The organism is Affinundibacterium danionis, assembly GCF_042432465.1.
Lineage (GTDB): Bacteria > Pseudomonadota > Gammaproteobacteria > Burkholderiales > Burkholderiaceae_D > Undibacterium > Undibacterium danionis.
Genome location: NZ_JBHLXJ010000003.1, coordinates 230687 through 288357, shown reverse-complemented (window position 1 = coordinate 288357; position 57671 = coordinate 230687). Strand labels below are relative to the sequence as shown.

The window sequence follows — 57671 nt, the reverse complement described above, 5'->3', positions numbered from 1 at the left end:
GTGCGATTGATTCGCATCCAGCGTTAAAAGCAGTATCTCCACAAGCGCCGATTGCAGATTGGTTCCGTGGCGATGATATGCATAGAAATGGTGCCTTCAACGTGCAATTGGCATTTAGCTTTTTTAGCGGATTTGGAAAGCCAAGACCCGCGCCAACTGACGTGAATAATGAGCCACCTTTTAATTGGGGCACACCCGATGCGTATCAATTTTTCTTAGAGCTCGGTCCTTTATCCAATGCAAACACAAAGTATCTGAAAAATGGTATTCCATTTTGGAATGAGCTAACTCAGCACCCTAATTACGACAGCTATTGGCAAGCGAAGAATTTATTACCGCACTTAAAAAATATTAAAGCGGCGGTGATGACCGTAGGTGGCTGGTATGACACAGAAGATTTATACGGTCCCTTGCAGACTTATAAAGCGATAGAAAAAAATAATCCTGGTATCAGCAATACCTTGGTGATAGGTCCGTGGGTGCATGGCGGCTGGACTAGCACGACCGGTGAAAAAATTGGTGACACAAATTTTGGTTTTAAAACCGCGTACACCTATCAACCAATAGAATTCGCTTTCTTTAAGCATCATTTGAAAGGCGGTGATAAACCAGCCTTGCCAGAAGCCTGGGTGTTTGAAACAGGGGCCAATCGTTGGCGCGGTTTTGATTCATGGCCACCAGCTAATACACAAACCAAATCCCTGTATTTCAATGAGGGCGGCAAGCTGAGTTTTGAGATGCCAAAAGCGGGCGAGGGCGCCTATGATGAGTATGTGAGTGATCCCGCTAAACCGGTGCCTTACACCACTGAAATCACCAATCGCTGGAGTAATCAATATGTCGCGGCAGATCAGCGTTTCGCTAGCAGCCGTCCTGATGTGTTGACTTATCAAACAGAGGTCTTGGATCGCGATGTCACGTTTGCCGGACCTTTAGAAGCTTCTTTGTTCGTCAGTACTACCGGTAGTGATGCCGATTTCGTGGTGAAATTAATTGATGTTAATCCCAACAAAATGGATGTTGTGCCGGGTGAGCCTAATCGTGGTGCTCAACAGACTTTAGTCCGTGGCGAGCCTTTCCGCGCTCGTTTCCGCGATAGTTTTGAGCACCCTAAAGCTTTTGTGCCAAATGAGCCTACTAAGGTGAAGTTCGCGATTAATGATGTAATGCACACTTTTCAACGTGGTCATCGCATCATGATACAAGTACAGTCGTCTTGGTTCCCATTTATTGATCGCAACCCTCAGAAATTTGTCGATAATATTTTTGAGGCCAAAGAAAGTGATTTCATTAAAGCCAATCACCGCTTATATCGTGGTGGTAGCAAGCTCAGTTCTCTGCAGGTACAGGTGTTGCCAGCGATGGATGAGAAACCTTGATTCGATGCTTACAGTTTTTCTGTAGGAAAAAAACGAAAAAAAACCCGCAATTTGCGGGTTTTTTTTCAGCGACATACCGCGAGTGAGTAGAAACTCGTTATGATATGAAAATACAAGTCTGCATAGCTATAAGCTTAAGCAGATTTTCTTTTTTTCATACTTGGTAATTAAAGTGTACATTCCGTGTTAAATAAGACGCATCAATTATGTGAATCCTTACGTATCCGCGTTGATGATTTACGTCTGGGAATGTTTGTTACCGAATTGGACAGGCCTTGGGTGCAAACGCCGTTTTTGCTGCAAGGCTTTTTATTGACTGATACCTTAGACCTGCAAACATTACGTGGTTTAGTTAAAGAATTAGTGATTGACCCGCGTCGTAGTAGTTCACATGCTTTATTGCATTTGCCCTTTGATATTCTGTATGAAGTTAAAGCGCTGGAAGCGCCCATTAAATTGAGGGCACCAAGATCGTCGACTGAGCTAAGGGGTGTTCTGGATCAGCAACAAAATCAATTAGAGCGAGTAGTGAGTTGGTTGCACCGTAAGTTTACCAAATCAGATTATGCGCATGCTCAACGCGCTCGGCATCACGCTACAAAGAAAACCCTGCACCCCCATAAGACCAAAGCATCCAGCCATCCGGGGACGGACTTCGCCCGCTTTGAACAAGAAGTACTGAACGATCAATTTGATCAATCTTTCAGTACTTTAAACAAAACGCACACCGAGGTATTGCGACAGTTTGCCGTCAAAATGCAAGGCATGGAGCCACGTGATGCGAGTCTGACCCATCTCAATTGGTGGGGACGTTGGCTGCGTTGGAGCGAGCATGGACGTCATTTGCATCGCTCTTTATGGACTCGAGCTAAGCAACAGAGAACGCGTCGTCGTCCAGATTATGTGCCGGATGAAATACACCTAGTTCACTACCGTGATCAGATGACCATGGCGGAGGAATTATCTCGTGCGCGTGTCGTGGTTGAACAAACCGATGCCTTGATCAAGAAGCTGCAACTTGATTTACAAAATATGCAGTCTTTGGAGTTGAAGGAAGTGCTGCCAACCGTGCAGTTACTGTCTGATAGCGTGATTTCCAATCCTTCGGCCTTGATGTGGTTACTGCGCATGCGTTCCGAAAATATGGGGGTGGTGTCGCACGCTTTAAAAGTAGCTGTGTATATGTTGACCTTGGGACGTCATATTGGTTTTTCTAAACAGCAGTTGATCGAACTAGGTTTTATCGGCTTGTTACTCGATATTGGCAAATTGGAGATTCCCTCCGCCGTATTGCAAAAGCCGGCCAAACTCTCTTTAGAAGAGGCAAGCATCATGCGGCGGCATGTGGATGCCAGTATTCAATTACTGGAAGAGCAGGAACCGCTAAGTCAAAATGTCAGATCAGGGATTAACGAGCATCATGAACGCATGGATGGCAGCGGTTATCCACGTGGTTTGGCGGGTGCTGAAATTAGTATTTTCGGGCGGATGGCGGCGATTGCCGATAGCTTTGCGGCGATGACATCTGCGCGTCCTTATGGTGCAACGCGTTCTTCATTTGATGCGATGAAAGAGTTATTTAAGATGGCAGAGGGGCAGTTGCACGCGCCTTTGGTTGAAGAGTTTGTGCAGGCTATTGGTATTTTCCCGGTTGGGAGTTTAATTCAGCTCACCACGGGCGAAGTGGCGATAGTGTTGGAACATAATAAATTAAAGCGACTTGATCCTAAAGTGCTGTTATTGACTACGCCCGATCAGGCGCTATTAGAAAAACCAGTGATGTTTGATCTTATGCAGCAGAATGTAGGGCGACTCAGTGAGCAGCAAGGCAGTGCGCGCATCAGCATTATGCGCGGACTACCAGATGGTGCCTATGGCTTGGTCTGTCATGATTTTTACAAGGGATAAGAGCGGCGATGATCACTCGGGAAAAAAACGCATTAGTACCGCATTTAAGTGATTTTATGCATCTGGTGGATGTGGAATTAGGTAAAGTGAATGAGCAGCATGTGATGGCATTGTTGATCGTGTCTTTGCAGCGTTCCGATAGGATACAGGCCTTATTGCAAACACATTATGCACAGATTGTTCAGCAACATTTTTGCGAATGTGTTTACCCTAGTTTACGGGATAAAGATCGCTTTGTTTTTGCCACCGAAAACGAATGTTGGTTTCTTTTACCTAATTTATCCTCGGAAGCATTGGCGGTATTAGCGGTACATCGCTTGCTCGCGGCTTTAAGTTCACCTTTGACGATAGAATCGCAAACGATCTTTTTTCATCCCACTATCGGTATTGCTTGCGCCCCTTTGCATGCGGAAAATTCGTATGAATTGGTAAGAATTGCGGATCAGGCCAAGAAAAACGCTCAATTGAATAATCTGCGTTTCGAGATGGCACAGATACAAAGGGATCAGCGTAGTCGTCCTGATGATTTACCACAAGCGATTAAAGCCGTGCTTGATGACAATGCGCTTGAAATGCGTTATCAACCTAAGGTTGATTTGCGCTCGCAGCGGATTAAGTCAGTGGAAGCCTTGGTGCGCTGGCCAGTTGATCATGCACAAGTGTTGGCGACTAATTTATTGATTGATGTCGCTGAGCAGTATGGCTTGATCGAACAATTGACCATGCAAGTATTTAATAAGGTGTTGCAAGAAGTCGCGAGTTGGGAAAAAAAGGGTTTGCATGTTGTGGTTTGGATCAATTTGTCGGCGCGACTCCTGGCCTTACCGCAGTTGCCGAAAATGTTGGAACGATGCCTGAATGTCTGGAATATGCCCGCCAGTGCGATAGGTCTGGAAGTCACGGAGAGTGCCTTCATTCACGATATAGAACATACCACCGCTTTACTATTTGAATTGAAACGTTTGGGTTTTCGTCTTTCGATTGATGATTTTGGTACCGGTTATTCTTCGTTGGCGTATTTACGGCGCTTCCCCATTGATGAGTTGAAAATCGACAAATTATTCGTCCAAGGGATGAGTAATTCGCAGCAGGATAAGCAAATTGTGCAAAGTATTATCGACCTAGCACATAATTTTTCTTTGTCGGTGGTGGCTGAAGGTGTCGAGCACGAAGAAACTTTAAACACTTTACGTCAGATGGGATGTGACGATATTCAAGGTTATTACTTTGCTCATCCTATGCGTGGAGAGCAACTGTTGGGCTGGTGTGAAGAATTCCATCACCGTACATAAATCAGATATTCGTTCTTTTGCGGTTAGCGATGACCGCTTTTATTCTTACGAAAGCGCCTATTGTGAATTCACATTTTAGTCAAACCAATTCGCCAAATACTGCGGCTCACTACGAAACTCGCCGTCGTTTGCGAATTGGCTTGATTGCCAATCGTGCCCATCAGGATGCCGCCAATTCTGCCTTGGTGCAATTGTTTACGCGCGCACGCTTGGCGCTACAAGCACTGGATATTGAATGGGTTGTGGTGGGGAGGACTTTGGATGCTATTCATAGCCATGGATTACAAACGATTTGTACGCCGTACATACGATTTCCTTATGGGCGCGATGGTGGCTTGATGAAGTTGGTCGCACATGTGGTGAATCGAGATCCAGATAATTCGGTCGATGCGGTGATTTATCTGATTGATCCTGTGGATCACTCGTCCATTTTTCCGGAAGCCTTGGCATTGAAGCGTCAATGTGTTATCCATAAAAAACCGTATTTATCCACTTTGGCCGGTGCCTGTGAGTGGCTGGAATTAGAGGCGACGGCTGTGGGTGCTCGGCATGCATCATTATCTGAGGATTTTGGATTTGATTTAGGTGGCGAAAGCATTGCACTGATTGCCCACGATGCCTTGAAACAAAACATGTTGCAGATCGCCGAAAAGCACTTTGCTTTGCTGGATCAATTCGCTCATCGCTATGCGACTGGGACGACAGGGGCTTTGTTGAATCAATTGGCACAGAAAATAAAAGGTGAAGCGGCTGGGCGAGCATGGGCGCAGCCGTTTTTATCGGGACCGATGGGGGGCGATGCGCAGATCGCTGAATTGGTATTGGACAAAAAAATCCGGCGTATTCTGTTTCTCGAAGACCCACACGTAGCGCGTCAGCATGAAGCCGACATTCAGCTATTGGAGCGTGCCGCTCGTACAGTAACCGATTTCGCACTGGTAGTAAGTGATGCGGACGGCGCAGATCGTTGGTTGCGCCTCTTGACCCAGCGTAACGCTTCGGTACAATCGGTCGTTTAATGTATGTGTTTAAGCTAAGCATTTAATCCACGCATTTAAGCCACGCATTTAATCTACCATTTGAGCTGATACTAGCTTGTTAGTTCGATAGCTTAATAACTCAGATCGCACAGAAAGAAAATAATTTTATGACACGTCGATATTCCGATATGAACCAACACGATGCTTTATATAAAGTGGCACGTGCTTATCCCGGTGGTTTGGATGCTCTAGCGGCCAAAATGCAAATGTCCGTTAATGTATTGCGGAATAAGTTAGCGCCGGGAATAGAAACCCACTATCCATCATTTGAAGAAACTTCGGCGATTATTAGCCTTTGTCAGGCTGCCGGTGTGAAAGATGCTTTGTTACCGATTCATGCGTTTTTAGCGCGGCATGGTATGGCTGGGTTCTTGGTGCCGGAACCGCAAGAATTTACCGACGACGATTTATCTCAAACGGTATGTCGTGTGATGAGCCAAGTGGGAAATGCAGCTGAAGCGGTGTCGGAAGCCATGTTGGATCGCGTCATTACTAACGTCGAAGCTGATTTGATAGAACGTGAGTTTCAAGCCGCACTCGCGGCAATTGGTGAATGGCGGGCGCGTATTCGCCAACATCACAAGCCTAGCTAGACCAGATAGCTTGTGTGATGTCAACTCCAGTTCCGCCCGACTCGCCCATTTCGTCTGAGTTATCGGATTCTGCCGCAACTTCGGAGGCGCTGCGTCCACTTCAAGCGCGACCGCAACCCGCCTCTTTGTCTGAATTATTTTGGTCATTTACCGCACTTGCGATGCAGGGTTTCGGTGGCGTTGTCGCCATCGTTCAGCGTGAGTTAGTCGATAAAAAACAATGGATGACGGCTGCCGAATTTGTCGAGGAATGGGCGGTAGCGCAAGTTATGCCCGGACCAAATGTCGTTAACCTTGCCATGATTATTGGCAATCGCTTTTTTGGATTGCGCGGCGCTTTGTGCGCGCTCGCTGGTATGCTGACGTTTCCACTCATCTTGTTATTGTTATTGGCGATTCTGTATTCGCAAGTGGCGACACATGCTGGTGTTGCGGGCGCTTTGCGTGGCATGAGTGCGGTTGCGGCGGGCATGATAATGGCGAGTGGTTTGCGTTTGATCCCCGCGTTAAAAAAACATCCTTCAGGCTGGCGTTTATGTGCGCTGATAGTGAGCGTGTGTTTTATTAGTATCGCCTTGCTACGCCTACCTTTAGTGCTGATTTTGTCGCTCTTGGGCGGTGCCAGCTCCTTGCTTGTCTATCGACAACTGAAGCAAGATCAATCGCTGCAGGCAACTCCTCGCGGAGATGACGATGCATGAGATGAGTCAGTTGGCTTTGACCATGACTTGGCTAGATTGGTGTCAATTGTTTTTGCATTTTACTTTGCTGTCTTTGTTGTCGGTCGGTGGTGCGGTATCGACTTTGCCCGATATGCATCGTTATTTGGCGATGCAGCAGCATTGGATTTCTGAATCTCAATTTAATGCCTCTGTGGCTTTGGCGCAGGCGGCACCAGGACCGAATGTCTTATTTGTTGCGCTGATGGGATGGCATGTCGGTGTAAACACGGGAAGCCTATGGGGTGGCTTGTTAGGTGTATTGGTGGCGATGACGGGCATCATTTTGCCGAGCGCGACTTTGACCCTATGCTTCGCCAATTGGAGTCACAAGAATCGTGAGTTAATTGCGGTGAAGAGTTTTAAGCTCGGCATGGCGCCAGTAGTGATAGGTTTGTTGGTCGCGACAGGTTGGATTATGGCCAGTGCCCACAGTAATTGGCGTGCAGATTGGCCACTTTGGTGTGTAACGGCATTGTCCGCCATCGTCGTATGGCGCACCCGATTACATTTGTTGTGGCTCTTGGTAATCGGTGCGCTCTTGGGTTGGTTTGGGCTGATTTGAAACTAGCTTGTTTTGACAGGCAAACTTAAACGCACCTCTAAACCACCTTCTGGCAAATTGCTTAAACTCAATTGGCCATTGTGTTGACGCGCAATATTGAGCGCTATCGTCAATCCTAGACCCGTGCCGCCAGTTTCGCGTGAGCGTGAGGTTTCCATACGATAAAAAGGTTCAAACACGCGCGCTTGTTGATCTACCGGAATTCCATTGCCTTGATCGCGCACGCAAATATGCAGCCATTGCTGTTTCGCCTCGGTGCTTTGTTGTAAATAGATGTTGGCGCTGTGTCCGTATTTGATCGCATTGTCGACCAAATTATTGAGACAACGACGCAAAGCCTGCGGCCTTGCCATGACAGTCGCTTTTGATTTGTCGCGTAAGCTGACAGCATGTCCAGCATCGCTGGCATCGGTACAAATACTGTCGAGTAAAGAGTCGATATCTAAAGCCTGCAATGCTTCATTGCTATCCATGCTGCGTGCTAGATCTAAACCTTCTTTGACCATCATTTGCATGCTGGATAAATCACCTACCAGCTTGTCGTGCAACTCTTGATCATTCACTTTTTCTAAGCGCAAACGTAAGCGCGTCAAAGGTGTTTGTAAATCGTGGGTAATTGCCGCCAACATTTGTGTGCGTTGTTGGATGTGATCACGTATCCTCAGTTGCATAGAGTTAAAGGCACGTGTGGCTTGCCGAATTTCTTTAGGGCCATGTTCTTCCAAGGCTGGGCGGTTAATGTCTTGGCCTAAGTCCGTGGCGGCTTGCGCTAGTTGTTGTAAAGGGCGTATGGTCATGCGCGAAACGAACAGCGCCAACCCCGCGATACAAGCTAAAAATAGGCCGAGATAAAAGTAGGTTTCCGGTTGTATTGGTGCGTTGGGTGGGCGTGCAGGAAAAATCGTTTGGTGTAAACCGCTACCATCATTCAATACAAAAATGAGTGCTTCGCAGGCTTCAGCAGGGCCGCGGTCATCTGGACGCATCAGGCAGTTCTCTGGTGCGGGTGGCAGTGGAATAATTTTGAATGATTTGCCTAGGCGCTCACTGAGTGCGATACCGTAAGGTGTACTCGCCTTGTAGTCAGGTACATTGGCGGGAACGGGGGCCACTTTTAATCCAAAGCGATGGATGGCTTTTAATAGACCCTCACGATTCGCGGCGGGCAGGGCATCAATTGCCTGTATCAATTGTTCTGCATGTTTGGCGCGATCAGCACGATAATTATTTCGCTCATTACTGATGGTATTTTGACGTTCGCCAAACGCCAGCCACCAAGTTAATGCTGCCGAACAAATGATCCCGAATAGGAGCACCGAGAAGATGCGGGCAGAAATAGTATCAAAGCGGCGATTGAGGCGTCTCATAATGGGCGAGTTATTCAGGTACGAATCGAGTGCGAGCTAGTGATTTTCGGCGCTGACATTGACCGATAGGACATAGCCACCATTGCGTACAGTTTTAATAATTTGCGGCGAACGAGCATCCTCACCCAGTTTTTGGCGCAAGCGACTAATTTGAATATCGATGGAACGATCAAACGGGTCGGCATCACGCCCTTGTGTCATATTCAATAACTGATCACGATTGAGTACCGTATTCGGCTGCTCCAAAAAGATATTGAGCAAACGATACTCAGAACCTGACAATGCGATCACACGTTCATCGGGACTGATTAGATGACGTGCCACCAAATCCAGTGTCCATTCCCCGAAACGCAATTTTTTGGGACTTTCATCATGCTCGCCACCACCATTGCTTTGGGTGCGGCGTAGTACGCTACGAATTCTGGCTAACAGTTCGCGTGGCTCAAATGGTTTGGGCAGGTAATCATCGGCACCCATTTCTAAGCCTAGAATTCTATCCAAAGGTTCGCCACGGGCGGTCAGCATAATGACTGGCAGATTTGATTTGGCGCGTAAATTACGACACAGAGTGAGTCCATCTTCGCCTGGCAAGTTCAAATCGAGTACCAGTAGATGTACCGGATTTTTTTCCAATGCGCTCCACATGGCGTGACCATCGGCCGCCATCAAGGTTGTGTAGCCGTGTGTTTCCAGATAATCCGCTAGCAAGCTGCGAATTTCTCGGTCATCGTCAACAATTAAAACAGTATTTTGCATATCCATGATTCTATTATCTGATAAGAGCTAGTCGCTGGGCGCCTGAATTTGTATCGACTTGTTATCATAAATTTAGATTGAAACAATACGACACATGCCGCCTAGTATTTAGTTCTACATTGGTATTGCGGGTTACAGATCGATGTTACAGGTCGATACATAGCGAACTCAGATTGTCACTTCCAGCTTACATTTGAAGCGCAATATTGAGTCATGTGCAATGCACATAGAACCCACTAAGCTCTTTATGCATGTAAAACTTAAAGGATACCATCATGAAATCGATAAGAAATAATTTATACCTTGGCTTGACCATAATTTCACTGAGTCTTGCCTCATCGGTGTTTGCACAACAAAGCCCACCACCTCGTCCGCCTATGGATCAGGCCAAGATGATGGAAAAAATGAAGGTAGGCATGGAAAAGCATCACAACATGATGCACGATAAGTTGAAGATCACCGCAGGGCAAGAAGCGGCTTGGAAAACCTTTATCGATGCGAGCAAACCGGCCATGATGGAGCGTGGTGAAAAAATGCACGCTGACAGAAAAGCAATGGAAGGACTCTCTACCCCAGCAAGAATGGAAAAAATGTTGGAGCGTTCTAAAGAACATCTGGCACAGATGCAAAAACATCTAGACGCATTAAAAACTTTTTATGCTGTATTAACACCAGAGCAGCAAAAAATCTTTGATGACAGCCACCAACGTATGCGTCATGGGATGCAGCGCGCAATGCAGCACAGAATGCAAGCGCGTATGCACGGGCGCATGCAGGGAGGAATGCAAGATGGTCGACCTGAGCGTATGGAAAAATGAATTATTTGATGTATCTCACGGTGGGATAAGAAAGTATTTGTAAGTATCCTACCGTGTTCCGATAAAATGGAGGCTTAGGCCTAAGCTAGTACTGCTAAGCTTCCATTTTTTAAGCGATCAGGTTTTAAACGACTCAGTTTTAAGCAATTTAGTTTTAAGCAACTTAGTCATTGAATTTTCGATACGTACCAGAAAATTCTGTACCGTTTCCGATCGCTATGCACTATGACAAATACCACTTCTTTCGCTAGCCTAGCTAGTGAGCACATCAGTATCAATTCGCCTGCATTAGAGGCTAACCCCGCTCCGGTAATTCCTTTACCCGATTCCGCAATAGCGACTGCAAGCCGCCATTTAGGTGACGTGTTGCATTGGTGCTTTCAGCATCCTTCGGCTCATGCCGCGGTGGTGGTGTTTGATCTTCGTACGGATTTATCCATGGCATTGACGCAGGCTTACCGCCATTGTTTGCCAGACGCGACCTTTATTGATTTTGATCTGAATACGCCAGAACAAGTGTTGAACAGTTTTAAGGATTTGGTTGCGGGTGATTTAGTCGTGCTAGTGCAATCGACCAATTTCCGTATGGATGCTTACCGTATTCGGGTTGAATTATTTAAGCGTGATTTGAAAGTGATTGAACATCCGCATTTGGGACGTATGCCGGGTGAGCAAGCCTTGGCCTACATAGATGCGCTGGCTTACGATATCGATTATTACCGTGGTGTAGGGCGTGGTTTAAAGCGTTTGATCGATCAAGCTCCTAACGGCATGATCGATAGCGGGGAAGGTGCGCAATTGGTGTACGCCTCACCTTTTGAAGATGCCAAGCTCAATATCGGTGATTACAGCGATATGAAAAACTGGGGTGGTCAATTTCCTATCGGCGAAGTATTTACTGAAGCAAAAGATTTACTGGCAGTGAATGGCCGTGTGCGTATTTTTGTATTTGGCGACACCAGTTTTTCGGTGAATAAGCCGCCACAGCCGATTACCTTGGTGATAGCACAAGGTCAGGTAGTCGATGTGATTGATTCCACCCCAGCTTTTGACGAAGTGATAGCGCAAATTAAAGCCGATGAATCGGTAGTATGGGTGCGTGAGCTAGGTTTTGGTCTTAATCGCACATTTAATCGTGAACGTATGGTCAGCGATATAGGCACCTATGAACGTATGTGCGGCATTCATTTATCCTTGGGCGCCAAACACGGTATTTACGGTAAGCCAAATTTTAAACGCGGCGATGGTAAATACCATGTTGATGTTTTTGCGGTCACCGAGTCAGTTACTTTAGGTGAGCAAGTCGTGTTTCGTGATGGCGCATGGGTGGTGTGATCACTTGTTTGAAATACTTGGCTCAACTTACTGCTTTAATAGTGCGGCGGACGTTCATCCACCGCGCTTTGTCTTTGGTTTGCGGTGATCGCTAATTCACGCAGGCGTCCTGCTAGCGCCACACAGAGTTTTTCTAATTCATCGATTTTCTTCTGTTGTTGATAGACTTGGGTATTTAAGGTGTCAACCAAGTCATCTTGCCGACTCAAGCGAATTTCTAAATCGATGATACGTTCTTCTACACTCATAAACTTCTCCGGTTACGTCAATTTGGTGAACGTTAGCGAACATCTTTCTCATTTTAACTGATGCCGCATCGTTGCTAAGGCCGTTTGATGGCTGCGGCTATAATATCGCTTATTGAAAAGCAGGTAATTTTGCGTTCCTATTTGAGTCTCGTTTCTTCTAATGAAAAATCTCCCTATCCGTCAATTTATACAATTCGCCGCCGTTGGTTTGTCCGGTACTGCTGTGCAATACGCCAGCATACAAATTGCCGTGATGTTGTCATTGAGCTTATTGAATAAATCGCCCGCCGTTACCGGTTCCGCCATTGGTTACTTGCTTGGCTCTGTGGTGAATTACATCTTGAATTATTTTTTGACTTTCCGTAGTGGCAAATCACATATGGAAGCGGCTAGTAAGTATTTCACCGTGCTTGGCATTGGTTGGTGTATCAATTTGGGCTTGATGACGCTGTTGGTCGAACATTGGCATTGGTGGCATTGGTACGCCCAAATTCTGACTACAGGCTTGGTACTCTGCTGGAACTTCGGCGGGAGTAAACTGTGGGCTTTTAAATAACTTCTGTCGGGCTGTGCAATCATACTGTTGTAGCAGCGTTTCCGAATTACTTGGACTATCAGGTAAAATTTGAAGTACGCTTTACCCGTGGTTTACGTATGCTGTAAGCGAATTAACAAGCTGGCTCCACAAGTTTGCGCTCATCGTGAGTGGATGAGCGGTTAGAAGTGTAGTTATCAGCCTATTCAATGATGGGAGTCTTGGTGCTTAAGAATTTGCTCAGTAAGCTAGTCGATGCGGTGTTCGGTGATACACCTAGTGATGCACCTAGTCAGGCAGCCGACGCCCCCGGTGCAGCAGCACAGCGCCCAAGCTTGTCATCCTCCATTGCCGAGATTCAAAAAGATGAGAGTGCGTCGCTCGATCAAGCCAAGCAAAGCCAAGACCCCTTATTTGGCGTCAAAAAAGGAGGGAAAGAAATCGCCTCCAAATTATTTGCCGCCATGTCCGCAGAAAATGGCATACATCTTGAATCCCTATTAAGTGCTTTAGGTGCGTTAGCAGGCTATGCTTGTCAGATTAGTGTGCGCGAGACTTTTGTGGTGCAACAAGGTCGTCCTGAAAAAGAAGTATTCATCGTCGTCAATAGCAAGCAAAACGGCGTGACCTATTATTTTGGTGATTTGCTTAATAAACCTTTGGCCGAGAGTCGCTATTCAGTATGGTCTTTGGCTTCTGGAGCGACCCAGAAATTGGGTTTGCAGCAGTTGATTGACCTGCACGACATTTTCAAACACGTCACTGATACTTTAGGTAGTGACGCATTCGGCTTGCCACGCACGCCAGTCGAGCATCAAGCTAAAGAGACGCCGTTTAATTATGTGAGTTTCTTATGGCCTAAATTATTCCCACTGGCGCAAAGTTTTTCTAAATCTCCCGCAGATTGGCCTGTCGTATTCGGTGTCGCAATCCAAGAAATTTTGTTCGCGAGCAAGGGGTTGATTGACCCTCAATTGGCGCTGAGTATCGTCATGGAGAGCGCTATCCCTATGTCTAAGATTTATATACCTGATGCGTTACAGGGGTGATGATTTTTGTATTTATTTTGTGCTTGGATAGATACTTTTCTAAAGCTATTTGGTGTTAAGATAAATTCATATTTCTGTATTGCAACGATTGTTTAGTGGTTTCAATTGAGCGACTTCAATCTGGCGAGATAAAGGTATATTTATGTCACTACCGAATGTAAATACCATCAAGTGTCTTGCTACAGCTTGTCTGTTTTGCTTATCGTGTAATGTGCTCGCCGATGTCGCTACGGATATGGCGCGCTTAGAAACAATTCAAATCCTGTCAGAAAAAGACAATCAGGCCGCCTTAAAGCAACTCAAAGAACTGTATGCACAGTTCAATCTGCACACTGACTACTACCTAAAAATAGATACCCTACGCGAGTTATCCTCAGCCTATTATGACGCGGGTGATGTGGCGTCGGGTGATCTTATGCAAGCCGAAATTCTAAAATTGGCTACTGCAAAAAAAGACAAGGAAGTCATCGCCTTGCTCCAGATCCCAGCCATCTTCAAATTGCGTGATGAAGGAAAATTTGATCAAGCGATCGCCCAGTTAGATTTGATTGCCAAGGATGTCAAAGATTCTGTTCGACCGGACAATTTAATACGCTTAGAGCTGGCTTACGGCTCTGTTTATCATGCAGCGAGTAAGTTTGAGTTAGCCCTGCGCTACTATTTGACGGCATTGCAATTGACCGAACGGTTGCCGCAAAAAAAATTGATTTCTAAAATTCGTCGCTTGCAAACCTTGGCTAGTTTATATCTGACGATGCAAAATCCAGAACAGACTTTGATTGTCACTGGTGAAGCCTTGAGTTTGGTTGCGCAAGTTGATTCGCCACGCATCATCGCCAGTTTACGTTTAAGTCAAGCTATGGCGCTGGGTGATTTGAAACGTTATCCCGAATCACTCGTCGCTTATGAGCGCTCATTGAAAGCTGCGCAAGATGCTAATTTGCCCAAAATGGAAGCGCTAATTTTGAGTAATATGGCCGACGCTCATTTGCGTACACAGAATTTCTCCAAAGCAGAAGCCGTCGCCCGTAAGGCATTAATAAAGGCAGAAACCATGCAAGATGCCGCTTCCATTAGTAACGCTAAAGCTAATCTTGGTTTTGCCCTAGGGGGGCAAGGGAAAATTGCACAAGCGATGGAATATTTAAATCCGGTTTTGCAGCAATCGCGAGAATTTGGCGATAAAGCGGATATCGAAGCGACTGTCGGTGAGGTTAGCCGCATGTACGAGAATCTTAAAATGTATAAAGAAGCATTAGCGTACACGCGTGAGCAGCAAAAAATTAGCAACGAATTATTTCGAACTGATAGAGCGAAAACGGTCGCTACTTTGCAGGAGCAATTCGATGCCGATCAGCGTAAAAAACAAATTGAACTTCTTGCACGTGAAAATGAAGTCAAAGATATCGATATAAAAAATAGTCGCCTACAACAAATTGTCAGCTTGCTGGGGGCTATGGTCACGATTCTGGTAGGCCTATTCATTTATATGCTGTATCGCAAAGTGAAACAAACCAATACCAAGCTTGAGGAAGTTAATCAGCAATTGGAATTCCATTCAGTGCGCGATCCATTAACGGGACTTTTTAATCGTCGTTCTTTCTTAGAATTGATGCAGCAGCGTGAGCTGCGGATGGCGGAAGATCGTCGTGAAGAAGACGACAATGGTCCAGATTGCCTCATGATTATGGATATCGATTATTTTAAGCATATCAATGATACTTGGGGTCATGCTGCGGGCGACCAGGTGTTAGTGGAAGTGGCTAAACGTTTAAGTAGTGCAGTTCGCGATACGGATATGTGTCTGCGTTGGGGCGGGGAGGAGTTTCTTATTTTTGCGCCAAAAACTAAACCCTCGCAATTAACGCCTATGGTTCAGCGGGTGTTGCATACGATAGGTGCGACCCCTATTGTGATTGGTGATAAGCGAATTCCCGTCACGGTCAGCGCAGGTTATATTTCTTTACCGTTTTCAGGCATACCAGAGGACAGCTGTAACTGGGAAAAAGCCATGCAGCTTGCTGATATGGCGCTCTATTTAGGAAAAGTGAATGGCCGCAATCGAGCCTATGGTTTGCTCAGCTTGTTGGCACCGTATCAACAAGCTTTGCCCGATTTAGAAAAAGATTTCTCCGCCGCGATCAAGCAAGGCATCGTGGAAATTGCTATCGTGCATGGTCCTGAACACGACCCAAACCTATGATTTTGCATTGAGATTATGTCTGGGTGAATTTATTTTTCAGAAAAAAACAGGAAAAGTCGAGCGAGGCCTAGACATATTTTAGAAATGTGCCTATAATCTTGTTTCTGTCGTTGCTGATGACACAGCAAACAGCTATTTGAACTAAGCAAGTTGTCAAGTTTGGCAATATGGGTGCTTAGCTCAGTTGGTAGAGCGGCGCCCTTACAAGGCGTAGGTCGGGAGTTCGAGCCTCTCAGCACCCACCATCAAATAGCTGCAAAAGCAGATTCGTTTATAAAACGGAGTGGTAGTTCAGTTGGTTAGAATACCGGCCTGTCACGCCGGGGGTCGCGGGTTCGAGCCCCGTCCGCTCCGCCAAGTTGTAAGAAAAAAACGCGCTAAGGCGCGTTTTTTTTCGTCTGTACAAAATAGATGGGGCAGAAAAAAAATGCCAGCACATGCTGGCATTTTCAATTTGGAGTCTGGTTTTACCTTACGCTGCCAAAGGATCTTCCAGTTGGCCGCCCAATGAATACACGATGTCATCTATCATCTTTGCCAATTCTGAGGTCATCAGCAAGAAGTCCGCATCAAAGCGTTCATTTTCATCCGCTGTGCGTTGATCTTTATCTTCATTCAAAATATCCAAAGGCTTAATGCGTTTGATCGCGAGATTTTCTGAGAGCACAAAGGAGATTTTGTCATCCCAAGTCATGGCTAACTTGGTGCATTGTTTGCCTGCGGCGATATGGCGTTGGACGTCATCGGGATCGATTGAATGGCGTACATAACGCACGGTGGCTTTGTCTTCGGTGTGGGCGCGCAATTCGGTGTCTTGATCTATCGTGAAACCCTTAGGCGCTTCGTTACCGGCTAGCCAGTCCGTCATGGCCGTTTGCGGTGACACTTTGGTACGCAAACTTTCCATAGGGATTTTGTCGCATTTTAGTAGCAATTTAATCACTTCATCTGCCTTGCTTGGGCTGGAACTATCAATCACCAACCAACCGTTCACTGGATCTATCCATACCCAAGTTTGGCGTGTAATGGAAAAAGCGCGTGGTAGTAGTTCATCCGTGACGCGTTCTTTTAAATCTTTCATCGCTTTGCGGCCAGGAGCAAAGCCTTGTTGCTCTTCTAATTCTTTGGCGCGCGCTTTAGTCACTTGATTGATGACGGACGACGGCAGCAGCTTCTTTTCAGTTTGTAGAACCAAAAGCAATTGTTGATTTACGCTATGCACTAGGCGCTCATCATTGCGTGGCGATGCCCAGCCTTCACTTTGCATGTCACCTGAGCCCGTATTGGCGAAAGATTGTGATGCCAATTGCATATTCAATTGTTCAACATCGACTTTCCAAGGGGCTGGAAGACGGAAAACTTGTAAATTCTTAAACCACATGTGCAATCCCAAAGGAGAGGAAAAGCGGCTCATTTTACACGTAGACGGGCTTTTCGTAGAAGCTTCTGCGCAGATAATGCATAGATAACTGAGCACATTCTATGAAAGCGTACTGATTATCGGCGTAAAGAACCGCCGAAATAGTCGAGAACTTAGTAGCTCAATCGACCATGTCAAACGTTTTAATGCAGAAGTACTTAGCTTTTTATTTTTTACGTGTTGCATGCCGCAATTTCGTAAGCGCACAAAGGTTATAATGCAAACTAATTTTCTCAAAAATACTTATGTGTCTCGCGCATGCGACGCATAAAAAATACTACTCAAACCACCATGTTAGCTCAGCAAAAACAAGACATTCTTGACGCATTAAAAAACGCCATCGCCCCAATTCTTGCAGGTACCGACTTGAATCCTACCGTCGCATTGGAGCGCCCACGTGATCCCTCACATGGTGATATCGCCTGTAATATTGCGATGCAAATTGCTAAACCACTGAAAAAGAATCCACGCGAGTTAGCGCAAGCGATAGTTGATGCATTAGTGGCGCAAAATCATCCCTTAATTGCGAGTGCAGAATTGGCGGGGCCTGGCTTTATTAATTTGCGGGTAACTGCGGTTGCTAAACAAGCCGTGGTAAAAACGATTTTGCAGCAGCAAGATCAGTTTGGTAAAGGCCGTAAAGGTTTGGGCAAAAAAGTGATTGTGGAATTCGTGTCTGCCAATCCAACCGGGCCGCTGCACGTCGGTCATGGTCGTCAAGGTGCGTTGGGTGATGCTTTGTCGGCTTTGCTTGAAGCACAAAGTTATCAAGTGACACGTGAGTTTTATTATAACGATGCCGGTGTTCAGATTGCTAATCTCGCGCTGTCAGTCCAAGCCCGCGCTAAAGGCCTCAAACCGGGTGACTCAGAATGGCCAGAGTCAGCTTACAACGGTGAATATATCGCAGAGATTGCACAAGATTTCTTAGCCAAAAAAACGGTAGCTGCTAGCGATGGACAGCCTTTTACCGGTAGTGGCGATGTGAATGATCTCGATTCTATTCGTCAATTTAGTGTCACCTATTTGCGCAATGAACAAGACATTGATTTGTTGGCATTCGGTGTGAAATTTGATAACTATTATCTCGAATCTTCTTTGTACACCGACGGCAAAGTGGAAGCGGCTGTCGCCGCATTAATCGCAGCTGGTAAAACTTATGAACAAGACGGTGCCTTATGGTTGCGTACCACCGAGTATGGCGACGATAAAGATCGCGTCATGAAAAAGTCTGACGGTACTTACACTTATTTTGTACCGGACGTGGCATATCACGTGGTCAAATGGCAGCGCGGCTATAGTCAGGCAATTAATGTACAAGGTAGTGATCACCACGGCACGATCGCACGGGTACGCGCTGGTTTACAAGCTGTGAATCAGGGAATACCGCAAGGTTATCCAGATTATGTTTTGCATAAAATGGTCACCGTCATGAAAGATGGCGAAGAAGTAAAAATTTCTAAGCGTGCTGGTTCTTATGTCACAGTGCGTGACTTGATCGAATGGTCGGGTGGTGGCGATGTACAAAAAGGGCGTGATGCCGTGCGTTTCTTCTTGATTTCACGTAAAGCGGATACCGAATTTGTATTTGACGTGGATGTTGCTTTAGCCAAATCGGATGAAAATCCTGTCTATTACGTCCATTATGCGCATGCACGTATCTGCCGTATGTTGGCGCAGTACAGTGAATCTGAAGCGGATTTGCTAGCTTTGAACGATGTCGATTTGTCGCCGTTAACCGCGCCACGTGAAGCCTCGTTGCTGCAAAAACTGGCTGAGTATCCAGAAATGTTGGAGAAAGCGTTAGAAGAATTGGGGCCGCATCAAGTGGCATTCTACTTGCGCGATTTAGCTGGTGAATTGCATAGCTATTACAATGCAGAGCGTGTATTGGTCGATGATGAACCGACCAAATTGGCGCGCTTGGCCTTAATCTTAGCAACCCGTCAGGTGTTGCGTAATGGCTTGAGTTTGATTGGCGTGTCGGCCCCGAATCAAATGTAAAAATAAACTTCGCTATCCGCTATCCACGATAAGTCATTTTTGTCGATAGCGAAGTGAAGAGTAATTTGTGATTAATAAAGAAAAAGCCTTAGTGATTTAGACGAAAATAGGAAAGACATGAATTCGCAAAAAGTAGTGGGACAGCGTCAAATCGGTAGCACTTTGACTGGCATTATTATTGGCTTAGTAATTGGTTTGGCGATTGCCGTCGTAGTTGCTTTGGTCATTACCAAAACACCGACGCCCTTTACCAATAAAAATGGCAAAAGCGAAAAAGCCGATTTACCCGTAACGCAGATGCAAGATCCGAACAAGCCTTTGTACGGTAGCAAAGAAGCGGTGAATCAAGCAGCTAAAGAAGTCGCGGGCAGCAAAGCGGCGGAAGCAGCGAAACCACCCGCAACAGCGGTTGCGGCAGCGGCCGCATCACCTGCAGCGACTGCACCAGCAGTCGTAGCCGCAACACCTGCCTCCAAGCCTGAAGTGGCTGACGACAAGTATATTTATTTCTTACAAATTGGTGCCTTCAAAGACGTGGCAGAAGCCGAAAGTGCTCGCGCTAAATTAGCTTTGGTTGGTGTGGAAGCGAGTGTCAGTGAAAAAAATAATGATGGTGCTGTATTGCACCGAGTACGAGTGGGACCGTTTGATCACCTCGATGCAATGAACAAAATGCGTACTAAGTTGTCAGAGAGTGGCGTAGAGACCGCCATCGTGCGCAGCGCCAAGTAAATATCGAATCCTATCTACACTTTAAAAAGTAAATTAAGAGGAAATTATGCGTCTATTTCGTCAGTTATTATTGATCAGCCTAAGTTTTATCGCTATTTCAGCTAGCGCACAAAATGTACCTCGTTTGGGGCAGGAATACACCGTATTAGATCGTCCGCAACCTGTTGAGGCTGGTAAAAAAGTTGAGATTACTGAATTTTTTGGTTATTTTTGCCCAGCTTGTAATGCCTTTGAACCGTATTTAGAAGCTTGGATCAAGAAGCAAGGTGATCGTATCGTTGTCAAACGTGTGCATGTAAATTTTCATGAGCTAGTGACTCAGCAAAAGCTGTTTTATACGCTAGAGGCCATGGGTAAGGTGGACGAATATCAATTAAAAACCTTTAATGCGTATCACGTAGATCGCAACCGTTTATCCACCGATGCGGAAGTGATGAAATACGTAGAAAAAGTGGGTTTGGATAAGAAGAAATTCACCGATATCTACAGCTCGTTTGCGATTCAATCAAAATTGAGCCGTGCCGCACAACTGATGACTGACTACAAAATTAACGGTGTACCGACGGTAGTTATTGACGGACGTTTTGTCGTTTCACCGGCTGATTTGAATGCAAAATCACGTAATACCTCGACTGATCCTGCGAATCACGCAGGATTGAAAGTGATGGATTGGATTGTGGATAAAGTCTATCAAGAGAAAAATTCTGTAAAAGCTGCGCCGGCTGTGACGGCTGCAACCGCGGCATCAGCGGCAACAGCGGCACCAGCACCAACTAAGAAAAAATAAGTCATCGATCTGAAAACGCATGATTGTGACAAGAAAAAATCCGTCGTTCAGGCGGATTTTTTTGTTTGTGATCTCAAATCTAGTCTTGACTCCATTCTCTATAAATAAGCGCAGGAGAAATTAATATGCAAGCTGTCTTCATTACCGGTGCCTCTTCAGGTTTAGGCGAAGCCTTGGCACAAGCGTACGCGCAACAAGGTGCAATACTGGGTTTAGTCGGACGTAATTTGGAGCGCATGCAAAGTTTGCGAGATAGTTTGCCGCAAGCAGAACGCCATAAAATCTACGTAGTCGATGTCAATCAGCATAAGGCTTTGCAAGCAGCGGCGGATGATTTCATACAGCATGTAGGTAAAGTTCATGTGGTGATTGCTAGCGCGGGTATTTCGGTCGGTACTTTGAGTGAATTGGGGGAAGATTTGCCCGTGTTTCGGCGCGTTATGGAAACCAATGTGCTAGCTACAGTTGCTACCTTTATGCCATTTATTGAGCACATGAAATCTCATGCCCAGCAAGAGCCTTGTCGTTTAGTCGGGATCGCCAGTGTGGCCGGTATCCGAGGTTTGCCTGGTGCCAGTGCTTACAGCGCATCGAAGGCCGCCGTGATTAGTTATTGTGAGTCTTTGCGGGTTGAATTGCGTAGCAGCGGGATTAAAGTCGTGACTATAGCGCCCGGTTATATCGATACCCCGATGACGCAGATTAATGATTATGCGATGCCGTTTTTGTTAAGGGCGGATAAGTTTGCGCGTAGGGCAACTTCTAGTATCGCCGCTGGCGTGAGCTACCGCGTTATTCCTTGGCAGATGGGCGTGGTAGCGAAAGTGCTGCGCGTGCTGCCTAATTTTGTGTATGACTTCGCGTTTTCGAATGCGCCACGCAAAGCGCGTGAAAACAAAGCAAACTAAGAACACGACATGATTGAGAGCGCCAGTATGGATCATTTGATCGACGCTTATGGGACTGTACATCGCACTATCGCTGAAAGCGAAACGGTGCGTATTGTGTGCTTAGTTCCCTCATTGACGGAGTTATTATGCGATTTGGGGTTGCAAGATAGTCTGGTTGGACGAACCGGATTTTGTATACATCCCAAACAAGTCGTGCAAAAAATTCCTAAAGTAGGCGGCACAAAAGATGTGAACATAGAAAAAATTCGCAAGCTGGCACCGACGCATTTAATCGTGAATATTGATGAAAATGAAAAGCCAACGGTTGATTTACTAGCGGAATTTATTCCGCATGTGGTGGTAACGCATCCCATCACGCCACGCGATAATTTGGCGCTGTTTCGTTTACTGGGCTCGATATTTAATGTGAGCGAAGGTGCTGAGTTACTTTGTCAGCAGTTCGAAAACCAGTGGGCATTATTAACGGCTGACACACAAGCTAAGCAAGCCAAGCAAGTGTTGTACTGCATCTGGAAAGATCCTTGGATGACGGTGAGTCGCGATACCTATATTGCGCAGATGTTGCAGCAGCGTGCGTGGTTACAATGGGAATCAAGCTCAGCGCAACGCTATCCGATTTTTGATTGGAATGACCCTAGCTTGCAATCAGTCGATTTTGTCTTGCTCTCCACCGAGCCATACAGTTTTACCGAATCACATCGTGCGGCGCTACAGGCGCAAATTCAGAAACCCGTTTTTTTGGTTGATGGTGAAATGTTATCTTGGTACGGAAGTCGCGCAATTCAGGGCATAGAATATTTGGCGGCATTTAACCCTAATGGAAATCTCGGTTAAAAGTCTGAGCACTGTTCAATGTAAAAAAAAGAGATCGCGAAAGAAAAACGCGATCTCTTTTTTTGGGGCTTGGTACAGAAGAAATCTGCGCCAAGCGAAGATTAAAAAACGAAGACTAGCTTAGAACCGATAGTTCAAAGACAGGTTGTACATGCGACCTAACTGACTGAAGTGAGAACCATCGTAAGTGACCATAGAATAACGTTGATCAAAAGTGATGTTGTCAGATTGGATTTGTGTTGGCGTACGACCTGTGTAATCCACCGTTTTGCTATCCAAAATTGCCTGGCCTTTGGCTTTATCTCCAGCGGCTTGCAATTTCCATGACGGCGTCACGTTAAACATATTGTTGATCGCAAATGCCAAAGTCATGTTCTTGTTGATTTGGTAGTTGACGGAAAAATCTGTAACGGTTTTAGTTTTAAATACTACTTCAAGGTTTTGATCTAAATCCGCATTTCTAAAGCGAGTTGGACCAAATACGGTATTGTTTAATGAGAAGTTAAAGTCGCTGATATCGTAGTCGAAGCCAACGATAGTTTTAAACTTCGGACGTGACGTAAACATTAAAGCTTCTTGCGTGATATCTAAAACAGATTGATTTGCTTTAGCTATCGCAGCAGGGTTGTTGACCGCACCATCACGTTCATTTTGCAAAGAGTAGTTACCTGATAAATTGAAGGCCAAGCTACCGCCACCTAATTTCATATTTCTGTGATTGAAAACATAGTCAATCCCAGAAGTTTTACTATCCAGAGCGTTCGCAAAGAAGCTCAGTGAAACGATGTTGGCTGCTTTCAGAATTTTGTCCAACTCTGCTGTAGGATCGCCGCTAGGTTTGATTTCTTTGCCTAAAATAATGCGGTCTTTGAGCGCAATATTGTAGTAATCCAAAGTCATGCTGGTATCTTTGCTTGGTTTGTAGCCTATACCTAAAGTGATGCTAGTCGATTTTTCGGCCTTCAATTTTGGTACGCCAAGTGCTGCAGCTTCTTTCGATACATTGCTTGCTAAGCCAGATACTTGAATCGAACCACCGGAGAAAGAATACTGTGCTTTCTGAGTGTAAATCTGATGCAATGATGGCGCACGGAAGCCGGTTGATAAAGAACCGCGTATCGTCAATTGGTCATCGACTTTGTATTTGGCGCTTAATTTTCCTATGGTTGCATTACCGAAATCGCTGTAGTGTTCAAAGCGAGCAGTTGCGTCGAGCAAGAGCGCATCGGTGACACCGAACATGGCGCCGCCATAGACACCGTAGTTAGAGCGTGTTGAGGAAAATGAGTTTTCGGGTGAGTTGCCTGCATATGAATCTGCACCTGAATACTTGTAAGAAGCCTCTTCTCCCGCGATCAACGTGTATTTCTCTGAGCGTGCTTCGGTACCGAAATATGCGCTAACATCTTTAGCGATTTCTTTGGAAAAATCTGCATTGAAGACGGTATGTTCGAAACGTGAACCACCTGCATCAAAGCGGGTCTGTCCGTGAGGAGGCAATGGCGTAATTTTTTTCGCAACGGCTTCCAAATAGGCATCTTCCATACCGCGATTGACAGAATTAGTCACAGTGTACTTTTGTTCATTTCCACCGAAAGTCAAACTAAAATCAGAAGTCCAGCCCGCGATTTCAAACTTCGTGCCAAAGGTCGCGTTGTAGTCTTTTAAACCGCCGAGGAAGCCCGGTCCGTAGCCATTGTACTCACTACCAGCTGGGTGCAGCAGACCGTAATCTGTTGGGCGCCAGTAAGGAGTACGGTAGTTCGCGTAACTATCGATCTTTTTATCGATGTAAGCGGCATTTGCATAAATTTGTACATCGCTATTTACGTCGTAGCGTGAGTTAACCAAAAACTTAGTGGCGCGTGTTTCTGGTGAGCCATTGATGTTCCCTGCATCTGGTTTTTTTGCAAGGAAGGCGTTTACTTTCGCCAAATCAGCGGCGAATGTACTTGGACCATCGCCAAAGGTCGCTGCTTCACCGCGCGCACTGACTATGCCTGAGCGTGAAGATAAGCCATTTTTCGATACGTCAAATGTCATATTCACGAAACCACTGTCGCCTAAAGCCAGACCATGATTGATACTCAAGGCTTGCATTTTGCCGTCGCCTTCGTGCGTCACGCCGGTGCGACCTGTAATCGATGTTCCAGTGGGATTGTCTTTTAAAATAATATTCACCACACCCGCGATCGCATCGGAACCATATTGTGCGGATGCGCCGTCACGCAACACTTCGATACGTTTGATCGCATCTTGTGGAATCGCTGAGATATCGGCACCACTTTCGCCACGACCAGGAGAGGTTTGTGTGTACACCAAAGAGCTTGAGTTTTTACGTTTGCCATTAATCAAAATCAAGGCGCGGCTTGGGCCCATATTCCGAATTTCGTAAGGGTCTAACAAGGAGGTTGCGTCGTTGACTGGGGTTTGTACGGTATTGAAAGAAGGGACACGGAAGGCGAGCGCTTTGTCGAGTGAAGCCTGTGCTGTTTTAGTTAATTCGGAAGCGGCTAACACATCAACTGGTACGGGGGTGTCTATCATTGTGCGATTAGAACCGCGGGTACCGGTTGAGGTGATGACTACGACCTGTACTTCTTGTGGGGGCGCGACTTTTTCAGTCGTTTTTGCGGGGGCTGCATCTTGCGCATGTACTACCGAGCCCGTGGCTAGTAACAAAATCGCTATCTGGACCGCGCTTTTTACGAAAACGTCTTTTTTCCCGATTTTGTTGGATTCAGTTGATTTCTTGTTCAATTTTATTCTCCCATTTATTTAGAAATCGTCGCTGACGTGCAACGTCTAACGACATGCTTTTACAACTGGTATGCAGGTTTCGTCACCGAAACAGGCCGATTCATACTACATGAGCAGCCAGATACGGCGCAAATTTGAAAGCGCCTTGTGTTGTTTTTACTGTGCATTTATTGCAATCTCATGTTGCAAATTCGCACATATGTTTCCACATGGGAAATTAAGAAGGGATTTGTAAGCCTTTCACTAATATCCCCTGTCGCTATGAACAAAATGCTATATTGATATGGTTTTGCGAAATCTCTTTGCGGATTGTTTTTCACGTCATTCCAGTGTCATCAGCAGCAAGAAAAATGAGCAAAGTTTCGCTATGAATTTGCATATTATCGGGAAGGATTTATGACACAACTTTCAAAAAAAACCTTAGGCATCTTATTGGTTGCGGCCGCATTAGGTGCTGCAGCAGGCACTTGGTGGATAAAAAAACAGAAGCACCACCTCCCAGTGGGTGGTGACGCGATCATTACCAATCCTGATGCGCCTTTTGCGATGAGTAGTTGCGCGGCTCGCTTGCATGATGACAAGCCAGCACTGGCGGTGATGTTTTCTCAGAGTGTCGATGCGGACCAAGCCCTTGATAAACTCATAGAAGTTTCTGATTTGGGTGATACCAAAGCGGAAAAAGATAAGCCTAAAAAAGCCGAGAAAGCGGACGCGTCCGCTACTGCTGCGTCCAAGCCAAGTGACTTAGTCAAAGGTGGTTGGATCGTTTCAGATAATCCGCATGTTTTGCTATTTCCTTTTGTTAAAGCGGGACATAAATATAAAGTGAACTTGAGCGCGGCAATCGCTTCTAGCGCGGGTAAAAAATTAGATCAAGCGCAGACCTGCGAAGTGATTAGTGACGAGATGGCACCGTCATATTTCTTCGCCAGCAAAGGTACAGTCTTACCAGCTGGTTTGAATGGCGGCTTGCCCGTTGTGACCGTAAATATTCCTGAAGTTGATGTAGAGTTTTTACGGATCACGCCTGAGAAATTACCAAAATTTATTGATATGGTGGTTGGTAAAAATCGCGGACAACAAAGCGAAGAAAGTGACAGCGAAAGTGAAGGCGAAGGTGATGGCGAATACTATTACGATTACTACAGCAATCGTAATAAACTCAAAGGATTAACCTCGGGCTGGCAACTCAATGCTTTGCAAGGTATCGCGCAAAGCGTGTATCAAAATCGTTTTGTCACCAACGAAGTGCCAAACAGCCGCAAAGTCAGTTTCTTACCGGTCGAAAAAATCACCGAACTGAAGGAGCCTGGTATCTATGTCGCTGTCATGCGTCGTCCTGGCTACTATGATTATGATTACCAAGTGACGTATTTCTATGTCAGTGACATAGGCTTACATGTGCGTCGTCAGCTTAAACAAACTGACGTGTTTACTACGTCCTTGAAAGACGGCAAAGCGCAGAGCGGTATTGAGTTAGAAGTCTTGGGTGACGATGGTAAAGTTTTATTGCGTGGCAGAACTGATGGCGACGGTCATGGTGTTTTACCGGGTTTGCCGAATGGCGCAAAATTGTTGTTGGCTAAGCGTGGTAAAGAAACTTCGATTATCGCTTTGCAAGAGCCGGGTTTGGATTTGGCTGAATTTGATATCGGCGGTCATTTACCACGCGATGCCAAACTCTTCGCATGGTCGGGACGTGATCTGTATCGTCCGGGTGAAAAATTTACCGCTTCCTTAATGGCGCGTACTGCTGAAGGCATCGCTTTACCGCCAGCACCGATTAAAGTCGATTTGAAAAAACCAAGTGGCGATGTTGTCAGTTCTAGTATCTGGCAGCCTAATTCTAAAACGCCGGGCTATTTGCAGAATACGATAGATTTACCTCTCGATGCCGCGACTGGCAAATGGAGTTTAGAGTTCCGTGCTGATCCGACGGCTAAACGTCCTGATTCTATTTACACTTTTCAAGTGGAAGAATTTTTGCCAGAACGTATGAAGCTGAGTTTGAAAACGGAAAACACGCCGTTGGCAGATGCCAGCAGTTTTAGCGTTGATGTACAAGGCGATTATTTATACGGCGCACCTGCGGCAGGTAATCGCTTGCTCGGTAGCGTGGCGCAAGAGCGTTTGAAAAATCCTGTTGCCAAAGAATGGCCGGGTTTCATTTTTGGTGATTTTGCCGATGACACCAATAAGAGCCGTTCTGAATTAGAAGAAGCAGCCTTGGACGATAGTGGTAAGGCGGAAGTCGATGTGCCTTTTACTGCAAATGCGAAATCACCTTTAAAAGTGCGTGCGGCGTTTAGTTTATTAGAGTCGGGTGGTCGTCCTGTCGTCCGTTCCATCGAGCGCGTCTGGTGGCCTGCACAAAACATGATAGGCATACGCCCCTTGTTTGAAAAAGATGTGGCACGCGAAGGCAGTATGGCGGAGTTTGAAATTATTCGTGTGAATACTGCTGGGAAGTTTTCCGTATTAAAGCAAGCACCATTTAAACTAATACGCGAAGACCGTGAATATTACTGGCGTTACGACGCAGGTCGTGGCTGGCATTCAGGCTACACCGAAGGTGAAGAAACCATACATGCTGGCGCTTTAGAATTAAAAAATCGTGCCAAGCTGACGGTACCTGTGAAGTGGGGACGTTATCGTTTAGAAATTACCGATCCTGAAACCAATTTGGTGGCGCGTTATTTCTTCTACGCTGGTTGGAACGCACAAGATAGTGAGAGTGTCGGTAATCGTCCGGACCGTGTACGCATGCAATTGGAAGGCGCTCCAGCTAAGCCGGGTAATGATGTTCAACTCAAAATTATTCCACCTCACGATGGTGAGGCTTTGGTCTTGGTGGAAGCTGATAAAGTTTTGTGGAGTAAGCGCGTCTCTGTGAGTACGGATGGCACGACTGTCAGCATTCCTATCGATAAAGCGTGGAATCGTTCGGATATGTATATCTCTGCCGTGGTGTTCCGTCCCGGCAGTCAGGGCGATAAAGTCACGCCTGCCCGCGCTGTCGGTTTAACTTGGCTACCACTCGCGCGTGAGCCACGCAAGTTGAAAGTGAGCGTGACTACACCGGCTCAAGTAGAACCCGAAAAACGCATGATCGCCAAAGTCAAAGTGGACAATGCGGCGGGCAAAAAAGCCATGGTGACCGTGTCAGCGGTGGATGTGGGTATTCTCAATATCACGAGTTTCAAAACGCCAGATCCGTTTGATTTTTTCTTCGGCAAACATCGCTTTAGTGCCGAATTAACAGATATCTATGGCAAATTAATCGAACGCATGGATGGCACACCGGGCAAAATAAAATGGGGTGGCGATGCTGGTAAGCGCGATACTAAGAGCATGCCTAAGAAAGTGAAGTTGGTCGATATTTTCTCAGGCCCTGTGCAGCTCAATGATAAAGGTGAGGCCGATGTGCCTTTGAATATTCCTGATTTCAATGGTACTTTGCGCGTGATGGTGGTGGCATCGACGGATGACGCCTATGGCAGCACGGATAAAGAGGTCGTAGTCAGTGCCCCGATTGTTGCCGAAATCGCGACACCGCGCTTTATTGGTCCCGGAGATACTTCGACTTTTGCGCTTGATGTCACCAATATGATGCAAGGCGAGCAAAGCATTAATATCAAACTGTCCGCCGATAAATTATTGAAAATCGCTGAAGGTGAGCGCAATATTAAACTCGCACCTAAGCAAAGAAATATCCTACGCTTTAACGTCGAACCGACCGAGCCTTTTGGTCTGTCACGCATCAGTCTCGATGTCAAAACTGGCGGTGCCAAACCGGTGGTAATCCATAGAGAATTTGCGCTGCAAATTCAACCACCGGTACCGCGTGAACAAGATGCACGTCGTTTGCGTATAGAGCCAGGCGCAACGCAAAAATTGGACGCAAATATGGTTGAACGTTTCTATCGTGGCTCGGCTACTTTAAGCGTCGCTATGTCGAATCGTCCGCCACTCAATGTGCGCAGTATTGTTAAGGGCTTACTCGATTATCCGTATGGCTGTTTAGAGCAAACCACCAGCGCGGCTTATCCACATGTGTACATAGACGAAGAAGGAGCCAAGGCGGTTGGTCTGGCACCGCATACGCGCGAACAACGTGCCAAGTTTATTGAAGGTGCGATTAGTCGTATCGCCGGTATGCAAGGTGCGGAGGGCGGTTTCCGCCTTTGGAATGGTAACGATGGCGCCTATGAATTATGGTTGACGCCTTATGTTACGAGCTTCTTAGCCGATGCGCGCGAAGCTGGCTTTAATGTGCCAGAAGAGATGACGAAGCGCGCGCAAAAATGGATGACCGAAAAACTCAATGGCGCTGCAAATCAATTCTCGCCATTGCCCGCTGCGGTCAAACCTGATGCCAACGGTCGTTATGATTGGCGCGATTACGATTTGATTCGCAATAGCCATCAACGTTTTGCTGAATTAGCGCATATCGGTTACATGTTGGCACGTGATCAAAAAGCGTCTTTAGCCTCCTTGCGTTTGCTACATGATAGCTATCGTGATCGTGCCAAATCACCTTTGCCTTTAGTCCACCTTGGTTTGGCTTTGCAAATGATGGGCGATCAAAAACGTGCTGAGGTCGCCTTCAATGAGGCTATGAGCAAACCGTACGGCGTTCGTACCGATTGGGAATGGGATTGGCTCGGTGATTACGGTACGGCCGTGCGTGATCAAGCTATGTCTTATGCTTTGTTGTTGCGTCATAAAATCAGCCATCCACAGCGTGAATTAATGTTGACGAATTTGGCTGATCGCCTCGGTAAACCGCGCGGCTATTTCTCCACGCAAGAACGTATCGCCTTATTCCTAGCGGCGCGCGCGGCAGGTGGTACCGTCACTGATCCATGGGAAGTCGTCCTCAAGACCGCTGATGGTAGCAGTACGATTAGTTCAAAAAACAGTGAAAGTCGTAGCTTCGATCCTGCTTTGGCAATTAAAGGCATCACGTTGGAAAACAAAGGTTCAAATCCATTATGGATAGAACTTGAAGCCAGCGGTTATCCATTGAAATTGCCGATTCCAAGCACTGAGAAAATCAGCTTGGAACGTAAATGGTTCACCGTAGCTGGGAAACCGTGGACAGGTGGCAATCTCAAAGTCGGCGACATGTTGATCGTGCGAGTGACTGCCAAGGCAAAACAAAAAATCGAAGATGCGATGGTGATCGATCATATTCCGGCCGGATTAGAAGTCGAAAATCTCAACATTTCACAAGGTCCGCAAGCCGGTGAATTTAGTATTGAGGGCGTCAACTTAGCCACTGCGATGGCTGACGAACGCATCAAACATAAGGAATACCGCGACGACAGATTCGTTGCCGCCGTGCGTTTGAATGGTGATCCGATTAACCTGTTTTACATGCTACGAGTGGTGACACCAGGCCGTTTCCACGTGCCGGGTACGTACGCGGAAGATATGTATAGACCCGATATCCGCGCTTACGGACCTTCACCTGAGGCGGTGAATGTGGTTGATCCGCGTGGTGGGAAGTGATTGAAGAGTAGTTTTTTAATACGCCCGTTAGCTTGATTCAAGATCACCCAATTGCAAGTGTAATTGGGTGAACGAATAGCTATAGCCAGTTCAGCGTGGTAAACATGCCTACTTTTTAAGAAGACTGAAATGAATAAAGAATTATCGCGTTCCATCATGGTGCTGGGTTTGTTGCTGGCGGTTGGTTTGTCTGCTGCTGCATTTATTTTTGGCGCTCAAGCAAAGCATATTGGTGCTGGTCGTCAAAGTATTTCTGTCAAAGGTCTGGCAGAAAAACCAGTGACGGCTGATTATGCCGAATGGACCATAGGCGTGCAGGTAAATGCGCCCACATTTGCCGAAGCCTTGGCGAAATTACGTAGTAGTAAACCGGTGCTGACTCAATTCTTAGTCAAGCAAGGTTTTGAACCAGCGATGCAAAAAGAGGGCAATGAAGAAGTTGAGCCAAACTTTGTTACTGAGCGCACGAAAAATGGCGACATGCAGCAGGTTCAAAAAGGCTTTAATGCGAGCCAAAAAATCGATGTGACCAGTAAAGATTTAAATAAAATGAGGTTGGCCCATAGAGCTGCATTGCAACTGAGAGCCGACGGTTTTCCTGCGCAGTACGCGACTCCGCAATACTTGGTTTCAGATTTAGAAGGCAAGAAAATGTCTTTGATTGGTGCTGCGACAGAAAACGCACAAAAGCGCGCCGAAGAGTTTGCCAAGTACGGCAAAGTCAAAGTCGGTGCAATGCGCTCCGCATCACAAGGTGCGTTCTATATTTTGCCGATTGGCGCTGTTGTCGACGCGAACGAATACGGTGGGTCATATGACAAAAGCAGCATCGAAAAAATAGCGCGGGTCGTAGTGACGATTGAATTTAATATCGCGCAATGAATAGTGAAGATGCTACTAAGATATCGATAGTGAAAACTTGCACAGCGCGCCCAGCTAATCTCCCAGCTCTTGGTTCAAAGTAAAAATATCCTCAACCGCAACACCAAAGTGTTTTGCCAGTTTGAGCGCAATAATCACTGAAGGTACGAAGCGCATCGTCTCCACCGTACTAATGGTTTTGCGCGAGACACCGATGGCTTCGGCTAATTCTTGTTGCGAAATTTTTTGTCTCGCTCTTAGCTTGGCGATGTGATTATCTAGCGCTTCACTCATCGTTCTTCCAGTACGAAGATAAGATCGGTAGCGCATAGGCGCAAGACATGCAGCCTAGAACTATGCGCGAAAAATCACTGACGCTTATCGTGGCTAAGACAGAAAAGTAACGATCGTTGTCTGTTAAGACAATGGCGGCAAACAAACAAAACACGCCTATGCTATACGAAAATACTTTCGCTTTATTTTCTAGGCTAGCGACATATTCATCTTCAAATTTAAATCTAAGAAAAGAACGTTTACGCATCTCTAAGCCGCTGTGTATAGACGAGAGAAAAGTAAATATCATGAAGCCAAACAGGGCAATGCCGAGAACTACGATCACGCCTATCAATGGGATGTTACCTTGAAATTCTTTGAAAATATTATATCTATCCGTGACTACGTTGATGATCAGATATAAGCCGACAGCCAAGGTATTAAGATTGTGTCGGTGGTAATGGGGTTCATCTATTGTGCCGCATGGATGCAGTAATAGTATCTGGGGCAATTAAATTTCTGTTGATCTCTCTCTTCTTTAAAAACAAAAAAAGCCTCACTCAAACCTTTGAGCAATTGCGATTCGATCTGGTTTTTGTGGCCCTGCGCTGGCAACCTGAACAAAGCAAAAGACCTCGCACATGGCGAGGTCTTTGACTTTAGATCCGCAGCGAGCTGCCAACCGTTGGCAATATTTGGCAGCTCGTGAGCGCTTTACAAGTTATTAGAACTGGTAACGTGCACCAACTTTGAAATAACGACCAATGGCACCACTTGCATCCATTGGGTTATAGCTTAAGCCGCCATAAGTCAAAGGATCTAGAGGAGCGATTTTATCCGTCAAGTTGTTGATGGAACCAAACAATTGCAAGTGTTTGGAATAGTTCCAACGAACTGACAAATCAAGTGTGGTGAAAGAAGGCAATACGCAACCATTTGGTGCGTCTTTACCATCAGCAAATTTTGATGCACACAGATCGCCAGCAAAGGAAACGTTCTTCATGTCCGCACGATAGTTCGCGGTTGCAGTGACGTTCCAATCGCCTTTATCCCAAGATGTTGTAAAGTTGATTTTGTCTTTCGGTGTACCTGCGCAGTTTGATGTATCACAGTTACCATGCGTACCAGCGAATTGGTATTTTACTTTTTCAGATTCCGCACGCAACCAAGATGCAATATGCGTCCAAGTTAAACCCATCGTTGCACGACCATATTCACCCATGTTGACACGATATTTCGCATCCAAATCCAAACCTTTGATTTCGGTGTAGCTGGAGTTGCGATAAGGTGCTTTAGAGATCAGCAAAGTACCTGAGTTAGGAACCACCACACCGTTAATGACCAAATTGTTGTCAGCACGGATCGCGGTTGGCAAAGCAGCTGCTTCGTTGTATGGCAAAGGATTGATCTCATTGCTACGTTTGATCTGCCATGCATCTAAAGACATAGACAAGTTGTTGACTGGTTCCCAGATCATACCGAGGGTATAGCCTTTGGATTTTTCTGGTGACAAGTTTGGATCGCCAACTTTTACCGCTGCTACAGATGCTGCGCAATCGGTGGCTGTTGCACCAGGTGCTGGTGTGCCGTTTGGACAACGAATTGGATCACGAGCGGTTGCAGTGCCAGTACTTTGGCTTTCTGCACCAGATTCTGCAGGGCCTGGCGCACGGAAACCTTCAGAGTAGGTGCCGCGTAAAGCGAATGTTTTGGTCGGAGTCCATTTCACGCCAAATTTTGGCGTGGTGGAACTGAAACGATCATATTTGTCGTAACGCGCAGCAGCGGACAATTCTAAGTCTTTAATAATTGGGGCTGCCAATTCGACGAAGACCGCGGACACTTTACTATCGCCTTTGGCTGCAACATAACTAGCATTGATCGCGCCATTTTCTGTGCCACTCAAAGAGGGGTTGTCCAATTTTTCTTGACGATGTTCAGCACCGACTGCCAGACCTAACATACCGCCAGGTAATTCCATCAATTCACGTGATGCCTTGATATCTACGATATCCAATTTCGTGGTGGAATCGGAAATGGAAGTACGAACCATCGCTGAGTATAAGGAACTAGGATTTTTGTTCGCTTGTGCTCCAATGTAGTACGGGAAGTAGGGGCTAGTTGAATCACCTAAGCCTGCCTTAACAACGGCCATGTTCAACATGTTGGTGTAGGCCAGGTGCAATTTGGATTCGGAGTGTACAAACGCCGTATCAAAATCCCAACCAGCAGCAACGCCTTTCAAACCAACCACGAAGCGGTTAAATTCATTGTTCGCATTACGTGTGCTAGGACCCACGTCAAATGCTGAGTAGCGCACGCGCACTGGCACGCCGTATGGGTTTTGTGGATGATTGGCTGCTAATACGATGGTTGTGCCAGCTCCAGAGCCGTAGTTAATGACACCACTTGGATTTGAACTATTAGGTGGAAAGGCGACAGTTGGTGTGATGGATGGTGGAACTAAAGTAAATGCTGTATCACGTTTGGAATAACCTAATTCGGCGTAAGCTTGGAAATCGTTATTCAGCTGCCAGGTGCCGCGTGTGTACAAATTGACGCCATCAATTTGTGGTTGCATAGAGCGGAATTGATCGGCATACCAGACGCAACCGCCTTTAGGATCTTGTGGGCTAGCGACAGAAAATGAAGAACAGCCTGGTAGACTCACATAGGCTTTAGAGACTGGATCGAGTAAAGAGCCTGTTGGGCTTGGTGAGCCTGCTGTAGTAATGTGACCCGCCGCGAATTGGGATGCCATTGCATAACCCCAAGGACGAATATCACCATGGCCAATCTAAGCGCGATCAGCACGATCTTTATTCAAAATTTCGTCTGACTTATAAACTTCGGCGTTGAATAAGATGTTATAGCTATCTTTATTCAAGTCACCAAAACCTGCCGTGATAGATGCTTTTCCTTGTTGTTGATCAGAGTATTTTGAAATGCCATAGTTACCTTTCAAAATGACGCCTTGAAAGTCTTTGCGCAAAATAATATTAACGACGCCAGCAATCGCGTCGGCACCGTAGGTGGATGATGCGCCATCTTTCAAGACTTCGATACGATCTACTGCTTCCATAGGAACGGTAGATAAATCAGTGAAACTCTTTTGTCCATCATCGGCACGTGCAAACGGTGCCATACGACGACCATTCAATAATACCAGTGTCGATGTCGCACCCAAACCGCGTAAGGAAATTGCCGTAGAACCTGCCGCAAAACCGTTACCAAAACCAGTCGGCAAAGAACCAGCGCCATCGGCGGTCAAGGTTTGCAAATATTCGGCAACGGTCGCTTTACCTGACTTCGCTAATTCTTCGCGGCCAATAATTTGAATCGGGGAAGCGGATTCTGTTTGTGTTCGTTTGATGCTTGAACCAGTAATTTCAATACGTTGTGCAGTGACTGCTTCTTGCGCTGAGGCAATAGATGCAAAGCTTACCAAAGCGGTGGCAAAAGCAGTCGAAACTGCTTGCGCCAATAGGGTTTTCTTAAACATATGAACTCCGAATAATTGTTTTTGGGAAATAAACTTCTTGTCTTTTCAAAAAATATAGGAATGTAAAGATATTTTTGAAGCTCTTTCATGCATACTTTTTTGATTAATTATTTTTCCGAAATAAAATTTATTGAAAACTTTTTTTCGCCATTGCATGAAACCATTTCTTGAGGGTAAGTGTCAATTAAGACAATGATCGAACAGTGCAGAAAACAACAGTCTCGGTAAAATTCTCAATAAATTGATTTTTATAGATCAGTAAACGACTATTTCGCATATTTAAAAGGTAAATAATTTTCTCAGTCTGGATTGAGCTGAGATTGGTTTTTGGGAATACCAGTTCAATTTTTACTTAGGTGCTGTAGTTGATTATCTTCGTTCACAAATTCCTTCTCGTGCCCGCTTATGACGTGCCTACGCTAGCAGATGTGCGTAGTTTTCATTAATTAAATGAAACGCCGCGATTTTGTGAGCATGAACATGTTTAGGCGTTTTATTTTCGTGCCGGATGATAGGGATACTCCATTTGTAGGGCGACGAAACTGGCAGTCCTTTCGTCATAACGAAGTGCGATTTGCTGCAATATCCAATCTAAACCGCGGCCAGGTATTAATTTGGCGGGTAAGCTAAGTACAGGTGCATCGTTTGTCGCAACATCGTGGTCGGGCACGATTTGCAGCCCGCGCAAACTGGTGACGGGTGCACGCGCAAAGCTAAATACACTGGAGCGATAGGTGCGAGCGTACGCATCCGCCATTAGTGCCAATGACAGCTCATCAATGTCGTTCGCGAGCGACACCATGAATTTATCTTTCCCCCAAAATGTGAGCCAATTGATTGATGCGGTCCACATGTGTTTTGCTGATAATTTAAAATCAGCGCTACGGTGTTCGTCATCCCATTTAGGAATGTCTAGTTCATCCGCCAGTGCTTGCGTCTTTGCCTCGCCAGCAATGACGTTAACCAATGCTAGAGACACTGGAATGGACGCGCTGACTCCCGTGCTCGTCATAATATTGCCATCTGCCAGATAGCGCTTGTCCTTGATAAACTGAGTACGAGGAAATTGTTTGCTTAGATCATCGAACGAATGCCAATGCCCGACCGCTCGTTTGTTCTCTAATAATCCGGCATTTGCCAGTACCCATACTCCATCGCAGATACCTATAATGGACGCGCCTTTTTTTGCTTGAGCTTGTATCCACGAGATCAATGCTGGATCAGCACTGTAATGCACGGCTGGAACGATGACATAGTCAGCGCCATCAGGATGTAAGCGATCAAATTGCGCAGCACTAAATTGTGCTCGCAGACGTAATGCGGGAAACATTTGTATGACGCCTTCTTGCATTCCCAGCGCATAGACTTCTGCGATATCGGCTTGCTTGAGTATCGAATACGGAATGACATAATCAGTTAGTTCAGTAAAACGATTTTCGGCGATGATGGCAACGACAGGACGCGTCCGGCCTTCGTGCAATGTAGATGTGAGTAAGCTCGAAGACTGTTGAGGTATGGCTGGCGTCGTATCGGGTGTCTGTGCATAGCATAGACTGCCTAATGTGGTGTTCAGCAATAGACAAAACGCGCCTAGTAGGTAGGCAAGAATTTGCTGCAATGATCTGTTCTTCCGGTGGATATTTTCTTGAATTAGAAGTTTGACTTGTCTTGTAGTGTCTCGCATAGAACGCTCCTTACGCTGACGCCACTTCCTTAAGTAAAAGAAGCAGCAATGAACCCAAAAACATACTTTAAAATTTCTGTAAGAGATCACAAATGCGATTGTGATTAACGGTAGAAATCTAGGTTTGTAGGGGCGCTTTAAGGTGATGAATGGTTTGCTAGCACCGAATCTGAGATGAGTTTCGAGCGCAATTACTGGTCTTTGACTCGTCATACGTGAATTTTCTGTCTGCAATCAACTTCCTCAATTCTTTATTGGATCTTCATTAGATCTCCTTTCACCGCTCACCCAAAAGCGTTCATTTTCAGACATGGCTCTGAGCGAAGTGTCCGGAATCGGACAGTTTTTTCTTCAAAATTGTGGATATAAGTGCTTTAAAGGTATGGCACACAATTTGCAATTATCGAATTCATCGACCACAAGCTTATTGAATTCACTTGAATGAAACCATTAACACAAATAAATCACGACTCATCTATTGCTAGCGGTGCGGCGATGGATCGCGTTGTTCCGAGAAATCACAAGCGTCGCTTGCTTAAGTTCGCTCTGGGGTTTTCAGTGGTGAGCGCTGTGCTGGCTCTAGGATGGTTGTCGATTCCCAAAGGCTTGCAAGTTGCTAAAGCAGATATTCGTACTCAAGTAGCGGAACAAGGAATTTTTTTGGACGACATTATTGTGCGCGCCAATGCCCAGCCTTTAAATTCGGTGATACTCGATTCCGTTGAATCCGGGCGGGTAGAAGAAATTAAGGTACAAGACGGCATGATGGTCAAACAAGGGCAACTCTTGTTTCGATTGTCCAATTCCCAACGCAATCTAGAGCTATTGCAGCGCAAAGGCGAACACACTCAACAAGTGGCGAATATGGCGAACATGCAGGTCTTGTTTCAGTCTGCAAGTTCCGAAGCAAAAAGGCAGTTGGCACAATTGGCATTCGATAAAGAGCAGGCCAAGAAAAAACATGAACGTAATCTGCGCCTGGCGCAAGAAGGATTTATCTCACAAGTCGCGTTGGAAGAATCGAGAGATCACTATGAGCGTGCAAGCTTTGTTTACAGCGAAGAAGAAAAACATCAAATGCAAAATGCTACTGTGAGGCAGACGGCGTTGGCGCAAATGGAGGCTGGTATCCACGGCCTACAATCGGGCTTAAAGTTAGTGACACAAGCTGTAGATGGGTTGGCAGTTCGAGCACCGATCTCGGGCAAACTCACCGATTTTCATTTACAGGTCGGCGAATCGGTTGTGACTGGGAAACGCCTAGGTCGAGTGGATGATCCAACTCACTTTAAACTGCAAGCCCAAGTTGATGAGTATTACCTCAACCGTGTCGTAGTGGGCCAGCAAGGAAAGGCGCGCATGATAGACCAAAACTACGACATCGAAGTGATGGCGATTTATCCGCAAATTAAAGAAGGGCGTTTTTTAGTCGAGCTGAAATTTACGGCAGAAAATCCTAAGCAACTCAATCCAGGACAAAGTATGGACGTCAATATTAGTCTAGGTGCGCCGAAGCCAGCGGTTATTTTACCGATGGGAACTTATATCAATGATAGCGGCGGTCGATGGGTATTTGTCCTCGACAAGAGTGGACAACATGCAGAAAAACGTGCGATTAAAATTGGACAACGCAGTAATCGACAAGTGGAGATTTTGGAAGGCATTAAGGTCGGTGACAACGTCGTGATCTCAAGTTATGAACAGTATCAGAGCATCAAAAATCTCAGTATAAATTAGGGCAACAGGGCTACATACCCTAATGCGATCCTTCAACTAAACAAGCAAAAAATCAGGAAAACACCATGCTCAATTTAAAACAAGTCAGCAAAATTCATCTCACTGGCGATATTCAAACTACTGCTTTGGACAACATTAATCTTGAGATCAACGCAGGCGAATACCTTGCCATTACCGGCCCATCCGGCTGTGGTAAATCGACCTTGCTGGGGCTCATCGGCCTGCTCGATGTACCTACCTCAGGGGACTACTATTTTGAAGGTCAAAATGTCGCCGGATACAAAGAAGCTAAATTGAATCAATTACGGCGTGGGCGCATAGGATTCATCTTTCAAAGTTTCAATTTGATCGAAGAACTCTCGGTATTTGAAAACGTAGAATTGGCCTTGGAATACACCGACACACCCGCCAAGGAACGCCGCATCAGAGTAGCCGCGATGTTAGAAAAATTAGGCATACAACATAGAGCCAAACATCGTCCATCACAACTCTCAGGTGGGCAACAACAGCGGGTCGCCATCGCCCGTGCTTTGGTCGCGAATCCCGCCGTATTACTGGCCGATGAACCGACTGGTAATCTGGATACCGCCCACGGCGACGAAGTCATGCGTCTACTGCGCAAAATTAACGAAGAAGGCACGACCGTGGTGATGGTCACGCACTCCCCAGCACATGCGGCGCAAGCCTCACGCACCATTAATTTACTCGATGGACGCATCGTGGTCGATGCATTGCAAGCGGCATAAAAATTGTAGGGCGGGTTGCACCCGCTCTACGAAATTGGAGTAATGAATGAAAATAGTAGATTTAAAAATTGGTTGGCGCTTGCTCCTCAAAGAGCCGGGTTATTCCACCATCATCATTTTTGGATTATCCCTAGGTGTCGCCGCTTGTTTCCTTTTGCTAGGATTAGTCAGGCATCAAATGAGCTTCGACGCCCATGTTCCCGATAATAAAAAAGTATTTCTCCTTAAAGAACATTGGGATAGCGAGGGATTTTACGGTTGGCGTGGATCAAGCAGTTATCAGTCTCATCGTGCTATTGCGGACAGTGGCTTGCCCGTGTTAAGCACTGCCATCGGGCATGAAACGGTGGATATGAGAGCGGGTGAGACGGTGCATCAGATTAATGTCGCCTTGGTCGCTGGCGAATTTGCTAGAGTCTTTTCTATCACGGGAATTAAAGGTGATTTAAATGCAGTCTTGGTTCGACCTGACGCTTTAGCATTGACCGAACAAACGGCGCAAAAACTTTTTGGTCATCAAGACGCTTTGGGTAAAACGGTGTTGGTCATGGGGAAGGCGTACTCTGTACTAGCCATCTTACCTACGCCACCCGTCACTAGCTCTATTGAATATCAGGCGCTTACTGGTATGCAAACCAGACTGTTGGATGATGACAGGCGCGAGAATCGTATGGAAAATTGGGGATCGGTAGGCTTTAGCGTCTATGTTAAAACAGTGGGGCAAGTGACGCCAGAACAAATCATCAAGAGAGTTGATAGCGAGCTAGAAAAATCTAAGCTATATCGAGAGTTTATTCTGCCCATGATGCAGCAGAGCGGCAAGAAAAAAATAATCACTCACCAAATGCTGCCACTGCGTGAGCAAAATCTCGATCCTGATTTGGCGGCAGGCATGACTCAAGACAGTCGGGTACTGAGTGGGCTGGTGATTGTGGCTTTACTCATACTGGCACTGGCTGCGAGCAACTATGTCAATTTGGCACAGGTACGCGCTATACGTCGTCAACGTGAAATTGCTTTGCAAAAAATAATGGGAGCGACCGCAAACCGTGTGACGATGCAATTTCTATGTGAGTCGGCGTTGGTCACGTTGGTTGCCGCTGTCCTAGGTCTAGGCTTAGCATGGCTTTTGCTCCCGTTGTTCTCCGAATTTTTGGGAATCGATCTCGCAGAAATTTTTTCGGTGGCGAGTGTTGTAGTCAGCCTGTTTTTTGCGCTGATACTGGGATTGATTGCCGGCTTAGTTCCTGCTTACTCGGCCTATCAAGTGATGCCGAGCGTTGCCTTAAGTGGACGAGGTGATCAAGAAAGTTCAACTGGACAAAAAGTTCGACGGGTACTGACAGTGCTGCAAATGAGCGTCGCTTTAGCGCTTTCTGCCAGCGCATTGGCAGTCTCATGGCAGAGCTACTTTTTATCTAATCAAAGTGTAGGCTTCGATCCTAAGCCCTTGATAAGTCTGAGTCTTCCCGCCGGCACGACGCTAGAGCAATTTAATGCCTTTCATGCCGCGCTGAAACAGATACCGAATGTTGCTCATGTTGGTGTCTCTACGACGCAGGCGCGCTCTTTAGAAAATGCCGATGCGATAGACCGTAAAGGCTTCCCTTCAATTCATATGAAGTACCAAAAAGTGACGGTCGAATTTTTTTCCACCTTAGGCATTTTGCCAAAGGCAGGACGTAGTTTCGACGCCAGTGTCGATGCCGATGATGCCAAGCATAGCGCGGTGCTTAACGAAAATGGTGTCAAGAAATTAGGATTTACTAGTAATGACAATGCCATCGGACAATTTGTACAACGTGGCGAGCAGGAGTTTCAAATCATTGGTGTGGTATCTAATTTTAGAAATACAGATCGCAAAAAAAGTGACGAGGCGGTGATCTATTTTTTCAATCAAGCAGGCAGCAAATTCATCGTGCGTACCTTAGGCGACACCAGTAAGGTACAAGCCGCTATCGAACAACTTTGGGGGCGACACTTTCCAGATGCGCTCTTGCGCATGCAAACGGTCAGCGCTGAAATTGAAAAAGAAAATCGTCCAGGAAAAAACATTGCATGGCTACTCACGATGGCAAGTGTTTTAAGTTTGGCGATCGCTGCTTTCGGCATCTACGTATTAGCCGCCTACAGCGTACAAAAACGCAGCAAAGAAATCGTTTTACGCAAATTATATGGCGCAGACAGCCTGCAGATTCTCGGATTTGTTGGACGTGAATTCGCATGGTTAATGGGAATCTCTTGCGTCATTGCGTTGCCGCTTGCCTATCGATTTATCCAAGGCTATCTGGCCGATTACGTCGAGCACGCACCGATAGGCATGTGGACTTTAGTGGCTGCTAGCGCGATCGGTATTGTGGTTGCGGTGTTAGCGACCTTAGGCAACACATTAAAAGCCGTGCGTATGTCACCGCTGCAGATATTACGTGCTTAGTGATTTCAGCAGACTAGGATTGAAAAAATGGTGTGCGGGTTTCACCGGCCCTACCGAATTGGAGTAGCGAATGAAAATACGAGACTTAAAAATCGCATGGCGCATTTTGATAAAACAACCCGCGCATTCGCTTATCGTATTCATGGGCTTGAGCCTGAGTTTCGCCGTGTGCTTTTTATTGCTTGGTTATGCGAAATTTTCGTTTGAGTACAACGCGCACATTCCCGATGCAGATCGAATTTTTCTAGTAAAACATAGAGTGAATGCGTTCTCTCGACCTGTATGGGTTGGCTTTGGTTTGATGAGCTTGAATGAAACTATAGGCAAGAGTGGAATTCCGCATACGCTCATTAGTTTTTCTAGTCAAAAGCAGACCGTTGAGACCAATACGAAAGTATTACATTCCTTAAATATGGCTTATGTGAACGGAGCGTTTTCAGATACGTTCGCAGTGAAAACTGTGCAAGGAAACTTAGCTACGACGCTCGTAAAACCTGACGCCATCGCTGTAACAATTAGTACTGCTGAAAGGATTTTCAATACGCAAAAAGTGGTTGGAAATATACTGAAAATTGCGGATAAAAACGTGACGATAGGGGCGGTAATTCAAGACCCACCAAAAAATACTACAGTCAATTTCGAAGCTTTAGTCGGTACTAAAGAGGAAGAAAGTAACTCCTATATCAAATTGCCGTCAAATGTAGACGTGAGCATGGTAGAAAAATTTTTGCAAACTGCTGCGGATAATGTTCCCTTGGCAAAGCGTCTAAGAGAAGATTGGAAAACTGGTGGTGACCAAATATTGACTCGAAAACATGCAATCGAAATTCGCTTGACTAGCTTAAAGGACGCGTATTTCGATCGCGACTTAGGTAATTTTGAAGGTGTCTATCGTGGCAATAAAGGCATCGTGATCGCCTTAGTTTGCGTCGCCGTAGTCATTCTATTACTGGCAGCAACGGGTTTCATTAACTTGATGGTGGCGCGTACGATACGCAGACAAAGAGAGATCGGTGTTTATAAAATGCTGGGGGCGACGCGACTGCGTGTGGTCGGTCAATTTGTGACTGAATCCTTGTCGCTTACTTTCGCCGCGAATGGTTTAGGTTTGCTCTTGGCATGGCTCTTGTTGCCGTTATTTTCTGATTTGATGAATCGTCCTTTAGATAGCCTGTTTTCGCTTTCTAATTTGACGATGAGCTTAGTATTTAGTTTTGCGATAGGTTTGCTGTTAAGCGCCTATCCAACTTGGATTGCTTTACAAGTTAATGCCAATCAAGCGCTTGTCGGTCGAGGTAACAATGAAAGTGTAGGCGGGATGCGCTTACGCCGTGTTCTCACTGTTATTCAATTTTCAAGTGCCATTGCGTTTGGCGCAGTCGCGCTGGCGATTGCTTGGCAAACGTATTATGTGACCAAAATCAGTTTAGGATTCTCACCTGAGAAACTGTTAGTCTTGAGTTTGGTTCAGGCACCATTTGGCGGCGAGGGTGATGCGCAAAAAGCTGTTGAGGTTAAGATAAATTCTCAAAATAGAGCGTTTCAAGAGAGTGTGATGCGTCTTCCAGGTGTGCGCGATGTAGCATCGACGAATCAAGCATTAGGTCGGGACTTTATAGGTTTCAATTCGCCTTTAATTACACAAGACGATCGTAGGATATCACCAGTCGTGCATATGGTTTCGCCAAATTTCTTTACCGTCCACCAGATTCGCTCGATTGCCGGACGAGTCTATGATCCCACGTTAGATCTAGATGAAAAGCTTGAACGTATCGTTCTTAATGAGGCCGCTATCACGGCTTTGGGCTTCTCCACGCCACAAGCTGCGATAGGTAAAATTGTGATGTCGCGTAGTCGTAATAATGCTTGGCAGATTATTGGGGTCGTTCCCAACATACGTTTCCAAAACGCACATGAACAAGAAGCACCTCGAAGTTTTAAATTGAGCATGAGCAACTCAAGCTTGGTGATTCAGGTCGATACGGATTTATCTGAAGTGCAGGCAAAAATTGCTGCACTGTGGCGGGAATCCTTTCCCAACGACGTCATCAATATGGTCACCAATACGAGTTTGGTTGCGGAAAATTATGCTGAAGACATCCGCCTAACTAAGCTTTTAATCGCAGCGGCGATCATCGTCATGCTTAATGCTACTTTCGGCATCTATGTCCTCTCCGCTTACAGCGTACAAAGACGCGTACAAGAAATCGCGATCCGTAAAATCTACGGCGCGAAGACCAAGGCGATTGCGCTATTACTTGGTAAAGAGTTCGCTGTCATTATGCTGGGAAGTGCATTGATTGGTTTGCCTCTGGGAGCCTTTGCTATTTCGCATTATCTGGCCAGTTTCGTTGAACGTGCGCCGATAGGCGGGTGGACGTTGTTATTCGCTTTGAGTGTTGCATTGTTAATCGCCATAATCTCGAGCTTGCGACACGCGCTATTAGCGATGCGGATTTCTCCTATGCTTGCGTTGAGAGATTGAACATGGTGGTGGATATCGTAGGGCGGGTGAACCCCGCGCCGCCAGGCCTCCGAGCACACCAAGCATTATGAACACCTAAGCAGCGTGGGTTTCACCCGCCCTACGAAATTGGAGTAGTGAATGAAAATACGAGACTTAAAAATTGCCTGGCGAATTTTGTTAAAACAGCCGGGACATTCACTCATCGTCTTTTTGGGATTAAGTGTCAGTTTTTGTGTGTGTTTTTTGTTGTTGGGTTATGCGAGATACTCGTTTGAATATGATACCCATGTGCCAGATGCGAAGCGGATTTTTTTGGTGAAGCACAGGCTGAATGTGCTTGGTTATCCGGCGTGGGTAGATTTTAATGACTGGCCTCTTAAAGCCTCCTTAAGTCAAAGTGGGATACCACATCGCCTTTCCTTTGTAGGCATTGATTCGCCAAGCATGTCTGTTGATTCACGCACTGCACGCAAAACTTTGTTAGCGCATGTGGACGAAAATTTTCCAAGCATGTTCGCCATTAAGACGCTACAAGGCGATTTGCATGCGACCCTTGCGAAGCCAGATGCGATCGCCCTGACTGTGAAAACTGCCGCTAAATTCTTTGGAACTGAGCAGGCTCTTGGACGTAGTTTGACTATTGAGAACACGCCTTTCTATGTCGGGGCGCTGATACAAGATCCCCCTGATAACACCACCTTAGCGTTCGAAGCACTCAAAGGTTCACACGAGGAATCTTATCGCAGGGCTTACGTGCAATTGCCACCGCATGTGGATGTGCGCATGGTAGAAAAGCATTTGCAAGCAGTCGCAGATGAAACCCCATTTTCAAAAGCACATCAAAATCAAGCGACATCGAAAGTGCGGAATGCCAGCGAGAAAAAAGCGATAGAAATTCGTTTGACCAGTCTCGCTGATACCTATTTTGACCGAGATTTAGTGGGTTTGAATAATCTAGTTCGAGGCGACGGACGAATTGTGTTTGCCTTGAGTGCTGTGGCATTACTCATCTTATTTTTAGCGGCTACTAGCTTCATTAATTTGAATGTAGCACGAACATTGCGTCGGCAAAAGGAAATCGGTGTTTATAAAATGTTAGGTGTTAGCCGAACACGTATCATTGCGCAATTTATAAATGAATCTTTGCTCTTGAGTTTTGCTGCGACGATACTTGGTTTGCTTTTGGCATGGCTAGTGTTACCCCTATTTTCGGAATTGATGAATCGTCAGTTGGGTGAGCTATTTTGTCTTTCTAATCTCGCATGGAGTCTATTATTTGCGCTGATGGTCGGCTTGCTGATGAGTCTCTATCCGACATGGCTTGCCCTGTGTGTGAATGCGCAGCATGCGCTGGCCGGACGTGGAAATAGTGAAACTTTAGCGGGGACGCGCTTGCGTCACGGTTTGACGATACTTCAGTTTGGCAGTGCGATGGCGTTTGGAGCGGTGGCGTTGGCAATTGCGTGGCAAACCGCCTATTCGACCAAAGCCAATCTGGGATTTGTACCTGATAATTTATTAGTCCTGCCGTTCAATAGTGATCTCAGTGAGGCAGATAGTCGCACTTTTCGTGATGCACTTTTGCGGCTCCCTTATGTCAAGGATGTGGCGGTGTCGTTTTGGCCGGTCGGTGAGGACAAGGCTGGCGTTGGTTTTGCTTCGTTACGCGCATCGAACGGCATTAACGTCTACCCAAATGAGGAGGGCGTTTCGCTTAATTTCTTTGCTGTGCATGGCGTCAAATTTTTAGCGGGACGTGATTTTGACGCCAAGATTGATGCCCCCAAAGCTGCTAAAAAAATGGTATTGAATCTGGCCGCCGTGAAGGCTTTAGGTTTTCCTACACCGCAAGCAGCAGTCGGGCAATTTGTACAAAACATTAGAGGTAAGCCAGAGCAGGTACAAATTATTGGCGTGGTGCCGAATCTGCGTTATCGCAGCGCGCACGACGCAGAAGTTCCACGGAGTTTCATTCCTGCATTTTGGCCGAATACGTTGACCATTTTGACGGATGGAAATTTACCTGAAGCTGCGACCCATATCGCAGGATTATGGCAACAACATTTTCCTAAAGAGACATTCGACATCAAATCCAGCACCAGCCTCATCGCGCAAAACTACGAAGAAGATTTACGTATGAGCAAACTCCTGATGATCGCGGCGATCTTATCCTTGGTGATTGCGGCATCCGGCATCTATGTCCTTTCAGCCTACAGCGTACAAAGACGCGTACAAGAAATCGCGATTCGCAAAATCTACGGCGCTAAGACCAAGGCGATTGCGCTGTTACTTGGTAAAGAGTTTGCTGTGATTATGTTGGGAAGCGCATTGATTGGTTTGCCTCTGGGAGCTTTTGCTATCTCGCACTATTTGTCCAGTTTCGTTGAACGTGCGCCGATGGGTGGGTGGACGCTGCTATTCGCTTTGAGTGTTGCACTCTTGATCGCCATGATATCGAGCTTGCGACACGCGCTATTGGCGATGCGGATTTCACCGATGAGTGCGTTGAGGGATTGAAACATGGCGATGGAAAAATCGTATGGCGGGTGCAACCCGCACCGCCAGAACGCCAGGCACCTAAGCAGCGCGGGTTGCACCCGCTCTACGAGAGCTACACAGACTGCTGTTGATTTTACGAACCTCAATGCGATACCATTTTTGACTGATTTTTTACATAACAAACGCTATGCATATTTTATTCGTACACGGCCTTGGTGCATCGCCGATCTGGGGTGCGCCCTTACTTTTTCGGCTTAGGAAAGCCGGGCATAGCACTAGTAATTTTTCGTATATGGTCTCTCGGCATGATTTTGAAACCATTAAAAAGCGCTTAATGAAAACGATAGAACATATCGCGCAACAAGGTGAATACGCACTGGTTGGCCATTCACTCGGTGGCATTCTATTGAGAGCGGCTGTACTGGATCTCGCACCTGAAATTAGGCGTCCTGCGAAGCTTTTTTTGCTTGGCTCGCCGGTGACGTCGACGCTAGGTAGCCGCATACTTAAGGACTGCTTTTTATATCGCTTATTGGCGCGAGATTGCGGTCAGTTGGTCTCTACACAAAGGCGTATGAAAGCTATAGGCGTGCCACCAGTCGAGACGATTTGCATCATAGGAACCCGAGGTCGATATGGTCGATTCAGCCCATTTGGCAGCGCGTCGAATGATGGCATGGTGCAAGAGAAAGAGCTATGTGCAGAACGTTTCAGCCACGCTGTTAAGGTTGACGCCTCGCATTCATTTTTAGCTTTTAGCCGAGAGGTCGCGCAGTGTGCGATAGAGCACTTGGCTAGATGAAATAGCTGCTAATTCTAATTGTGATATCTCGTCATCAAATATCTAAGAACTCAAAGCGTAATGATGAAACGCGCGCCGCCCTTGACGCTTTGGGCATAGCGCACGGTGCCGTTATTGTTCTGTATTAGTTGTCGGGTCAGAGCGAGTCCTATGCCGCTGCCGTTGTCTTTGGTGGTGAAAAATGGGGTGAAGATGTGGGGCAGATGTTCTTCGTTGATGCCTTTGCCGTTGTCGGTGATTTCAATTTTGAGCCGTGAACCATGCGTCAATGCGGCTTGAATATCTACGTGCGCGGCGCTGGTATTGGCTGTCGCATCGTAGGCATTTTGAATCAGGTTAATTAGCGCTTGTTCCAGTTGTAGGGGATCGACGATGACTTCTAAATTTTGTGGTTCACATGCCCATGTCAAGCTGCCGCCACGATTTTTCCAACTTGGTGCGAATAGGCTTTCTAGTTGTGCAAATAAAGTGGCGAGCGCTATCCGTTGGGGCTGGGCGGGCTTTAAATTGGTTAAGTCACGCGTGTGATTGACGAAATCGGACAAGCCTGAAGAACGGCGGTGTATTGCCTCAAGTGCGGTTTGCAAATCTCGGTATGCGCCGTCAGTATGGCTTTGATCGAACAAGGATTTTTCATGCTCCAGTAGTTCACTCGCGGTGCGCGACAGTGAGGCGACTGGGGTGAGTGAATTGTTGATCTCATGTATCAATACGCGCAGCAATTTTAGCCAAGCGTTCTGGGCTTCTAGTTGCAGTTCACTTTCCACGGGCATCAAGGCGATGACTTGTACACTCTCACCTTGCAAGATGATTTGATTGTTGGCGACTAAGGCACGTTCTATGCCGCGTTCGGTTTCAAATTCTATGAGTGCGCGGCCTTGTTGTTTGAGAGATTTTAAGCTGTCGAAAAATTGATTTTTTTCAGTGACTCTGCCTGGTGCCAACAGTCGTCGTGCATGCGCGTTGAGTGGGTGAACCGCGGCATGCGATTTGACTGAAAATAGTGCGATAGGCGCGTGCTCTAATTGATTTTCACTATCGAATTGTTCTGTGCTTGTTGAGTCCGTTGCGTCCGCTGGACGTTGTGCGCGCGGTAGCGGTGGTGTGATTTCGCGTCTGGGCGGAATGCTGAGACGAATTATTTTTTGTACGTGAACGGCGAGTATGCTCAGGCTGATGATGGCGAGTAGAACACAAAGTACCCACAGCCGTGTTTGATCTATATCGGCCTTGTTTGCGTGCAATAGGCCCATCCAATACGTTGCCAGCCCAAATCCAAGTAATGCCAAGACATTGATCAAGTATGCTGCGACGCGTTGACCTGTGTTGCCTATCGCTTTGTTTGATGCATTGGATGCGTTCGGCGCATTGGATACCTTAGATGCCATGCTTTTCTAATTTTCTGTAGAGTGCTGCGCGACTCAGACCGAGCAATTTAGCCGCTGCGCTCATATTGCCCGCGGTTTGATTGAGCGCATTTTGTATCGTATTTTTCTCTATGGTTTCTAGGCGCAATTGATCTGTTGGCTGGGGCTTACTTATGATGGCGCTTATGTTGGTGTTTGCGTTGGTGTTGGCGGTGGAAGGCGGATTGAATCCCAAACCAAAATCTTGCACAGAATACGCATCTTCTGTGCCGAGAATGACGGCGCGTTCGCAGGCGTGTTTGAGTTCGCGAATGTTGCCACGCCATGTGTATTGGCAAAGTTCTTGAATCACACTCTCGTGAAGGTGACGTGCTGGTTTTTGGTAGCTTTGTTGGTAGTGTTGCAGGTAGTGATTTAGCAGTAGCGGAATATCTTCAGCGTGTTCACGTAGTGCAGGTACACGCAGCACGATGGTGTTTAAACGAAATAGTAAATCGGTGCGAAAACGTGCTGGATTGTAGAGATCAAGCTCGGAGAGATTGGTCGCGGATACGACGCGGACTTGAATTTTTTCTGACTGATTGCTGCCGATAGGCGTGACTTCGCGCCGCTCCAATGCGGCCAATAATTTGGCCTGCCCCGCCAAAGGCAGATTGCCGATTTCATCCAAAAAAATCACGCCGCCTTGTGCAGCTTGGAATCGGCCTTGCTTGTCCGTGCGTGCATCGGTGAATGCCCCTTTTTTGTAGCCGAATAATTCCGACTCTAAAGTGGACTCTGGTAAAGCGCCCATATCCACGGCCATGAACGGTGCTTGTCTACGTGGTGAACCTTGATGTATGGCTTGCGCCACGAGTTCTTTACCGACACCGTTTTCGCCTAATATCAAAACATTGGCTTCGGTTGGTGCGATGCTATTAATCATATTACGCAGGGCTTGCATTGCGCGTGAGTCGCCTAATAAAGTGTTGCTAGCAAAGGCTTTTGGCGACGGTGCTTGCAACGTCAGACTTGTTATCATGGCGAGTAGACGTGCATTGTCCCATGGCTTGGTGATGAAATCGGCTGCGCCTAATTTGAGTGCTGCGACCGCCAACGGGACATCGGCATAGGCGGTCATGGCAATCACTTTGCTTTTCGGATGCTGCTCTTGTAAGTACTTGAGCATCGCCAAGCCTTCTGCACCATCGGTGTAACCTTTACTGAAGTTGAAATCGAGTAGGATGCAATCGGCTCGATAACTAGACAACAGTGCGCGTGCCTCATCAGGTGAATGTGCAACGCGCACTTCAGAAAAATGTCTTTGCAGTAGGAGTCGAGCCGCAGTCGCGACATCTAGGTCGTCGTCGATGATGAGCAGTTTGGCAGTATGCAGCATGAAGAAGTGCTTTCAAACGAAAGAGTCATTCTAGCCTTGGCAGGCACTTGCTACAAGGCGCTTGAGACGAAAAGTTGAGACGAAAAGTTGAGACGAAAAGTTGAGACGAAAAGCTGGCACGAAAAGCTTGGCACAAACTCCTTACGTTACATGCTATGTCGCTAGTTTGATGGAGGTCTTATTTGAAGTATTTTTACAAATCTTGAAGAGGGTTTGTTAGCGCATATAGCTGCCGAATTTTGAAAGCTGACGATGCACTTGTGCATTGCTTTATAATAAATACTTACCATATTTAAGCTAACTGTTATGCCCCATTTTCTAACTTATAACAAGCAAACCTTGCGCTCGGCTATGGTGTGCTTATTTGTGCTTTGCATGAGCGAAAATTTGTATGCTCAGGGAGTGTATAAGTGGCTTGATAAAGATGGAAAAGTACATTATGGGGATAAGCGGAATGCACCTAGTACATCAAAAGAAAGCGATATCAAACCATCAAAATTGCCTACTACCAGCTCGAATCCGCCTCAGATAGATCTAAATCCTAATCGAAAACTTCAGGTGGTCGAGGCTCCTCGTATCATTCAGCCGCCGAATTTTGATCATTTACCTACTTCACCAGCTGGCCGTATTACATCATTAGCCCCCCCTTCTGCGCCAGATTTTTCCCGCATGGCAAAGCCAGAAAAATGGCCAGAATACAAAACTCGAATGCCAGTTAAGAGTTCAGAAAATGCCTATGTTTTGGCGATGGGCGAGGCCGCTCTACAAAAGTGTGTTGCCTTAGCGGTTAATTTGCACAGTATGGATTTTGGCGCAGAGAGAAATGCTGCGCATGATCATTTCATGGCAAGCTGTCCAAAGGTCAAAGTGGAATGTTGGGCGTATCGTAAAAAGCCTGAAATGAATAGTTGCGAAGCGAATGCAGCGGTGGGTAAGGGGCCTATCTCCGTCTTTAAAACAACTGATTGAAGACTATTTGGGAGTAGATTTGTTTCAGACTTTGTTGCTGTTGAAGGCTACAATAGCGTAGATCGGTGAATCAGCTTGGGTACGAGGAATTGATCGCTCAAACAACAATTAATCACACATTACTTGATCTCTATTTTATTGAATAATTTGATGGAAATACATATAAGCATTTTCTTCGCTGCGCTAAGTTTCGCTAGCGTAGCAAGCGCTGAAATATATAAATGCCAGGGTGCTGATGGCAAATTAAAATACACAGATCGGCCTTGTTATAAAAATAGTGAACAACAAACGGTCGTTAAGCTTGTCGTGCCGCCTCCCTCAGTAACGCCCTTTAATAGACCTAGTTTGAAAGAACAGGACGAAGCATTTAAAGAACGTCATAAAATGCGTCAGGATTATGAACGATGTTTGGCTGATCCTATGAGTATGATGTGTTTCGGCCCGAATGAATATGCTGTGCGTCGTCCTAAAAAATAGCGTACCCATCATGAAAGAAATAGGGCGTCCTACAAGTGTGGTTTCGAGTAGATACAGCGCTTTTCAGCTTGACATAAACTTTAGGTGGTTCGACGCTCGTTCATGTAGATGTGATGTCTCAGTATTGATCGCATGCCTAGTTGCTCACTTTTCCGAGCTTGGTGCTATCGTTTTTTTGTAAATTTTCATCTACTTCTTAGTCAAAGCAATCACCACCATCACCGCCACAAACGCCAATAAAACTGCGCCCGCAATCTTCCAATACGAGTAAGGTCGCTCGCCTTGTACTTCCCCTGTTTGCCCATTGACTAAGAAGCGATATGTCTTCTCGCCGTATTTGTAGGACGATAACCAGATCGGTAGCAAGATGTGTTTGAAACTGATGTTGAAATAGCGCGGTTGCATGGACGTGATGCGTTGATGGTCGCCGCCTATGTCGCGACAAATGGCGTTGCGGATTTCGTCTTCCATGATGGCTCTGGCGTCGACGAAACCGGGTTCCAGCCCGACTTGATAGGCTTCGACGGTGAAGCCTGATACGTAATCATCGCGATAGCCTTGCAGTTTGTCGAGATGCCACGGCGCTAGGTTGGCGGCGTACTGTTTGGGTAAGGTGTTGGAGGCGATGACTAAGACATCGTCGAAGCTGACCTGTACTTCGCCTGATGCTGGATACCAATTAGTTTTGGTGACTTGACGGGTTTTGGTTTCGCCATCTTGCACATAGCTTTCGGTGACGGTGTAATCGACTCCACGCTGACCCTGATATGGGGTGTCGGAGTCGGCGTCGTAGGTCCAGTAAGGCGTGTAAATACCTTTTAAGCCACGTTCGGCACGATAGGCATTTTTGAGGGCGTTGGGCGCGAACCAAAGGCCGCCAACCCAATCGCTAAATTTTTTGCGTGCTTCGCTTTCTTTAATTTCGAATGGGGCGATGGCCTTGGGTTGAATTTGACGTTTGGCATAGGCATTGGCTGCGATCATAGGCGCGGCACAAAATGGACAGCGATCAGAAACAATATTTTGTCCAAATTGAGATTGTGCACCACAGCCTGTGCACTTAACGGTTTGCTGTTCCAGCACCGCTTCGTTACCGGCTTGCTTGCTTAAATATGCTTGATAATCTAATTCTTCATAAGCAACCGCTTGTTCGCTTGCCTCTGCTTCGATTTGATTTTGATTGCCGCAGTAAGGGCATTTCAGCGCGAGCTGGCCGGGAGCGAATTCTAATTTGGCACCGCATTGGGTGCAGGGATAAGTTTTGGTAGTCACGTGCTAGTCCGAAGAAACGAAGGTGGGTCTGGGATCGGTGGAATTCAGTGATGTTGTAGGGCGGGTGCAGGCCGCGCTGCTTAGTCGTCAGTCAATCAGTAAGTCGCGTTCGACGTTTTGGCGGCGCGGGTTTCACCCGCCCTACGAATTTATGCCTAGCCTTATTTATTGTGGCGGCAGCGGTGGTGGCATTGCTGCAAACAAGTCGTGCAAATCTGCTTGCTCACAGGCTTTGGCCCAGCCCGCCATGCCTTGACGCCAGACCAGACTTTCGCGTGTCAATGTGCCATTGGCGACTTGTGCTTGTAAAGCTGTGCGTTCGAAAGGGCCGGCTTGTGCGCCATTGATGGCGACGAAGTAAGGCGTTGCGCCCGGTAATGGCGGAGGCATTGCAGCAGAAGCGGGGGCTGCTGTGGTCGCTTGTGCTGGATTTTGTGCGCCAAACAGATTGCCCATACTTTGATTGAGCATACCGCCTACGCCAACACCCATCATCGCGCCCGCCATGCCGGGGTTTTGTGCTGCATCGCGCAGCGCTTGTGCGCCTTGGTATTGGGCGAATTGCTGCATATTGCCAATCGCGCGCATGGCACCTTGTTGATCGATGGCTTTTTCAACTTCTTCTGGCAGACCGATATCTTGTACTTGGACTTCGCATAGTTCTAAACCGTATTGTTCAAAATCACCGGCGATTTTTTCTTGTATGCGTTGGCCAACCACCGTGACTTTGCTTTCAAGATCAATCACTGGTACGCCGATTTCTGGCATCACTTCTTTGATACGCAAGCCAATTTTGCCGCGCAGGTTTTCTTCTATGTCTTGAATCGTGAAGTCTGCTTGTGTGCCAACGAGTTCGAGCAACACGGTTTTTGCATCGCGAATGCGTAAGCCGTAAATACCGAAAGCCGTCACACGTACCACACCAAATTCAGGATCGCGCATGGTGGCAGGACCGGCTGTGCCCCATTTTAAATTGGTGAAACGCGTGGTTTTGAAGAAATAGACTTCAGCTTTAAACGGACTATTAAAGCCATATTTCCAGCCTTTGATCGTACTTAAGAGAGGCATGTTCTCGGTGCTGAGTTCATACATGCCAGGCATGAAGACGTCGGCGACTTGTCCTTTACCCATTTGGCCTTCGTTCACCATGACCGCCACTTGGCCTTCACGTACGGTTAATTTTGCCCCCATCTTGATTTCATTCTGGTAGCGCTCAAAGCGATGCACCATCACATTGGGATTGTCGTCTAACCATTCGACGATATCGATGAATTCATTACTTAGTTTATTCCATAGTCCCATGGTGTTCTCCCATCTTTAATGTAAAACGACATTACGGCAAAATTGCGGTGAAAGGTGTACCAGCAAAATCATTGAGTTAAATTAGCACTTGTATCTGTGCTTGTTAAAGCTATAGGCGATGCTAAGTCAACATTATTTCAGCTTTGTTTCAGCATAGTTTCAGCATAGTTTCAGCGACATAGTATTGCTTATTTGGCACAGTACCACAAGTGCTGCGCATGGATTAGAAAAGTGAATTCATCGATTTACTTGCATCCAGAAGAGATTGTTCAGATCTCTGCTTAGTTCATTTATAAGCTGACTAGGGGTGTGCGAATAAGTTTATACTCGCGTTTTTCGTTTGCCATCAAATCCTTCGCATTCACCCATGATCTCAGGTCAATTCTTATTTCTATTTAGCGCACTCGGTGCGATGAACGGCATTTTATTAGCGATTTATTTTTTTAGTCGCCGTCCTCATCGCATGGCGAATAGCATGTTGGGTGCGTTATTGTTGGCGATCTCAGTACGTACCGCCAAATCGACTTTTTACTTTTTTAATCCAAGTCTTGCGGTCGAATTTTTGCAATTTGGTATGTCGGCTTGTTTGTTAATCGGACCTTTGACCTATCTTTATGTGCGCTACCATTTGGCCGATTTACGGCAAGAAGTCGCTGGGCGAGAATGGTGCTGGCATCTTGGCTTGTCATTTTTTGTGATTAGTCTTGGTCTGCTCTTTCCGTATTCTGAATACCCTTACATCTGGCGCCATTCTATGTATGGCATACATGCGTTTTGGTTCTTGTATTTGTTGGCAGCGGCTTGGCAGTTGTGGCAATCACGTGCGATTTTGTTCAACGCGAACGCACATATAGCCCGCAGCACCTTACTTCTCTTTAGCGTCTATTGTAGTAGCTGTTTGATTTTGATCGCTTATCTGAGTACGCCGTTAACGTCGTACATTGTTGGCGCTCTATCATTCACCTTCTCCGTACACATTACGGTGGTCGTATTTATGCTACGCAAGCAAGCACAGGTAGAGACAATAAAAAAAGAAAAGTACCAAAACCGCAAGTTGGCAGAGGATGATGCGCTAAGCTTATTGAGCTCATTGCATCAGGTCATGTATGAACAAAAATTGTATTTGAATCCTAATTTGACGCTAGCGCTCTTGGCCAAAAAAACGGGCAGTTTGCAGACGACTGTTTCTCAAGTCTTAAATGACAAGTTGAACAAATCTTTCAATCTTTATGTCAACGAGTTTCGTATCGAAGATGCCAAAAAAATCATACTAAACGAGCCACATTTGAATATGGAGTTGGTCGCAGAACGCTGTGGCTTCAATTCTAATTCCACCTTCTTCGCGGCGTTTAAGAAAATCACAGGACAGACGCCTGCTAGCTACCGTGCTGCTTCTACCTAATAAAATATAGACACTTTGCTCTCTGAAATTATGATTCTGCAGTCCTAAATCACGGTTTGCGAATACCAAATCGCCGAATCACAGTACATTGCCCTCCTAGCGAATCGGGCACTAAGGTGAATAGAACCTCGGTGAGTAATCTTTCCCTTTCGCCTTTTGATAATTGATGTTAATTCTATCTAGGGTGAGTATATGAAGTTACGCAGCGCCATCTTTTCCATTAATCTTTTCTTCGCGTTCTACCTCTTGTTTGGGCTGATGGCTAGGGCTGAATCCTTTTCTTTATTCCCAGCTATGGTTGGCGCAGATCTTTCTCAAAATGGACAAAAGCAATTTGCAGCAGAGGAAAAGACCGAGCTAAATCAGATTAGGCTTGTTTTGACTGACTATATAGAAGGTACGGCGAATGGTGAACCTGATCGTGTACGCCATGCTTTTCATGACGAGCTTAATCTCTACTCGGTGAAAAATGAGAATTTGGAAGTCTGGAAAGGTAAAACCTATATCGACAATATTCAGATAGGAAAGAAAAATACTCGTCAAGGACGCATTGTTTCCATCGATTATGAGAAAGACGTCGCCATCGCAAAAATCGATATACTCGTGCCAGGATTTAGGCTTTTTACAGACTATTTGATGTTGGCCAAATTAAACGGAAATTGGAAAATCATACATAAATCCTTTACCTCAAGATCGGTTACGTCTCGTTGAATAGGAAACTGAGTCAGTAACTGAGTGGACAACTACGTAGGCAACCTCACTGGATGGCCTAAGAAACAATCGTGTGATTGCGCGCCATCGGTCGATCTGGCGCTTATGACGAATTACCAAATGAGAGAGGAAAAATAATGTTGATTATGATAGAGCGACTTTGCTATAGCCTTGTGCTAATGCTTGCGCTGACAGCCAATGTGCACGCTGGCGTTTCAACCTCAAACGAGATTGATCGTTATGTGCGAGAGATGCAGGAAGCGCATCGCATACCTGGCCTTGCATTGGCGATAGTGAAAGAGGGCAAGCTAATACACCGGGCTAATTATGGTTTGGCCAACATTGAGTTTTTAGTACCTGTTTCAGATGACGCTGTGTTTCCCTTATTTTCCACTACCAAGATTTTTTCAGTGGTCGCAGTGCATCAATTAATAGAGCAAGGAAAATTATCCTTGGATAGCAAATTGGCGGATTTTTTGAATGATTTACCTGAGGCATGGCGTGAGGTAAAAATCAAACATTTACTAAGTCATTCATCTGGATTGCCCGATATCCTTGCGTATGAAAATTTGCCTGAAGTCGAGGCGCAACAGACGGTGTATGCGCAGGCGATAATATTTAAACCCGGCGCTCAGTTTGATTACAATCAAACGAATTATTGGTTACTCAATCGTATTTTTCAGAAGTTACTTGGTCAAAGTTTGAGTACACATATTTTGGAAAATCAGTTTGCAGGAACGCAAGCTTCGGTATTTTTTGAAGGTAATCATCTCGCTGTTATGCCAAATTTTAGTTCAGGTTATAACAATACGGCAGACAAACTCACCAAGCGGAATTGGCATTTTCCCCAATATAACTATGGTGCAGCCGGTTTGAATTTGAGTATGGATGCTTTTCTCAATTGGAATAAGAAGTTGGATGAGGGGGGCTTACTCACATCGACCAGCATGACAAACTTACGCCAAGCTTTTCTCTATGCTCAACCAAGAAAATTTACCCACGGTTGGGATTTAATTGAA

The 57671-nt window shown here is 46.1% G+C and carries 44 protein-coding genes and 2 tRNA genes (2 of these 46 running past the window's edge); 32 read left to right on the top strand and 14 right to left on the bottom strand.

Features of this window, described 5'->3' with window-relative positions:
* From ACFFJH_RS04005 to ACFFJH_RS03975, 7 genes are all read left to right on the top strand, one after another.
* Positions 1–1379, top strand: partial view of a CocE/NonD family hydrolase gene (locus ACFFJH_RS04005; protein WP_390210228.1) — the 3' portion only. Its footprint begins 577 nt before the window's first position; 1379 of the gene's 1956 nt are visible here — the last part of the coding sequence; the start codon falls outside the window, past its left edge; it ends in the stop codon at positions 1377–1379.
* 183 nt (positions 1380–1562) lie between these two features.
* Positions 1563–3287 (top strand): HD-GYP domain-containing protein, encoded by a 1725-nt coding sequence (locus ACFFJH_RS04000; RefSeq protein ID WP_390210226.1) that lies wholly within the window; start codon positions 1563–1565, stop codon positions 3285–3287.
* Between the two features lie 8 nt (positions 3288–3295).
* Positions 3296–4579, top strand: coding sequence for a putative bifunctional diguanylate cyclase/phosphodiesterase (locus ACFFJH_RS03995; RefSeq protein ID WP_390210225.1), 1284 nt, complete (start codon positions 3296–3298; stop codon positions 4577–4579).
* A gap of 128 nt (positions 4580–4707) precedes the next feature.
* Positions 4708–5598 carry a methylglyoxal synthase gene (locus ACFFJH_RS03990; protein ID WP_390210278.1) on the top strand — a complete coding sequence of 297 codons (891 nt, stop codon included), beginning with the start codon at positions 4708–4710 and terminating at the stop codon, positions 5596–5598.
* 128 nt (positions 5599–5726) lie between these two features.
* On the top strand, positions 5727–6212 hold the full coding sequence (locus ACFFJH_RS03985) for a phage regulatory CII family protein (RefSeq protein WP_390210223.1): 486 nt from the start codon (positions 5727–5729) through the stop codon (positions 6210–6212).
* A gap of 17 nt (positions 6213–6229) precedes the next feature.
* Positions 6230–6913 (top strand): chromate transporter, encoded by a 684-nt coding sequence (locus ACFFJH_RS03980; RefSeq protein WP_390210221.1) that lies wholly within the window; start codon positions 6230–6232, stop codon positions 6911–6913.
* Entirely contained in the window at positions 6906–7496 is a 591-nt protein-coding gene (locus ACFFJH_RS03975; RefSeq protein WP_390210219.1) for a chromate transporter, read from the top strand. Before ACFFJH_RS03980 ends, ACFFJH_RS03975 begins: the two co-directional genes overlap by 8 nt.
* A 2-nt stretch (positions 7497–7498) precedes the next feature.
* On the opposite strand, the gene ACFFJH_RS03970 is transcribed toward ACFFJH_RS03975, so the two are convergent.
* On the bottom strand, positions 7499–8863 hold the full coding sequence (locus ACFFJH_RS03970) for an ATP-binding protein (RefSeq protein ID WP_390210217.1): 1365 nt from the start codon (positions 8861–8863) through the stop codon (positions 7499–7501).
* 36 nt (positions 8864–8899) lie between these two features.
* On the bottom strand, positions 8900–9625 hold the full coding sequence (locus tag ACFFJH_RS03965) for a response regulator (RefSeq protein WP_390210216.1): 726 nt from the start codon (positions 9623–9625) through the stop codon (positions 8900–8902).
* Positions 9626–9894: 269 nt separating this feature from the next.
* Between ACFFJH_RS03965 and ACFFJH_RS03960 the strand changes: the two genes are divergently transcribed.
* Together ACFFJH_RS03960 and ACFFJH_RS03955 are read left to right on the top strand one after the other, a co-directional pair.
* On the top strand, positions 9895–10437 hold the full coding sequence (locus tag ACFFJH_RS03960) for a Spy/CpxP family protein refolding chaperone (protein WP_390210215.1): 543 nt from the start codon (positions 9895–9897) through the stop codon (positions 10435–10437).
* Positions 10438–10662: 225 nt separating this feature from the next.
* Positions 10663–11772, top strand: a complete 1110-nt coding sequence (locus ACFFJH_RS03955) for a M29 family metallopeptidase (RefSeq protein ID WP_390210214.1) — start codon at positions 10663–10665, stop codon at positions 11770–11772.
* Between the two features lie 35 nt (positions 11773–11807).
* Here the strand turns inward: ACFFJH_RS03955 and ACFFJH_RS03950 are convergent, their stop codons facing one another.
* A complete protein-coding gene (locus tag ACFFJH_RS03950; RefSeq protein ID WP_390210212.1) occupies positions 11808–12020 on the bottom strand; it encodes a SlyX family protein in 213 nt (70 codons plus the stop codon).
* A gap of 160 nt (positions 12021–12180) precedes the next feature.
* Here ACFFJH_RS03950 and ACFFJH_RS03945 point away from each other — a divergent pair, with 160 nt between their 5' ends.
* The 5 genes from ACFFJH_RS03945 (at position 12181) to ACFFJH_RS03925 (ending at position 16164) form a co-directional block, all read left to right on the top strand.
* Complete coding sequence (locus tag ACFFJH_RS03945; protein ID WP_390210210.1) at positions 12181–12576, top strand: GtrA family protein; 396 nt, start codon at positions 12181–12183, stop codon at positions 12574–12576.
* Between the two features lie 203 nt (positions 12577–12779).
* Complete coding sequence (locus ACFFJH_RS03940) at positions 12780–13604, top strand: hypothetical protein (RefSeq protein ID WP_390210209.1); 825 nt, start codon at positions 12780–12782, stop codon at positions 13602–13604.
* Positions 13605–13746: 142 nt separating this feature from the next.
* A complete protein-coding gene (locus ACFFJH_RS03935; RefSeq protein ID WP_390210207.1) occupies positions 13747–15807 on the top strand; it encodes a tetratricopeptide repeat-containing diguanylate cyclase in 2061 nt (686 codons plus the stop codon).
* A 169-nt stretch (positions 15808–15976) separates the two neighbouring features.
* Positions 15977–16052: transfer RNA gene (locus ACFFJH_RS03930), tRNA-Val, on the top strand.
* Between the two features lie 35 nt (positions 16053–16087).
* Positions 16088–16164, top strand: a tRNA-Asp gene (locus ACFFJH_RS03925).
* A gap of 115 nt (positions 16165–16279) precedes the next feature.
* Here ACFFJH_RS03925 and ACFFJH_RS03920 read toward each other — a convergent pair.
* Complete coding sequence (locus tag ACFFJH_RS03920; protein WP_390210276.1) at positions 16280–17188, bottom strand: recombination-associated protein RdgC; 909 nt, start codon at positions 17186–17188, stop codon at positions 16280–16282.
* A 330-nt stretch (positions 17189–17518) separates the two neighbouring features.
* Here ACFFJH_RS03920 and argS point away from each other — a divergent pair, with 330 nt between their 5' ends.
* From argS to ACFFJH_RS03895, 5 genes are all read left to right on the top strand, one after another.
* Positions 17519–19231 carry an arginine--tRNA ligase gene (argS, locus tag ACFFJH_RS03915; protein ID WP_390210274.1) on the top strand — a complete coding sequence of 571 codons (1713 nt, stop codon included), beginning with the start codon at positions 17519–17521 and terminating at the stop codon, positions 19229–19231.
* Between the two features lie 117 nt (positions 19232–19348).
* Positions 19349–19963, top strand: coding sequence for an SPOR domain-containing protein (locus tag ACFFJH_RS03910; protein WP_390210204.1), 615 nt, complete (start codon positions 19349–19351; stop codon positions 19961–19963).
* Positions 19964–20009: 46 nt separating this feature from the next.
* The gene (locus ACFFJH_RS03905; RefSeq protein ID WP_390210201.1) at positions 20010–20750 is read left to right on the top strand and encodes a thiol:disulfide interchange protein DsbA/DsbL; all 741 of its coding nucleotides are present in this window, start codon (positions 20010–20012) and stop codon (positions 20748–20750) included.
* 125 nt (positions 20751–20875) lie between these two features.
* Positions 20876–21658: an SDR family oxidoreductase gene (locus tag ACFFJH_RS03900; protein WP_390210198.1), complete on the top strand. Its 783-nt coding sequence runs from the start codon at positions 20876–20878 to the stop codon at positions 21656–21658.
* 9 nt (positions 21659–21667) lie between these two features.
* Complete coding sequence (locus ACFFJH_RS03895; RefSeq protein ID WP_390210196.1) at positions 21668–22495, top strand: helical backbone metal receptor; 828 nt, start codon at positions 21668–21670, stop codon at positions 22493–22495.
* A 120-nt stretch (positions 22496–22615) separates the two neighbouring features.
* Here the strand turns inward: ACFFJH_RS03895 and ACFFJH_RS03890 are convergent, their stop codons facing one another.
* Positions 22616–25255 carry a TonB-dependent receptor plug domain-containing protein gene (locus ACFFJH_RS03890; protein ID WP_390210195.1) on the bottom strand — a complete coding sequence of 880 codons (2640 nt, stop codon included), beginning with the start codon at positions 25253–25255 and terminating at the stop codon, positions 22616–22618.
* Between the two features lie 396 nt (positions 25256–25651).
* On the opposite strand from ACFFJH_RS03890, the gene ACFFJH_RS03885 reads away from it, so the two are divergent.
* Together ACFFJH_RS03885 and ACFFJH_RS03880 are read left to right on the top strand one after the other, a co-directional pair.
* Positions 25652–30769, top strand: a complete 5118-nt coding sequence (locus tag ACFFJH_RS03885; protein WP_390210194.1) for an alpha-2-macroglobulin family protein — start codon at positions 25652–25654, stop codon at positions 30767–30769.
* A 129-nt stretch (positions 30770–30898) separates the two neighbouring features.
* On the top strand, positions 30899–31651 hold the full coding sequence (locus tag ACFFJH_RS03880) for an SIMPL domain-containing protein (protein WP_390210193.1): 753 nt from the start codon (positions 30899–30901) through the stop codon (positions 31649–31651).
* Between the two features lie 54 nt (positions 31652–31705).
* On the opposite strand, the gene ACFFJH_RS03875 is transcribed toward ACFFJH_RS03880, so the two are convergent.
* The 5 genes from ACFFJH_RS03875 to ACFFJH_RS03855 all read right to left on the bottom strand — a co-directional run bounded on the left by ACFFJH_RS03875 (position 31706) and on the right by ACFFJH_RS03855 (position 37089).
* Positions 31706–31924, bottom strand: a complete 219-nt coding sequence (locus tag ACFFJH_RS03875; RefSeq protein WP_390210192.1) for a helix-turn-helix transcriptional regulator — start codon at positions 31922–31924, stop codon at positions 31706–31708.
* The gene (locus ACFFJH_RS03870; protein ID WP_390210190.1) at positions 31917–32414 is read right to left on the bottom strand and encodes a hypothetical protein; all 498 of its coding nucleotides are present in this window, start codon (positions 32412–32414) and stop codon (positions 31917–31919) included. Before ACFFJH_RS03870 ends, ACFFJH_RS03875 begins: the two co-directional genes overlap by 8 nt.
* Before the next feature lie 213 nt (positions 32415–32627).
* On the bottom strand, positions 32628–34664 hold the full coding sequence (locus tag ACFFJH_RS03865; protein WP_390210188.1) for a TonB-dependent receptor domain-containing protein: 2037 nt from the start codon (positions 34662–34664) through the stop codon (positions 32628–32630).
* Positions 34665–34700: 36 nt separating this feature from the next.
* A complete protein-coding gene (locus ACFFJH_RS03860) occupies positions 34701–35405 on the bottom strand; it encodes a TonB-dependent receptor plug domain-containing protein (protein WP_390210186.1) in 705 nt (234 codons plus the stop codon).
* Positions 35406–35898: 493 nt separating this feature from the next.
* Entirely contained in the window at positions 35899–37089 is a 1191-nt protein-coding gene (locus ACFFJH_RS03855; protein ID WP_390210185.1) for a DJ-1/PfpI family protein, read from the bottom strand.
* A gap of 441 nt (positions 37090–37530) precedes the next feature.
* Here ACFFJH_RS03855 and ACFFJH_RS03850 point away from each other — a divergent pair, with 441 nt between their 5' ends.
* The 6 genes from ACFFJH_RS03850 (at position 37531) to ACFFJH_RS03825 (ending at position 47774) form a co-directional block, all read left to right on the top strand.
* Complete coding sequence (locus ACFFJH_RS03850; protein WP_390210183.1) at positions 37531–38826, top strand: efflux RND transporter periplasmic adaptor subunit; 1296 nt, start codon at positions 37531–37533, stop codon at positions 38824–38826.
* Positions 38827–38891: 65 nt separating this feature from the next.
* Positions 38892–39572 carry an ABC transporter ATP-binding protein gene (locus tag ACFFJH_RS03845; RefSeq protein ID WP_390210182.1) on the top strand — a complete coding sequence of 227 codons (681 nt, stop codon included), beginning with the start codon at positions 38892–38894 and terminating at the stop codon, positions 39570–39572.
* Positions 39573–39618: 46 nt separating this feature from the next.
* Positions 39619–42006 (top strand): ABC transporter permease, encoded by a 2388-nt coding sequence (locus ACFFJH_RS03840; RefSeq protein ID WP_390210180.1) that lies wholly within the window; start codon positions 39619–39621, stop codon positions 42004–42006.
* 70 nt (positions 42007–42076) lie between these two features.
* Positions 42077–44491, top strand: coding sequence for an ABC transporter permease (locus ACFFJH_RS03835; RefSeq protein ID WP_390210178.1), 2415 nt, complete (start codon positions 42077–42079; stop codon positions 44489–44491).
* A 120-nt stretch (positions 44492–44611) separates the two neighbouring features.
* Positions 44612–46990 (top strand): FtsX-like permease family protein, encoded by a 2379-nt coding sequence (locus ACFFJH_RS03830; RefSeq protein WP_390210176.1) that lies wholly within the window; start codon positions 44612–44614, stop codon positions 46988–46990.
* 169 nt (positions 46991–47159) lie between these two features.
* On the top strand, positions 47160–47774 hold the full coding sequence (locus ACFFJH_RS03825) for an esterase/lipase family protein (RefSeq protein WP_390210174.1): 615 nt from the start codon (positions 47160–47162) through the stop codon (positions 47772–47774).
* Positions 47775–47824: 50 nt separating this feature from the next.
* Here ACFFJH_RS03825 and ACFFJH_RS03820 read toward each other — a convergent pair whose 3' ends face one another.
* Both ACFFJH_RS03820 and ACFFJH_RS03815 read right to left on the bottom strand, forming a co-directional pair.
* Positions 47825–49162, bottom strand: coding sequence for a sensor histidine kinase (locus tag ACFFJH_RS03820; RefSeq protein ID WP_390210173.1), 1338 nt, complete (start codon positions 49160–49162; stop codon positions 47825–47827).
* Positions 49152–50519 (bottom strand): sigma-54-dependent transcriptional regulator, encoded by a 1368-nt coding sequence (locus tag ACFFJH_RS03815; RefSeq protein WP_390210172.1) that lies wholly within the window; start codon positions 50517–50519, stop codon positions 49152–49154. Before ACFFJH_RS03815 ends, ACFFJH_RS03820 begins: the two co-directional genes overlap by 11 nt.
* A 375-nt stretch (positions 50520–50894) precedes the next feature.
* On the opposite strand from ACFFJH_RS03815, the gene ACFFJH_RS03810 reads away from it, so the two are divergent.
* Positions 50895–51488: a DUF4124 domain-containing protein gene (locus ACFFJH_RS03810; protein WP_390210170.1), complete on the top strand. Its 594-nt coding sequence runs from the start codon at positions 50895–50897 to the stop codon at positions 51486–51488.
* Between the two features lie 150 nt (positions 51489–51638).
* Positions 51639–51965 carry a DUF4124 domain-containing protein gene (locus ACFFJH_RS03805; RefSeq protein WP_390210169.1) on the top strand — a complete coding sequence of 109 codons (327 nt, stop codon included), beginning with the start codon at positions 51639–51641 and terminating at the stop codon, positions 51963–51965.
* A gap of 189 nt (positions 51966–52154) precedes the next feature.
* On the opposite strand, the gene ACFFJH_RS03800 is transcribed toward ACFFJH_RS03805, so the two are convergent.
* On the bottom strand, positions 52155–53237 hold the full coding sequence (locus ACFFJH_RS03800; RefSeq protein ID WP_390210168.1) for a TFIIB-type zinc ribbon-containing protein: 1083 nt from the start codon (positions 53235–53237) through the stop codon (positions 52155–52157).
* A gap of 165 nt (positions 53238–53402) precedes the next feature.
* Positions 53403–54539, bottom strand: a complete 1137-nt coding sequence (locus ACFFJH_RS03795) for an SPFH domain-containing protein (RefSeq protein ID WP_390210166.1) — start codon at positions 54537–54539, stop codon at positions 53403–53405.
* 367 nt (positions 54540–54906) lie between these two features.
* Here ACFFJH_RS03795 and ACFFJH_RS03790 point away from each other — a divergent pair, with 367 nt between their 5' ends.
* The 3 genes from ACFFJH_RS03790 to ACFFJH_RS03780 form a co-directional block, all read left to right on the top strand.
* The gene (locus tag ACFFJH_RS03790) at positions 54907–55941 is read left to right on the top strand and encodes an AraC family transcriptional regulator (RefSeq protein ID WP_390210165.1); all 1035 of its coding nucleotides are present in this window, start codon (positions 54907–54909) and stop codon (positions 55939–55941) included.
* 192 nt (positions 55942–56133) lie between these two features.
* Positions 56134–56652, top strand: a complete 519-nt coding sequence (locus ACFFJH_RS03785) for a nuclear transport factor 2 family protein (RefSeq protein WP_390210164.1) — start codon at positions 56134–56136, stop codon at positions 56650–56652.
* Positions 56653–56789: 137 nt separating this feature from the next.
* Positions 56790–57671: the 5' portion of a serine hydrolase domain-containing protein gene (locus ACFFJH_RS03780; RefSeq protein ID WP_390210162.1), read on the top strand. Its footprint extends 183 nt past the window's final position; the window shows 882 of its 1065 coding nt (coding positions 1–882); the start codon lies at positions 56790–56792; the stop codon falls past the right edge of the window.

Coding starts and splice junctions, on each gene's coding strand:
- ACFFJH_RS03995 (WP_390210225.1), top strand. CDS start 3,296: ATGATCACTCGGGAAAAAAACGCATTAGTACCGCATTTAAGTGATTTT.
- ACFFJH_RS03985 (WP_390210223.1), top strand. CDS start 5,727: ATGACACGTCGATATTCCGATATGAACCAACACGATGCTTTATATAAA.
- ACFFJH_RS03980 (WP_390210221.1), top strand. CDS start 6,230: ATGTCAACTCCAGTTCCGCCCGACTCGCCCATTTCGTCTGAGTTATCG.
- ACFFJH_RS03975 (WP_390210219.1), top strand. CDS start 6,906: ATGCATGAGATGAGTCAGTTGGCTTTGACCATGACTTGGCTAGATTGG.
- ACFFJH_RS03970 (WP_390210217.1), bottom strand. CDS start 8,863: ATGAGACGCCTCAATCGCCGCTTTGATACTATTTCTGCCCGCATCTTC.
- ACFFJH_RS03965 (WP_390210216.1), bottom strand. CDS start 9,625: ATGGATATGCAAAATACTGTTTTAATTGTTGACGATGACCGAGAAATT.
- ACFFJH_RS03960 (WP_390210215.1), top strand. CDS start 9,895: ATGAAATCGATAAGAAATAATTTATACCTTGGCTTGACCATAATTTCA.
- ACFFJH_RS03955 (WP_390210214.1), top strand. CDS start 10,663: ATGACAAATACCACTTCTTTCGCTAGCCTAGCTAGTGAGCACATCAGT.
- ACFFJH_RS03950 (WP_390210212.1), bottom strand. CDS start 12,020: ATGAGTGTAGAAGAACGTATCATCGATTTAGAAATTCGCTTGAGTCGG.
- ACFFJH_RS03945 (WP_390210210.1), top strand. CDS start 12,181: ATGAAAAATCTCCCTATCCGTCAATTTATACAATTCGCCGCCGTTGGT.
- ACFFJH_RS03935 (WP_390210207.1), top strand. CDS start 13,747: ATGTCACTACCGAATGTAAATACCATCAAGTGTCTTGCTACAGCTTGT.
- ACFFJH_RS03920 (WP_390210276.1), bottom strand. CDS start 17,188: ATGTGGTTTAAGAATTTACAAGTTTTCCGTCTTCCAGCCCCTTGGAAA.
- argS (WP_390210274.1), top strand. CDS start 17,519: ATGTTAGCTCAGCAAAAACAAGACATTCTTGACGCATTAAAAAACGCC.
- ACFFJH_RS03910 (WP_390210204.1), top strand. CDS start 19,349: ATGAATTCGCAAAAAGTAGTGGGACAGCGTCAAATCGGTAGCACTTTG.
- ACFFJH_RS03905 (WP_390210201.1), top strand. CDS start 20,010: ATGCGTCTATTTCGTCAGTTATTATTGATCAGCCTAAGTTTTATCGCT.
- ACFFJH_RS03900 (WP_390210198.1), top strand. CDS start 20,876: ATGCAAGCTGTCTTCATTACCGGTGCCTCTTCAGGTTTAGGCGAAGCC.
- ACFFJH_RS03895 (WP_390210196.1), top strand. CDS start 21,668: ATGATTGAGAGCGCCAGTATGGATCATTTGATCGACGCTTATGGGACT.
- ACFFJH_RS03885 (WP_390210194.1), top strand. CDS start 25,652: ATGACACAACTTTCAAAAAAAACCTTAGGCATCTTATTGGTTGCGGCC.
- ACFFJH_RS03880 (WP_390210193.1), top strand. CDS start 30,899: ATGAATAAAGAATTATCGCGTTCCATCATGGTGCTGGGTTTGTTGCTG.
- ACFFJH_RS03875 (WP_390210192.1), bottom strand. CDS start 31,924: ATGAGTGAAGCGCTAGATAATCACATCGCCAAGCTAAGAGCGAGACAA.
- ACFFJH_RS03865 (WP_390210188.1), bottom strand. CDS start 34,664: ATGGCATCCCAATTCGCGGCGGGTCACATTACTACAGCAGGCTCACCA.
- ACFFJH_RS03860 (WP_390210186.1), bottom strand. CDS start 35,405: ATGTTTAAGAAAACCCTATTGGCGCAAGCAGTTTCGACTGCTTTTGCC.
- ACFFJH_RS03855 (WP_390210185.1), bottom strand. CDS start 37,089: ATGCGAGACACTACAAGACAAGTCAAACTTCTAATTCAAGAAAATATC.
- ACFFJH_RS03850 (WP_390210183.1), top strand. CDS start 37,531: ATGAAACCATTAACACAAATAAATCACGACTCATCTATTGCTAGCGGT.
- ACFFJH_RS03845 (WP_390210182.1), top strand. CDS start 38,892: ATGCTCAATTTAAAACAAGTCAGCAAAATTCATCTCACTGGCGATATT.
- ACFFJH_RS03840 (WP_390210180.1), top strand. CDS start 39,619: ATGAAAATAGTAGATTTAAAAATTGGTTGGCGCTTGCTCCTCAAAGAG.
- ACFFJH_RS03835 (WP_390210178.1), top strand. CDS start 42,077: ATGAAAATACGAGACTTAAAAATCGCATGGCGCATTTTGATAAAACAA.
- ACFFJH_RS03830 (WP_390210176.1), top strand. CDS start 44,612: ATGAAAATACGAGACTTAAAAATTGCCTGGCGAATTTTGTTAAAACAG.
- ACFFJH_RS03825 (WP_390210174.1), top strand. CDS start 47,160: ATGCATATTTTATTCGTACACGGCCTTGGTGCATCGCCGATCTGGGGT.
- ACFFJH_RS03820 (WP_390210173.1), bottom strand. CDS start 49,162: ATGGCATCTAAGGTATCCAATGCGCCGAACGCATCCAATGCATCAAAC.
- ACFFJH_RS03815 (WP_390210172.1), bottom strand. CDS start 50,519: ATGCTGCATACTGCCAAACTGCTCATCATCGACGACGACCTAGATGTC.
- ACFFJH_RS03810 (WP_390210170.1), top strand. CDS start 50,895: ATGAGCGAAAATTTGTATGCTCAGGGAGTGTATAAGTGGCTTGATAAA.
- ACFFJH_RS03805 (WP_390210169.1), top strand. CDS start 51,639: ATGGAAATACATATAAGCATTTTCTTCGCTGCGCTAAGTTTCGCTAGC.
- ACFFJH_RS03795 (WP_390210166.1), bottom strand. CDS start 54,539: ATGGGACTATGGAATAAACTAAGTAATGAATTCATCGATATCGTCGAA.
- ACFFJH_RS03790 (WP_390210165.1), top strand. CDS start 54,907: ATGATCTCAGGTCAATTCTTATTTCTATTTAGCGCACTCGGTGCGATG.
- ACFFJH_RS03785 (WP_390210164.1), top strand. CDS start 56,134: ATGAAGTTACGCAGCGCCATCTTTTCCATTAATCTTTTCTTCGCGTTC.